Raw genomic sequence first — 54,858 nt, forward strand, 5'->3', positions numbered from 1 at the left:
AACCTGGTACAAGATGGCCAGCCTGATCCAGTCAGGCCTGGATCTGAGCCCCATTATCACCCATCACTTTCCGGTAGACGAGTTCCAGCAGGGCTTTGATGTCATGCGTTCCGGTCAGTCCGGCAAGGTGATCCTTGACTGGTCGTAAGTCTGGGGATTTGTGACTGGGGATTGGAGCGATAACAGCTCCATTCCCTATTCCCTGCCCGAGGGCGGACACACCGAATCCCGTACCACGAGGCGAGGGGTGAGTTCCAGCTGTGCTTGCCGGTGATCTTTTGCCTGGATACGTTTGAGCAGCAACTCCAGGGCCCATCGTCCCAGGGTGCGCTTGGGGTGGGAAATGGTGGTCAGCGGCGGGCTGGTAAAACGGGCCATATTGACGTCGTCATAGCCCAGTACCGAGATATCTTGGGGTACCCTGAGTCCCGCCTGGGTAATGGCACAGATGGCGCCAAACGCCATGGTGTCACTGAATGCGAAGACGGCGGTCATCGGGGATTTTTGACGCAGTAACTGCTGCATACCCCGGTAGCCACTTTCACTTTCAAAGTCCCCCTCCACAATCGCCGAGGCCGGCAGTGTTAGGCCCACTTCCGAGAGGGCTTTCTTGAAACCTTCCAGGCGAAGCTGGCTGGTGCCTTTGGTCAGGTGGCCGCTAATGCAGGCGAAGTTTCGATGGCCCTGCTCGATTAGGTATTTTCCCGCCAGATAGCCGCCGATATGGGCATTATCATGGATAATGTCGGCAATGTTGCTTTCCCGGCTCCAGTCCAGCATCACCAGGGGTAGCTGGCGGTGTTGCTGCAGCAATGCCTGCAAGGCAGGTGGCGTGTCGGTACAGATAATCAACAGGCCGTCGACCCGCTTCTCCATCAGCATGCGTACATGCATCAGCTGCCGCTCGGGCTGGTTTTCGGTATTGCACAGGATCAGGCTGTAGCCCAGTTCAAAGCACAAATCCTCGACCGCCTGCACCACTTCGGCAAAAAACGGATGGGCACTGGTGGTGACCAGCATGCCGATGGTACGGGTATTGTTCATCTTCAGGCTGCGGGCGACCGAATTGGGGGCATAGTGCAGCCTGCTCACCGCCTCCTCGACCCGCAGCCGGGCGCTGTCGCTGACCTTGCGGGTGCCGTTCAGCACATGGGATACGGTGGAAATGGACACCCCGGCCTGGGCCGCTACATCCTTGATTGTTGCCATTGTTCAGCTACCCGTTAAAGGAATCCATCATAACAAACCCGCGCCTCGAGTCGGCATACTTGTGTTGATATCTCCCCCGATGAATCAAAGTCGGCCGCATAGCGCTTTTCGGTAAGTGAACACCAGAGGCCGGAGAAAAACTGAGATCTTGCTCGGCAATTTTATTTTTATTTTGTTAAGGTCTTCAATTGAAGCATTTTTCGCTTGTACTCCGTCCTGACTAGGTTTAGAAGAGTGGGCATACCGGGTCGTGCTCCGGTAGCGCCAATATGAATAAGAGAGAGGGAATCCACATGGTCACATGGAATAAAAAATCAGTAGCGGTCGCCGTCTTTGCGGCTTTGGGTTACGGCGCAGCATACTCTGCTGCCGCCGAAACGGTAAAAATTGCGGTGGCCGGCCCGGTGACCGGGGCCGTGGCCCAGTATGGCGACATGCAGTTTACCGGAGGCCGAATGGCGGTGGAGCTGCTCAACAAGTCTGGTGAGCTGGGCGACACCACCCTGGAGGTGGTCGAGTATGATGATGCCTGCGATCCCAAGCAGGCGGTGGCCGTTGCCAACCGCATCGTCAATGACGGCATCCAGTTTGTGGTGGGTCATCTGTGCTCCGACAGCACCCTGCCCGCCTCGGACGTCTACGAGGACGAAGGCATACTGATGGTGACCCCGGCGTCTACCAACCCGGCCATTACCGAGCGGGGCCAGGAGTTCGTGCTGCGTACCATCGGCCTGGACAGTGATCAGGGTCCGACCGCTGCCCGTTATGTGCTGGAGCAGCTCAAGCCCGAACGCATCGCCGTTATTCATGACAAAAAACAATACGGTGAAGGCCTGGCTTCCAGCGTGCGTGATGAGCTGACCAAGGCCGGTGCCAATGTGGTGGCCTATGAAGGGGTGACCTCGGGGGACAAGGATTTTTCGGCGCTGATCGCCAAGCTGCAACGGGACAAGGTTGACTTTGTTTATTACGGCGGCTATCACCCGGAGCTGGGGCTGATCCTGCGGCAATCTGCCGAAAAAGGCTTCAAGGCCCGCTTCATGGGACCGGAAGGCGTCGGTCATAAGGACATTACCTCCATCGCCGGGGATGCCTCCGAGGGCCTGCTGGTGACCCTGCCCAAGAAGTATGATTTGGACCCGGCCAACGCCCCGGTGGTGGAGGCGATCAAGGCCAAAGGTGAAGATCCGAGTGGTCCCTTCGTGTGGACCACCTATGCCGCGGTGCAGGCCATTGCCGAAGGCGTGAAACGGGCCGGTACCGACCCCGAGGCGGTGGTCGAAAGCCTGAAGGCCGAGCCGGTAGGCACGGTGATGGGCGACCTGGCCTGGGATAACAAGGGCGACCTCAAAGGCTTCGAATTCGGTGTGTTCGAGTGGCATAAAGACGGCTCGTCGACCCAGAAATAACGACGGCTAATCTGCCCGTAATACCGGCGGGGCCTCCATCAGGCCCCGTTTTGATATGACAGTTCCGTCATTTGCTCTTACGACAAGGACCAAGTTGTATGTCTGAGCCCATTCTCTATTTTATCCAGCAACTGCTCAACGGCCTGACCATCGGCAGTACCTATGCCCTGATCGCCATCGGCTACACCATGGTGTACGGCATTATCGGCATGATTAACTTCGCCCATGGCGAGGTTTACATGATAGGCGCCTACGCCGCCTTTATGGTGATGACCGGCCTGATGATGGCGGGCATCGACAGTACCTTCCTGCTGCTGACTTCGGCTTTCCTGGTCAGCATGGTGCTGACCAGTGTCTATGGCTATTCGATCGAGCGGCTGGCTTACCGGCCCCTGCGCAGCAGCAAGCGGCTGATTGCCCTGATCTCCGCCATCGGCATGTCCATCTTCCTGCAGAACATGATGCGCCTCTCCCAGGGCTCGCGGGATGTGGCCATGCCGACCCTGGTATCCGGCGGCTGGAATTTTGGCGAGGCGGACTTTCAGGCCTCGCTCTCCTATATGCAGCTGATCATCTTCGTGGTGACCTTTATCAGCATGACGCTGTTATCCCTGTTTATTTCCCGCTCCCGCATGGGGCGTGCCTGTCGGGCCTGTGCCGAAGACCTGAAAATGGCCAACCTGCTCGGCATCAACAGCAACAGCATCATCGCCCTCACCTTTGTGATCGGGGCGGCCCTGGCAGCCATCGCCGGCGTGCTGCTGGGTTCCTATTACGGGGTGATCAACCCCTATATCGGCTTTATCGCCGGGCTCAAGGCCTTTACCGCCGCCGTGCTGGGTGGCATCGGCAGCATTCCCGGCGCCGTGCTCGGTGGCTTGCTGCTGGGGGTGACCGAAGCCATGACCGGCGCCTATTTCAGCACCGAATACAAGGATGTGGTGTCCTTCGGCCTGCTGATTTCGGTGCTGCTGTTTATGCCGACTGGCATCCTGGGTAAACCTGAGGTGGAGAAGGTATGAACAACATCAAATCCGCACTGATCGCGGCCGGCCTGTTCCTGATCCTGGCCGGCTGGCTGATGGGCTTCCGCCTGGAAACCGCCGGCACCCGCCTGGTGGTCGGCAACCGGCTGGACACCGCTTGGGAATGGCTGGCGCTGGGGGGAGGGCTGGTGTTTCTGGCCCAGCTGTTCCATGCACAGGTAACGCGGCCGTTTAAACTGCTGGCCGAACGGGGAGGCAGTTTCGCCCTGCCGGCGCCCGAAGAGAAACCCATGCTTTTCCGCTTGCTGACCCTGCTGGTGCTGGCCGGGCTGATTATCTGGCCCTTTATCGGCTCCCGGGGAGCGGTGGATCTGGCTACCCTGACCCTGATCTATGTCATGCTGGGCCTGGGGCTGAACGTAGTGGTCGGGCTGGCTGGCCTGCTCGATCTCGGCTACGTGGCCTTTTATGCGGTAGGGGCTTACAGCTACGCCTTGCTCAATGCCTACCTGGGGTTCGATTTCTGGACCTGTCTGCCGATTGCCGGTGGCCTGGCGGCCCTGTTCGGCTTCCTGCTGGGCTTTCCGGTGCTGCGCCTGCGCGGAGATTATCTGGCGATAGTGACCCTGGGGTTCGGCGAGATCATCCGTATCCTGCTCAACAACATGACCGAGTTGACCGGCGGCCCCAACGGCATCGCCGGCATTCCCAAACCCACCCTGTTCGGGCTGGCGTTTGAGCGCAAGGGGGACAGCCTGTTCCACGAGTTTTTCAACATCAGTTACAACTCGGGATACAAGGTGATCTTCCTCTATCTGCTGGCGCTGGGGCTGGTGGTATTCACCATCTTTATCATCAATCGCCTGCTGCGCATGCCCCTGGGACGGGCCTGGGAGGCGCTGCGGGAAGATGAGATCGCCTGCCGCTCCCTGGGGCTGAATCCAACCCTGATCAAGCTGACCGCCTTTACCATAGGCGCGGCTTTCGCCGGCTTTGCCGGCAGCTTCTTCGCCGCTCGCCAGGGCTTCATCAGCCCGGAATCCTTCGTGTTTATCGAGTCGGCGATCATCCTGGCGATCGTGGTGCTGGGGGGGATGGGTTCACAGATCGGCGTGGTGCTGGCGGCGATCGTGATGACCATACTGCCGGAGCTGACCCGGGAATTTAATGAATACCGCATGCTGCTGTTCGGGCTGCTGATGGTGTTGATGATGATCTGGCGGCCACAAGGGCTGCTGCCCATGCACAGACCCCATATGGAGATGAAGTCATGACCGACCTGTTAGCCGTGTCCGGCCTGACCATGCGTTTCGGGGGCCTGGTGGCCGTGGATCAGGTGGCGCTGACCATGAAGGAACGGCAGATCGTTTCTGTTATCGGCCCGAATGGTGCCGGCAAGACCACCATCTTCAACTGCCTGTCGGGTTTCTACAAGCCGTCGGGCGGGACAGTCCACTTCAGGGGGCAGGCCATCCAGGGCCTGCCCGGGCACAAGATAGCCCGGCTGGGGATGGTGCGTACCTTCCAGCATGTACGGCTGTTCAAGGAAATGACGGTGCTGGAAAACCTGCTGGTGGCCCAGCACCGTCTGCTGAACACCAACTTTATCGCCGGCCTGTTGAAGACCCCCGGCTTTCGTCGGGCCGAAAAAGAGGGGCTGGAACGGGCCCACTACTGGCTGGAGAAGGTCAGGTTGACCGAGTTTGCCAACCGGACCGCCGGCAACCTGGCCTATGGTCAGCAACGGCGCCTAGAAATTGCCCGTTGCATGGCTTCCAGGCCCGAGCTGTTGATGCTGGATGAGCCGGCGGCGGGCCTGAACCCCAATGAAACCGATGAACTGGACAGGTTGATCTGCGACTTGAGAGATAACGACGGAGTCAGTGTGTTGTTGATCGAGCATGATATGAAGCTGGTGATGGGCATCTCGGATCATATCTATGTGGTCAACCAGGGCCGGCCCCTGGCCGATGGTACCCCGGGGCAGGTGCAAAATAATGCAGAGGTCATCAAAGCCTATCTGGGAGAAGCTTAATCATGCTGAAAATTGACAATATTTCCGCCAGCTACGGCAAGATTCAGGCGCTGGAAAATGTCAGCGTGGAGATCGGCAAAGGTGAAATAGTGACCCTGATCGGCGCCAATGGTGCCGGTAAAACCACCTTGCTGATGTCGATTTGTGGCGATCCCAAGCCGACCCAGGGGCGGATACTGTTTGAAAATAAAGAGCTGAACAGCCTGGATACCGCCACCATCATGCGCAAGGATATCGCCATAGTGCCGGAAGGGCGGCGCATCTTCGCCCGGCTGACCGTGGAAGAGAACCTGCATATGGGCGCGTTTTTTGTCGATAAGAGCGAGCATGCCGGCTTGCTCGCGGAGGTGTACCGCCTGTTTCCCCGCCTGAAGGAACGGATGAAGCAGCGGGCCGGCACCATGTCCGGTGGTGAACAGCAGATGCTGGCCATCGGCCGGGCGCTGATGAGCAAGCCGCGCATGCTATTGCTGGATGAGCCGTCCCTGGGCCTGGCCCCCATCATCATCGCCCAGATCTTCGAGACCATAGCCCGCCTGCGGCAGGAACAGGGCATGACCATCTTCCTGGTGGAGCAAAACGCCAACCAGGCGCTGAAGCTGGCCGACCGGGGTTATGTTCTGGAAAACGGCCGTATCGTGCTGGCCGATACCGGTGCCGCACTGCTGGTCAACAAGCAGGTGCGGGAGGCTTACCTGGGAGGGTGATGCCAAAAGCCGAGAGATTGGGTACACTGCTGCAAAGTTTTCAAGGAGTGCATCATGGAGCAGTTTGCCCATATCTCGGTCGATGAGGCCAGCGCCATGCTGGCCGAAGGTCGTGCCCGTCTGGTTGACATCCGGGATCCCCAGTCATTTGCCCTGGCCCATGCCGAAGGCGCCTTCCATCTGACCAACGACAGCCTGGTCGGCTTTACCAATGAGGTCGAGTACGACACCCCGGTGATCGTGGTGTGTTACCACGGCATCAGCAGCCAGGGGGCGGCCCAGTTTCTGATCAATCAGGGTTATGAGGAGGTCTACAGCCTGGATGGCGGCTTTGAGGCCTGGCGGCGGACCCAAGCCGTCGTTGCTGGCTGATGAAGCAGTTGCTGGTGTTGGATGATCCCCGTCGAGCCCAGGCCTTTGTGGATTATTTGAACGATATCGGGCTGAAATGCGAACTGACCCTGGATGATGACCATAATGCCACTCTCTGGCTGGTCAATGAATCCCGTTATCAGGAGGCGTTGCTGGAAGTGAAGCGCTTCCTGGCCGAGCCTCTGCACCCGCGCTATCAGGATGCCGCCTGGCGCCAGGGCGACACCCATATCCATTTCAGCCCGGATCCGAGTAAGCCCGGGCTGGCCGGTGACCTGCTGCGCCGGACCGGACCGGTCAATATGCTGGTGTTATTGGCCTGTGCCGCCGTGTATGCCCTGAGCTGGCTCGGCCTGCCCCTGTTCGGTGTGTTGTCTTTTCCGGCCGATCCGTCCCGCCTGCTGGGCTGGGAATTCTGGCGAGCCTTCACCCCGGCATTGATGCATTTTTCACTGCTGCACCTGCTGTTCAATCTCTTCTGGTGGTGGTATCTGGGCGGCATGATCGAGCGGCGGCTGGGCCACGGCAAGTTGCTGTCGTTGCTGTTGCTGGCGGCGGTGCTGTCGAACTTTATGCAGTTCTGGGCGAGCGGACCGCGCTTTGGTGGTTTGTCCGGCGTGGTGTACGCGCTGGTTGCCTACACCTGGTTAAGCGGACGGCTGACCCCGGCCAGGGGCATAGGCCTGCCCGACGGTATGGCGGTGTTTATGGTGGTCTGGCTGGTGCTGGGCTTCGCCGATCTGCTGGGGATCCCGATGGCCAATATGGCCCATTTGGGTGGCCTGCTGGTGGGCCTGCTGCAGGCTTGGCTCGATCGGAATAAAGCGGTGCTGTCCTGAATCAGGAGTGCGGCGCTGTTCTTTAGTTTTTTGCCGAATCGTTGTTGTTTATGTTTCAGGAATTCACGAGTGATTAAGCGAGCCGATCAAGGGTGGCACTGGTTGACGGGTCAGGAATTGCCTGAGTTGTCTCCTCTACTGACAGACTGGCTGTATGACAGAGGTTCGATGACCGAGCGGCTCCGGCGTCATTGTCGGGACTTTCGCGTAGTGGTGCGGGCCCAGGCCGACGATGTGATGCTGGAGCCGGCCCTGGCTGAACGGCTGGGGGGTGTCCGGGGATTCTGTCGGGAAGTGCTGCTCTGTTGCGATGGCGTGCCCTGGGTTTATGCCAGCTCCCTGTATTCAGGCGCCAGCCTGGAAGCCTGCCCGGAATTGGCCGGACTGGGGCAAAAGGCGTTGGGTGAGCTGTTGTTTGAACACCCCGGGCTGGCGCGCAGCCAGTTTGAGTTTGCCGGTCTGGGCCATGAGGCACGGGTGGCGCTGGCCCAACGCATCGAGCTGCCTCTGGCGGCGGACTTTCCCCTGTGGGGCCGGCGTTCCACCCTGCAGGCCGGTGGTGCCCGGGTGTTGGTCACCGAGCTTTTCCTACCCCAGGCCCAGGCCTATCAGGAGCAACTATCATGACGACCATGACGCGTCCGCGCTGGCGTGCCTATATGGCGCTGGCGCGACTGGATAAACCCATTGGCACCCTGCTGTTACTCTGGCCCACCCTGTGGGCCATCTGGATTGCTGGTCAGGGGCGTCCGGATCCCTGGGTGCTGCTGGTGTTTGTGGTGGGGGTGTTTTCCATGCGTTCGGCGGGCTGTGTGATTAATGACTTTGCCGACAGGAAGATCGATGGCCATGTCAAGCGCACCCAGGCCCGTCCCCTGGCATCGGGCGAGCTGACGGCACGCCAGGCTCTCGGCTTGTTTGTCCTGCTGGTGTTGGCTTCCTTTATGCTGGTATTGACCACCAACAGCCTGACCATCAAGCTGGCCTTTGCCGGCCTGGGGTGGGCGGCGCTCTATCCCTTTATGAAGCGGGTTACCCATTTACCGCAACTCTTCCTGGGTATCGCTTTTTCCTGGGGGATCCCCATGGCTTTTGCCGCCCAGAGCAATGCCCTGCCGGTCGGGCTGTGGCTGCTGTTTGCCGCCAACCTGACCTGGACGGTGGCCTACGATACCATGTACGCCATGGTGGACAGGGACGACGATCTGAAGATAGGCGTCAAATCCACCGCCATTCTGTTCGGCCGGCGCGACAAGCTGATCGTCGGCCTGCTGCAGCTGGCTACCCTGCTGCTGCTGCTGTGGGCCGCCCAGGTATTCGCCCTGGGCGGCGCCTTCTATTGGGGCTTGCTGGCGGCGGCGGCGTTGTTTGTCTATCAGCAGCGGCTGATCAGGGACAGGGAAAGGATGGCTTGTTTCCAGGCCTTCCTGAACAATAACTATGTCGGCCTGACGATCTTCGCCGGCCTGATCCTGGCCCTGCTGTAACCATCCATGTTGTCCGGCCAGCCAGTTGGCCGGTTTATCCCTCCCGTCTGGAAATGTCCGCCGGGCATTTAGCCCTTGCCCTCCTGAATTTACTGGATATACTGACAGTTAGCTGTATAAAAAAACAGGTCTCATGATGAAAACCCTTACCCCTCGCCAAACCCAGGTTCTGGATATTATCAAAGCGCATATGCAACAAACCGGTATGCCGCCCACCCGCGCCGAAATCGCCAACATCCTAGGGTTTCGTTCCGCCAATGCCGCCGAAGAGCATCTGAAGGCCCTGGCCAAGAAAGGGGTGATCAGCGTGATGCCCGGCACCTCCCGCGGTATCCGCCTGCTGCAGGAGGAGGAGCCGGAGGTGGTGAACCCGGATAGCGGGTTGCCCCTGATCGGCCGGGTCGCCGCGGGTGAACCCATCCTGGCCCAGCAGCATATCGAAAGCTATTACCAGCTGGATCCATCGCTGTTCCGCCCCCAAGCCGACTTCTTGCTGCGGGTAAGCGGCATGAGTATGAAGAACATCGGTATCATGGACGGTGACTTGCTGGCGGTACACAAGACCCAGGATATTCACAACGGGCAGGTGGTGGTGGCCCGGCTTGATGACGAGGTCACCGTCAAGCGCTTCCAGCGCAAGGGCAACCAGGTCAGCCTGCTGCCGGAAAACGAAGAGCTCTCGCCCATCGAAGTGGATCTGCGCCAGCAGGAGTTGATTATCGAAGGCCTGGCGGTAGGCGTTATTCGTAACAGCGAAGGTTTTTGAACCGGGCCTGAACCTGTCCGAGGGGGCGGCTCAGTCCGGCCCTTGGGCTCCCCGTTGGTAAGCACTCAACTCCCGGCATGGTTATGCCGATCTTCTTTCCGGCTTTGTCGTACGGCTCCCACTTTTTTCTCCTTTCATTTTTTACATTTTTTAAATCAATGCTTTACTTATGATGAGCTGAACCATGGATGCGGTTGTTCAGTTAGCACTGACTCTCTTTTGAGTGCGCCAAAAATAAAGGAATAAAAATTTGGGGGTGCGTGTGAAGCTGCTTTTATTGCTCTTGTCCTTGCCGACGAGTCTGCCGGTTTTGGCAAATTCTCGCTTTAATATGACGCCGGGGGTCACCGATATCAGCCGGCAGGTCTACGACCTGCATATGACCATACTGCTGATCTGCGTGGTGATCGGCATCCTGGTGTTCGGGGCCATGTTCTGGGCCATTATTCACCATCGCAAATCCAAAGGGGCGAAGGCGGCGCAATTTCATGAGAGTACCAGGGTTGAAATTCTCTGGACCCTGATCCCGTTTCTGATCCTGATCGCCATGGCGGTGCCCGCCACCCGTACCCTGATCGCCATGGAGGACCCCAGCCAGTCTGATCTTACCGTCCAAATTACCGGCTCCCAGTGGAAGTGGCATTACCGTTACTTCGATCAGGGTGTCGAATTCTACAGCCTGCTGGCTACCTTGCCGCAGGAGATCAACGGTAGCCTGAGCAAGGCCGGTAATTATCTGCTGGAGGTGGATCGGCCCCTGGTATTGCCGACCGATCGCAAGATCCGTTTCCTGATCACCTCCGACGATGTCATCCATTCCTGGTGGGTGCCGGCGTTTGCGGTCAAGAAAGACGCCATTCCCGGTTTTATCAACGAGGCCTGGACCCGGATCAACACCCCGGGCATGTACCGGGGTCAGTGCGCCGAGCTGTGCGGCAAGGACCATGCGTTTATGCCGATAGTGGTGGATGCGCGCGAGCCTGAACAGTTTGCCCAGTGGCTGGCGCAAACCAAGACCCGGCAGGCAGAGGCCAAGGCGGCGGAACAGGCCTTGGCGGCGATGGAGATGACCCGGGATGAATTGATGAGCCTGGGGGAGCAAGTATATCTGCGGAGCTGCGCCGCCTGTCATCAGGCCGGTGGCGAGGGACTCCCGGGGGCCTTCCCGGCGTTGAAAGGCAGTGAACTCATCCTGCAGGACAGGGCGGCCCATATCGACGTAGTGCTGCACGGCAAGGCGGGAACCGCCATGCAGAACTTTGACAAACAGCTGGCGCTGAAAGAGCTGGCTGCGGTGATCACCTATGAACGCAACGCCTGGGGCAATGATACCGGTGATCTGGTGCAGCCCGGGGATATAGCTGCGGCACGGCAGGGACAATAGGGGGCAGGGATGACACAGCAAGACAGGACACAAACGGCCGATGGGCATCTGGAAGTCGAACATGCCCATCATGGCCCGGCCAAGGGTATAGGCCGCTGGCTGTTTACCACCAACCATAAGGACATCGGCAGCATGTATCTGCTGTTCAGCCTGACCATGTTCCTGGTTGGGGGCAGCATGGCCATGGTGATCAGGGCCGAGTTGTTCCAGCCCGGGCTGCAGCTGGTGGAGCCCAATTTCTTTAACCAGATGACTACCATGCACGGCCTGGTGATGATTTTCGGGGCCGTGATGCCGGCCTTTGTCGGCTTGGCCAACTGGATGGTCCCGATGATGATAGGCGCACCGGATATGGCGCTGCCGCGGATGAACAACTGGAGCTTCTGGATATTGCCGTTCGCCTTTGCGCTGATGTTGTCATCCCTGTTTATGCCGGGTGGAGGCCCCAACTTCGGCTGGACCTTCTATGCGCCCCTGTCCACCCATTATTCTCCCGACAGCACCGGCCTGTTCGTGTTCTCCATCCATATCATGGGGATCAGCTCGATCATGGGGGCGATGAATGTCATCGTCACCATCTGGAACCTGAGGGCGCCGGGCATGACCTGGATGAAACTGCCGCTGTTCTGCTGGACCTGGTTGATCACCGCTTTCCTGCTGATCGCGGTGATGCCGGTGCTGGCGGGGGTGGCGACCATGGTGCTCACCGACAAATACTTCGGTACCAGCTTCTTTGCCGCCGCCGGTGGCGGCGATCCTGTGATGTTTCAGCATATTTTCTGGTTCTTCGGCCACCCGGAGGTGTACATCATGATCTTGCCGAGCTTCGGCATTATCTCTGCCATTTTGCCCACCTTCTGCCGTAAGCCGCTGTTCGGCTATTCCTCCATGGTGTATGCCACCGCGTCTATCGCCGGCTTGAGTTTCCTGGTCTGGGCGCACCATATGTTTACCGTGGGTATGCCGGTGGCAGCCGAGCTGTTTTTCATGTACTGCACCATGCTGATTTCGGTTCCCACCGGGGTCAAGGTGTTCAACTGGGTGGCGACCATGTGGCGGGGCTCGCTCAGCTTTGAAGTGCCCATGCTGTTCGCCTTGGCCTTTATCATACTGTTCACCATCGGCGGTTTCAGTGGCCTGATGCTGGCCATGACCCCGGCGGATTTCCAGTACCATGACACTTACTTCGTGGTGGCCCACTTCCACTATGTGCTGGTCACGGGGGCAATCTTTTCGGTGATGGCGGCGGTGTATTACTGGCTGCCCAAATGGACCGGACATATGTTCAATGAGCGGCTGGCCAAATGGCACTTCTGGTGCTCGCTGGTGTCGGTCAATGTGCTGTTCTTCCCCATGCATTTTCTGGGGTTGGCCGGCATGCCCAGGCGTATTCCCGACTATGCCCTGCAGTTTGCCGATATTAACGTGCTGGTCAGCATAGGCGGCTTCGCCTTCGGCCTGTCCCAGTTGATCTTCGTGGTGGTGCTGGTGAAGTGTATCCGGGGTGGTGAGCCGGCCACGGCGGCTGTGTGGGAGGGATCTCATGGTCTGGAGTGGACTCTGCCTTCACCGGCTCCCTATCACACCTTTACCACCCCACCGGAGATCAAGTAAATGGCTCATCGCAAGCAAGCGGCCCGGCTGGGCTTGATGGCACTGGCCATGTTCGGCTTCGGTTTTGCGTTGGTACCGCTCTACGATGTGTTTTGCCAGATCACCGGACTGAACGGCAAGACGGCCAATCGGGTCGCCGCCGGTTCCGTCAGCCAGGATCTGAGCCGGTTAATTACGGTGGAGTTTGTTACCTATACCGCGACCGGTCTGAATGGGGAGTTTGAGCCGTCGGTGCGGCGCCTGCAGGTGCACCCGGGGGAGATGCATCAGGTGGACTTTACCGTAACCAGCCATGCCAGTGAAGACAGGGTGATGCGCGCCATTCCCTCGGTGTCCCCGGGGTTGGCCGCCAACTACCTGCGTAAAACCGAATGTTTCTGCTTTCAGGAGCAACCCATCGCCGGACAGTCCGCCGCAGTGATGCCGATGCGTTTCTATGTCGATCAGGGGCTGCCGGACGATATTGAGCTCTTTACCCTTTCCTACACCCTGTATGACATCAGTGAGCCGGTTGCCAAGCGAGGCTGACGAGGAGGCGTTATGGCGGTTAAAACGGAATCTTATTATGTGCCGGCCCAGAGCCCTTGGCCGATCATCGGCGCCCTGGGGTTGTTCTTGTTGGCCCTGGGGGCCGGTATGTGGGCGGCGGGCATTGCCGGCATTTGCGGGCCGGTGATCTTCGGCAGCGGCACCCTGGTGATGACCATCATGCTGTTCGGCTGGTTTAGCAACGTGATCAAGGAATCCCACTCCGGCCTGTACAGTGCGCAGATGGACAGATCCTTTCGCCAGGGCATGAGCTGGTTTATTTTCTCTGAGGTGATGTTCTTCGGCGCCTTCTTCGGCGCTCTGTTCTACGCCCGGGTGCTCTCCGTGCCCTGGTTGGGGGGGGCCGGCAATAACGCCATGACCAACGAGGTGTTGTGGCCCGACTTTACCGCTATCTGGCCGTTGACCCTGACCCCCGGCGGGCTCGAAACCACCGCCATGGGCTGGTTCGGCCTGCCGCTGATCAACACCATTATCCTGCTCAGCTCTTCGGTGACCGCCCATCTGGCCCATCTGGCCTTGCTGAGGGAGCAGCGCCAGCCGTTAAAGATGTGGCTGGGAGTGACGGTGCTGCTGGGGCTGGCTTTCCTGGGCTTGCAGCTGTGGGAATATCTCCATGCCTACCATGAACTGGGACTGCGGCTGGATTCGGGGATCTACGGCAATACCTTCTTTTTATTGACCGGCTTTCATGGGGCGCATGTCACCCTGGGGGCGCTGATGCTGTTCGTCATGTGGTTGAGGATCCTGAAAGGGCATTTTACCCCGGCCCATCATTTTGGTTTTCAGGCCAGCAGCTGGTACTGGCACTTCGTGGACGTGGTCTGGCTGTGCCTGTTTGTGTTTGTTTATATTCTCTAACCACCCGGGGTGGAGTTGGGCTGGATCAGGCCGATGGCCATGGCCAGTACCAGCAACAGCATGATAATGACGGCAAATAACAGGCGGCGACCGATATAACGGCTCATCAGCAGCGGATCCTGGCCCGAGACTAGGGCCTTGAGGCCGAGCAGCAGGTTGCCGATCATAAAAATCAATAACAACACTATCAGTAACTTGATCAGCATAGGGATTTTCCTGGGGGAGCCTGGCTTGAGTATAGGAAAGATGCGCGGATTGCTGGTGCTAACCGGCGTCATGATCGCCCTGATGACCGTCATGGGGGTGTGGCAGTTGTCACGGGCCGAGGAAAAGCGTCAGTTACAGCTGGAATGGGACAGCCGCAGCCAGATAGAGCTTGAGTTGGCCGAAGCCCTGGCGGTCAATGCGCCCTTCGGCCATCGGCTGCGGGTGTCCGGTGTCTATCTGGCGGGGGGAGATTTGTTTCTGGATAACCAGATTGAGCAAGGCCGGGTCGGCTATCGGCTGGTGCGGCCTCTGCAGACGGCCGCCGGCCTGTTGGCGGTCGATCTCGGCTGGGTCGAGGCCGGTGCCGATCGTCGCCGCTTGCCGGTGGTGTCCCCGCCCGACGAAGACAGCATTGAGCTGAGCGGTTTTATCGTGCGCCCCTATCTGCCCCCGCTTTCCCTTTCCAGCCACCGCCAGGATCTTGTCTCCGCCCGGGTACAGAGCCTGCAGCCTGAGTTGCTGGCCCGGCAATGGGGGGAGCCGGTGCAGCCCTTTGTCTTGAAATTGGTGGAAGGCGATGCCTTGGAGTCCGGCTGGCAGCCGGTGGTGATGGGTCCGGAGCGACATACCGGATATGCCATCCAGTGGTTTGTGATGGCGTTGGCGGTGTTGATCACCGGGCTGATGTTTTATCGGAGGTGGCATGAAGCATAAGACGGTTTGGGCTCTGTTAGCGGTCTTCCTGCTCCCCATGGGGCTGGCCTATGCCACCCTGCAGATGGGTTGGTTCACCCCGGGGGTGAGCAATAAGGGAGAATGGGTCGAGGGTCATATCGGTCAGGATCGACAATGGCGGCTGTTACTGCCCGTCAGCGACAGCTGCTCCCCGTGCAACGAGGGTCGGCGGCTATTGGAGCAGATAGATCTGGCGCTGGGACGGGACAGCCAGAGGGTCGAGGTGATGCAGCTGGCGGCCAGCGAGCAGCTGGAGGCGGGTTTCGTGTATATCGCCGATCCGCCGGGTACTCTGATCATGCGCTATCCGCTGTCGGATGATCCAGAACAGTCCCTGCTGCTTGGCAAGGCCCTGCTCGGTGACTTGCGGCGGTTGCTTAAATTGTCCCGGGCCGGTTAGGAGGCAGGATGCGACAACTTTGTCTGCTGGCATTTATGCTGGCACTGCTGGTGGTGGGACTGGGAGCCTATACCCGGCTGACGGATGCGGGACTCGGTTGCCCGGATTGGCCCGGCTGCTATGGTTTTCACTATATTCCCAGCTCGGCCGACGATCACAGCCTGGCCGCCGCCCGCTTTCCCGATGCCCCGCTGGAGGTGGCTAAGGCGCGTAACGAAATGGTGCACAGATATGCGGCCGGCACATTGGGGCTGTTGATCCTGGCCATGGCCCTGCTATCCCTGAAGCCGGCCTATCGGGCGCATCGGCTCCCGGCCTGGATACTGTTGCTGCTGGTGGCCGGCCAGGCCATCCTGGGGATGCTGACGGTGACGTTGAACCTGCTGCCGCTGGTGGTGATGGGCCACCTGCTGGGGGGATTCGCCATCTTGTCGCTGCTATTCCTGCTCTATTGTAGCTCCCGCCCTGCGCCGGCAAGGGGCGGGGTCGCCGGGCTGGCTCCCTGGTATTTGGTCGCATTCGGCGCCCTGGTCATCCAGATAGCCCTGGGCGGCTGGACCGCGGCCAACTATGCGGCCATGGCCTGTCTCGAGCTGCCTGTGTGCCAGGGGGACTGGCTGGCTCAATGGCAATGGAGCGCCTTCCATCCCCATGGGGTGACGGCGGATAACTATCAATATGGGGTGTTGAGCCAAGAGGAACGCGTCAGCATACATGTGGCGCATCGGCTGTGGGCCGGCTTGACTACCGTCCTGCTGCTGGCCTTGGCCTGGCAATTGTGGCGTCGTCCCGGGCTGAAGGGCTGGGGTCTGCTCCTGCTGCTGGGCGTGTTACTCCAGGTCTCCCTGGGGGTGGCCAATGTGCTGCTGCATCTGCCGCTGGCGGTGGCGGTGGCCCATAACGGCGGAGCCGCCGGTTTATTGTTGATCTTGGTAGGCATCGGTGAACGCGGATGGCGTATCGGGGCGTGTCCCGCAGGCGGTGCCCTGTGGGGGCCGCAACAACATCAGGCTGACAAAGGGGATATCCCAAGGGAGGCGATATGACAAAAGGCGCATTGTTATCCAGAAGCCGGGGATTGGCCTGGCGGGATTATTTTGCCCTCACCAAGCCCAAGGTGGTGGCCCTGATCCTGTTGACGGCGGTGGTGGGCATGTTTTTAACCGGCTCGCTGCCCACTCCCGGGGTGGTGCTGGCGGCGACCCTGGGGATCGGGCTGATGGCCGGCGGGGCGGCGGCCATCAATCATGTACTGGACCGGCGCATCGATCTGAAAATGGCCCGCACCTATCACAGGCCCGTGGCCCAGGGCCGGGTGCATACGGGCGCGGCCCTGGTCTTTGCCTTCGGCCTGTCCGGCGCCGGGCTCGGCGTCCTGCTGCTGTGGGTCAATGCCCTGACCGCCTGGCTGACCCTGGCTTCCCTGTTGGGTTATGCGGTTGTCTATACGGTGTTCCTCAAGCGGGCCACACCACAAAATATCGTGATCGGCGGCTTGGCGGGCGCCATGCCGCCGCTGCTGGGCTGGACCGCGGTGACCGGGCAGTTCGACGGCCATGCCTGCCTGCTGGTGATGATTATCTTCACCTGGACGCCACCTCATTTCTGGGCTTTGGCCATCCATCGCCGGGATGATTATGCCAAGGCCGATATTCCCATGCTGCCGGTGACCCACGGCATCGAATTCACCAAGACCTGTGTGCTGCTCTATACCCTGCTGTTGACCCTGGTGTGTCTGCTGCCCTGGGTGGTGGGCATGTCCGGTGTCATCTATCTGCTGGGCTCCCTCGGCCTGAACCTTAGGTTTATGCAATGGGCCTGTCGGCTGAAATTTAGACCCAGTCCCCAAACTGCATTACAATGCTTCCGTTTTTCCATCAGTCATCTTATGTGGCTGTTTGTGTTGTTACTCGCGGATCATTGGATAGTCTATGCCTGGTAATTCGAAGCGAATTTGGTGTTATGCCCTGGGCCTGCTGGTTGTGGGGATGTTAAGCGGCATAGCCTGGCACCACAGCCAGCCCAAAAAGTTGAGCGAGGCGGTGGTGCTCTATCCCGAGCCTCGTCCGCTCAGCGGCATCGACTTGACCGATGCCGACGGCCAGCCGCTGACCGAGCAGGATTTCATGGGGCACTGGAGCCTGGTGTTTGTCGGCTATACCTATTGTCCCGACATCTGTCCCACTACCCTGGCGGACATGGCGGCCGTCTACGATCAGCTTAAGCAGGCCTCGGCGCAGGCCCAGCTGGTGTTTGTATCGGCCGACCCCAAGCGGGATACACAAGAGCGACTCAAGGCCTATACCGCTTACTTCAATCCCGAGTTTATCGCGGTCACCGCCTCGCATGACAAGCTGATGCCGGCGGTACAGCAACTGGGGCTGATCTATGGCATCTATGAGCGGGAAGGCAGCGATTATCTGGTTGATCACTCCGCCTCTATCGCACTGGTCAACCCGGATGGCCGGCTGCATGCTTCTTTCCGTCCCAGTTTTGATGAGCAGACCCAGGTTCCGCTGGTGGACAACGGCCTGCTGGTGCAGGACTTTGGCCGTATCGTCAACCGTTGGCGGTAACACAGCCAGCCATGATCCCGTCCGCACTCCAGCCCCGGTGAGATAGCCATGAGCTCCGCCTTCTTCAGTGGTGCCGCCCACAGGCGCACCTTTGCCCTGGCCTTGCCCATGGTGCTGTCGAATATTACCGTACCCTTGCTGGGGCTGGTGGACACCCTGGTCATCGGTCACCTCGAGCAGGCCTATTATCTGGGCGGAGTCGCAGTCGGCGGCACCATCATCAGCCTGATCTTCTGGCTGCTGGGCTTTTTGCGGATGTCCACCACCGGGCTGGCCGCCCAGGCCTATGGTGCCAATGATGATGAGCGCCGGGTGCAGGTATTGGTGCGTGCGCTGTTGCTGGCGTTGGGCCTGGCGTCGCTGGTGCTGCTGTTGCAACAACCGCTGATCGAGCTGGCGTTCTGGTTAGCCGGCGGCAGTGATCCGGTGCAGTTTTATGGTCGTCAGTATGTGGCCATCCGTATCTGGAGCGCGCCGGCGGCGCTGGCCAACCTGGTGCTGCTGGGGTGGTTGCTGGGCAGTCAGAATGCCCGGGCGCCCATGTGGCTGCTGATCCTCGGCAACAGCGCCAACATACTGCTGGATATCTGGTTCGTGATGGGACTGGGCTGGCAGGTGCGGGGCGCCGCCGCCGCCACCGTGCTGGCCGATTACCTGAGTCTGGCGCTGGGGCTCTGGCTGGTATGGCGCACCCTGCGCCATAAAAAGATCATCCTGGCGGCCGATTTCTGGCCCCGTACCCTCAACCGGACGGCCTTCCTGCGCGTGCTGGGCCTCAACCGGGATATTTTTCTGCGGGCCCTGTGCCTGCAGTTATGTTTCGCCTTCGTCACCTTTCAGGGGGCTCGGCTGGGTGATGATGTGGTGGCCGCCAATGCGGTGCTGATGAACTTCCTGATGTTTATCTCCTTCGGCCTGGATGGCTTTGCCTACGCGGTGGAGGCCATGGTCGGCAGGGCCATCGGCCGCCGCCGGCGGGATGAATTGCGTCTTGCCTGTGCCCTCAACCTGTTCTGGGGGGCGTTGGTGGCCGTTTTGTTTACCCTGGTGTTTGCCCTGGGCGGCGAGCGGCTTATCGGCATGATCACCAGCATAGAGCCGGTGCGGGCGCAGGCGGCCCTGTATCTGCCCTGGTTGATGCTGATGCCGCTGGCGGCCTGCTGGTGCTTTATCCTGGACGGTATCTTTATCGGTGCCACCCGGGGCCGGGATATGCGCGACATGATGCTGTTGTCGACCCTGGGGGTGTTTTTCCCGGTCTGGTGGTTGAGCCAGAGCTTGGGTAACCACGGCCTCTGGCTGGCGCTGCTCTGTTTTATGCTGGCCCGGGGGCTGAGCTTGGGTTGGGCGCTGTGGCGGCTGGATCGGCGGGACGCCTTTATGGTTCAGCAGGCGCCGCTGTAACCCAACTGACGCCAGCTTTCGTAGACGAAGACCGATACCGCGTTGGACAGATTCATGCTGCGGCTGCTGGCCAGCATGGGAATGCGCAGCCGTTGTTCCGGCGGCAGGGCGGCGATCACTTCGCTGGGCAGGCCGCGGCTTTCCGGCCCGAACAGCAGCACGTCGCCGGCGGCAAAGCGGGCCTCGCTGTGGGGCCGGGTGCCCTTGGTGGTGCAGGCATAGACCCGACCCGACAGCGTTTCCAGGCAGGTCTCCAGGCTGGCATGGCGAATGATGTGGGCGAACTCGTGGTAGTCGAGGCCGGCCCGGCGCAGGCGTTTGTCATCCCAGTCAAAGCCCAGCGGCTCGATCAGGTGCAGCTGGAAGCCGGTATTGGCACAAAGGCGGATGATATTGCCGGTATTGGGCGGTATTTCTGGCTGATAGAGGACGATATGCAGCATGGTTCAGGGTCTCGTTAAGCAGGCCTCAAGCATACCCGGGCATCACGGCAAGTCAATGCAAGGGTCACATTCGGACAGGGGCGAGGTATACTAGCCGAAAGCTCTCAATCCGGTTGAACCATGAACAGCTCGTCCTACTCCCGTCTGGTCACCACGGCGGCCATCGCCGCCGCCGGGGCGGCGGGCCTGATGATCATCGCCAAGCTGCTGGCCTGGTTTTATACCGGCTCCGCCAGCATGCTGGCTTCCCTGACCGACTCCCTGCTCGATATCAGCGCCTCCCTGATCAACCTGATGGCCATCCGCTATGCGCTGATCCCCCCCGATCAGGACCACAAGTTCGGCCATGGCAAGGCGGAATCCCTGGCCGGCCTGGCCCAGTCGGCTTTTATCAGCGGTTCGGCGGCATTTTTGATTATCAACGGCATCTCCCGGCTGCTGAATGCCGAACAGGTTCAGCACGCAGGTATGGGGATCGGGGTGATGCTCTTCTCCGTGCTGCTGACCTTGGGCCTGGTAGCCTTCCAGGGCTATGTGATTAGACGTACCAACTCGGTGGCGATCCGTGCCGATCAGCTGCATTACCGTTCGGATATTCTGCTCAACGTCGGGGTACTGCTGGCGATAGCCCTGGCTTGGTATGGCTGGCACTGGGCCGATGGTCTGTTTGCGGTGCTGATCGGCGGCTATATCCTGAAAGGCGCCCTGAAAATCGGTTACGATTCGGTACAAATGTTACTGGATCGGCAGTTGCCGGAAGAGGAGCAAAAGCGCATTATTGAGACCTGCATGGCGGTCGAGGGGGTGAGGGGTCTGCATGAGTTACGTACCCGGCAGTCGGGAGCGACCCGCTTCGTTCAGCTGCATGTGGAGCTGGATGACCAGCTGCCCCTGGTGCGCGCCCATCGCATTGCCGACCGGGCGGAAAAAGCAGTGCGGGCATTGTTCCCCGATACCGATGTGATTATTCACATGGACCCTATTTCGGTCCTGCCGCGCGAGGCCCACTCCCAGGATATGAGCGAACATCAATTTTTAGAAAACAAGGTTTAACCCATGGACGATGCCATTCAATCCAGTACCTGGTTACGTATCCGCGAAGAGGCACAGCGGATGATCACAGAAGAGCCTATGCTGGGCAGCTTCTTTTACTCCACCATCCTCAATCACGACAACCTCAAGTGCGCCTTGAGTTTTATTCTGGCAAACAAGCTGGAAAGCGCGGTGATGCCGGCCATCATCCTGCGCGAGGTGATTGAAGGGGCACTGGCCGAAGAGCCCGGCATACTGGATTCGGTGGCCATGGATATCTGTGCGGTTAAGGAGCGGGATCCGGCGGTGGAGCTGTACTCCACCCCCTTGCTCTATCTCAAGGGTTTTCATGCCCTGCAGGGATATCGCATCGCTAACTGGCTATGGCGCCATGAGCGTCGCTCCCTCGCCAGCTACCTGCAAAATCAGATTTCGGTGGTGTTCGGGGTCGATGTACACCCAGCCGCCCGTATCGGCAAGGGCATCATGTTCGACCATGCCACCGGCATCGTGGTGGGTGAAACGGCGGTGATCGAAGACGATGTATCGATACTGCAGAATGTGACCCTGGGGGGGACCGGCAAGGAAGGCGGCGATCGCCATCCCAAGATCCGTGAAGGGGTGATGATAGGGGCCGGGGCCAAGATACTGGGCAACATCGAAGTGGGCATGGGGGCCAAGATCGGCGCCGGCAGTGTGGTGCTGGAGCCGGTACCGCCCCATACCACGGTCGCCGGAGTGCCGGCCCGAATCGTCGGGCGGCCGACCTGCGACAAGCCTTCGCTGGATATGAGCCAGGATATTTGAAAAACCAGGTTGTTAAGGCCTGCCTTGACGGGAGCAAGTTAAATATAGGCGACAAACAACGGCCACATGGTGGCGGGAGCTTGTTGTCTTGGATACCTGGAGGTATCCTCGGGCATTGAGGGCCAGAAGGTCAAACATCGATTAGGGGTAACGCATGTCTTTTGAAGTATTAGAAAAACTGGAATCCAAAATCCAGGCCGCGGTAGACACCATCTCCTTGCTGCAGATGGAGCTGGACGAGCTGAAGGAACAGAACGGTCAGCTGGCTCAGGAAAACCAGCAGCTGAAACAGGATCATGACGCCTGGCAGGATCGCTTGAGGGTGTTGCTGGGCAAGATCGACCAGGTGGAAGAAAGCGCCTGAATCACCCGCTAACCAAAAAGCCTGTCATAAGACAGGCTTTTTAAGGAACAGCGTCGGCAATTAATCTATATCCAGCGGTTCGGGAGACAGGATAACCCCGGTGGTATCTGCGTACAGATGATCTTCCGGCAGGAAGGTCACCCCACCGAAGTTGACCGGTATATCCAGTTCGCCCACGTCGCTGTCGCCGGCGCCGACCGGAATCGAGGCCAGCGCCTGAATACCGATATCCAGTTCTTCCAGGGCGTCGACTTCACGCACGCAACCATAACAGACTATGCCTTCCCAGCCATTATCGGCGGCAATTTCGGCGATTTCCGCATCGATCAGCGCCCGACGCAGAGAGCCACCGCCATCGATCAGCAGTACCCGGCCGGCGCCGTTTTCTTTCACCACATCGATGATCAGGCCGTTGGCTTCAAAGCATTTAATGGTGGAGACCATGCCGCCGAAGGAGCTGCGGCCGCCAAAGCTGGAGAACATGGGTTCAACCACATCCACCATTTCCATATAGGTATTGCACAGTTCGGAAGTGTTGTATTCCATGGTGTTGGTCGCATCTGGAAACAAGGTAACCTCAGTATAAAGGGGCGGGAGCGGTTTTCAATCACAATTATATGACCGCCCTTTTTATCTGCGCTGATCAGAGGATATAGCGGCTCAGATCTTCATCTTCCACCAGATCTTTCAGGTAGCGATCCACATAGTGTTCATCGATGGTGATGGTATCGCCGGACTTGTCGGATGCCTCGTAGGACAGTTCATCCAGCAGCCGCTCCATCACTGTGTGCAGTCGGCGGGCGCCGATATTCTCGGTGGTCTCATTGACCCGCCAGGCGGCCTCGGCGATGCGACGGATACCCGGCTGGCTGAACTCGATGTTGACATTTTCGGTGGCCAGCAGCGCCTTGTACTGTTCGGTCAGGGAGGCGCTCGGCTCGGTGAGGATACGTTCAAAATCGTCCGTGGTGAGGGAGCTCAGCTCAACCCGGATCGGCAGACGCCCCTGCAGCTCGGGGATCAGATCCGACGGCCTGGCCACCTGGAAGGCGCCGGAGGCGATAAACAGCATATGGTCGGTACGCACCATACCATGCTTGGTGGTGATGGTACTGCCCTCGACCAGCGGCAGCAGATCCCGCTGTACCCCTTCACGGGAGACATCCGGACCCGAACTTTCACCGCGCTTGCAGATCTTGTCGATCTCGTCGATAAAGACGATGCCCTGGTTTTCCACTGCGGCGATGGCCTGTTCTTTCAGTTCTTCCGGATTGAGCAGCTTGGCCGCTTCTTCTTCCACCAGCAGCTTGAGCGCATCCTGGATCTTCATCTTGCGCTGCTTGCTGGTATTGCCGGACAGGTTCTGGAACATGCTCTGTAGTTGGTTGGTCATCTCTTCCATGCCGGGGGGGGCCATGATCTCCACCCCCATCTGCGGGGCGGAGACATTGATCTCGATTTCCTTGTCGTTCAGCTTGCCTTCCCGCAGCTTCTTGCGGAAGATCTGGCGGCTGTTGCTGTTGTCGGCTTTCTCATCCTCGCCCCAGGTGTTGCGGGGATTGGGTAGTAGGGTATCCAGCACCCGTTCTTCCGCCGCCTCTTCGGCCCGGAAGCGCACCTTTTCCATCTGTTGCTCACGGGTCATCTTCATGGCGATGTCGGTCAGATCACGGATGATGGAATCCACTTCCTTGCCCACATAGCCGACCTCGGTGAACTTGGTCGCTTCCACCTTGATAAAGGGGGCGTTGGCCAGCTTGGCGAGGCGGCGGGCGATCTCGGTCTTGCCGACCCCGGTCGGGCCTATCATCAGGATATTTTTCGGGGTCACTTCCTGACGCAGCTCGGGCGTCAGCTGCATGCGGCGCCAGCGGTTGCGCAGGGCAATGGCCACGGCGCGCTTGGCCTCGGCCTGGCCGACGATATGGCGATCCAGTTCGTGGGCGATTTCTCTCGGGGTCATGTCAGACATAATGGGATCCTGTATTCGGCGAGGGAGGCGGCCGGCAGAGCATGGCGTCGATATGGCCGGCGGCGGGCCTCCCCCGGGCTGATTTAATGACTATAGTCGAGCTCTTCGATAGTCTGGTTGTTGTTGGTGTAGACACAGATGTCGCCGGCGATGGTCAGGGCCTTTTGTACTATGTCGCGGGCCTCGAGCTCGGTGTTTTCCAGCAGGGCACGGGCGGCGGACTGGGCAAAGGCGCCACCTGAGCCGATGGCGATCAGATCCTGCTCCGGCTGTACCACGTCGCCGTTACCGGTAATGATGAAGGAATTTTTGTCGTCGGCCACAGCGAGCAGGGCCTCGAGCCGGCGCAGCATGCGGTCGGTTCGCCATTCTTTGGCCAGGGCCACGGCGGCGCGCTCCAGGTTACCCTGATGGGCCTGCAGCTTGGCCTCAAAACGTTCGAGTAGGGTAAATGCATCGGCGGTACCGCCGGCAAACCCCGCCAGTACCTTGCCGTTGAACAGCCGGTGTACCTTGCGGGCATTGCCTTTCATCACGGTATTGCCCAAGGATACCTGGCCATCGCCACCGATGACCACTTTGCCGTTACGGCGGACTGAAACGATCGTTGTCACTGTGAACCTCACTTGACTGTGTAGCCAGCCAGACTGGCAGAAATGTCATGCTCACAGAAATGGGGACGAAGGGGGGAGAGATCAACCCTCCCAGAACCAGATTGCACAGTGATTGACGTTGGCCCGCAGCAACTGGTGCTTGTCTTTTTCCGCCTGCCGCTTGCTTTGATAGGGTCCGAGGATAACCCGATACCAGATACCGTTGCTGCCGTCGGAACGACGCACCTGCGACTCCATGCCCTGGAAGGCGATACGGGCCTTGAGTTGCTCGGCCTGGCTCTGTGAGCGGAAGGAGCCGCACTGCATCAGGTAAGGCTGGCTGTTCTCTTCGGCCACAGGTACATCAACCTGTATTTCTTTGTTTTCCAGCTGCTCGATATAGCGCCATTTTTCCACCGGCTTCTGCTCCAATGGATCGATGGCGGCGGGGGCGGCCTGGGTCTGGTTGATGTCGGCGGGCTTGCGTTCGGCTGAGCCCTTGACCAGATAAATCAGGTAGCCGAGGCCGGCGGCCAGCAGCACCGCCAGGATTACGGCCAGCCAGGGAATATTGAGCCCCTGGGAGGCGGCCTTGCGCTTGCTCCCGCCGGTGGTACGGGAGTTGCGTTTGGGCCTGGGCCTGTTGCTGCGCCGGACGTAATCCTTGGCCATGGCTTACATGCGCTCCATGGTCTCTATGCCTAGCAGCGTCAGGCCCCGTTCCAGCACCTTGGCGCTGGCGGCACAGAGCAGCAGGCGGCTGGCGCGTTCCTGCTCACCGACACCGTCCTTATTGATCGGACAGGCTTCATAGAAACTCATAAAGGCGCCGGACAGCTCAAACAGATACAGGCACAGCAGGTGAGGCATGCCCTTGTCGGCGACGCTCTTGACGGTATCGTTGAACTGCACCAGCTTTTGCGCCAGCGCCTCTTCGGCGGGGGCGCCTATCTGTACCTGGCCGTTCAGCTGTTCGGCATCCACCCCGGCCTTGCGGAAGATGGACCTGATTCGGGTATAGGCATATTGCAGATAAGGGGCGGTATTACCCTCGAAGGACAGCATGTTGTCCCAGTCGAAGATGTAATCGGTGGTGCGGTTCTTGGACAGATCCGCATACTTGACCGAGCCCATGGCCACCCGGTTGACCACCTGGGCCTTTTCTTCCGGGGTCAGCTCCGTCTGTTTCTGTTCCAGCAGCTGGGCTGCCCTCTGTTCGGCCTCATCGAGCAGTTCGACCAGCTTGACGGTGCCGCCGGAACGGGTCTTGAAGGGACGGCCGTCCTTGCCCAGCATCATGCCGAAGGCATGGTGCTCCAGGCTGACCTGCTCGGGCACATAGCCGGCCTGCCGCACTATGCTCCAGGCTTGCATCAGATGCTGGTGCTGACGGGAGTCGATAAAATAGAGCACCCGATCGGCACCGAGCCGCTGATAACGGTATTTGGCACAGGCGATGTCGGTGGTGGTATAGAGGAAACCGCCGTCCTTCTTGCGCACGATAACCCCCATGGGATCACCGTCCTTATTCTTGTATTCGTCCAGGTAGACCACCAGGGCGCCCTGATCTTCCACCGCCAGGCCCTTGGCCTGCAGATCCTCGGCAATCTCGGCCAGCATTGGGTTGTAGGTGCTTTCGCCCATCACATCGGCTGGGGTCAGGGAGACATTGAGACGGTCGTAGACGGCCTGGTTGTGCTTAAGGGTGACGTCGACCAGCTTCTGCCACATGCCCAGGCAGTAGCTGTCGCCGCCCTGCAGCCGGACCACGTAGCCCCGGGCCCGCTCGGCGAACTCGGGATCCGCATCGTACTGCTGTTTGGACTCGCGGTAGAACTGTTCCAGATCGGCCAAGCCGGAGGACAATACCTCCGGATTCTGTTTTTCCAGTTCTTCCAGGTGGGCGATCAGCATGCCGAACTGGGTACCCCAGTCACCGATATGATTGGCGCGGATCACCTTGTGCCCCAGGAACTCCAGGGTGCGTACCACCGCATCGCCGATGATGGTGGAGCGCAGGTGGCCGACATGCATTTCCTTGGCGACGTTGGGCGCCGAGTAGTCGACCACCACGGTTTGCTGGTGTTCGGCGACCGGCACATGAGCGCGCGGATCCTGTGCCATCAAGGCAATCTGATTGGCCAGCCAGTCGTTGTCGAGAAAGAAGTTGATAAAGCCGGGTCCGGCCAGCTCAGTCTTGGCTACCAGGGGCGAGGCGGGCAGCTTGTCTACAATTAACTGAGCCAGGGCACGGGGATTTTGTCCCGCCGGCTTGGCCAGCAACAGGGCCAGGTTGGTGGCCAGATCCCCGTGGGCCTTGTCTTTGGTTCTGTCTACTTGAATACGCGGCTCCAGCTCGGCGGGCAATATGCCTTCTTGTTTCAGGATAGAGACCGTCTGCTCAAGCAGCGCTTGAATATGTTCTTTCATCGTCAGTTCACCAAAATTAAGACAAGGTCGGATAGGTACCCAGGGGGGATAAATTCTACTCATATCGCGTCGAGAAAACTACCGTTTGCGCCCGGGGAGAGGCGGATTGAAAGCAATCGACACGAAAAGGGGTCTTTATAGCTGTTAATTGCAGGGGAGGACAGGGCCATGAAACTGGCGATTCTACCGCTGACCCTCCACCTTATGCCCGGTGGTAAATTGCCTTTGCGTATTTTTGAATCCAGGTATATCAGGATGGTCAGCGAAGCGGCGAGCACGGGAAACGGCTTCGGCATCGGTATGCTCGACGATGAGCCGAAAAAGCGCACTCACAGCCTGTTTATGCTGGGTACCCGGGTGCAGATTGTCGATTTTTACAGCCTGAGCGATGGCTTGCTGGGGATTACGGTAGAGGGGACGGAGCGCTTCCTGATCCGCTCCCTGAGTCAGGATGCCGACGGCCTGCTGCAGGCGGAAGTCTCGCTGCTGGACAACTGGCAGTCCTGTACCCTTTCCTCATTCGAGCGGGTCTTGTCCGACAAGCTGCAGGAAGTGTTTGACGAATATCCTGAGCTGGCCGAATTGCACCCCTCACCCAGATGGACGGACGCCGCCTGGGTCACCCAGCGTTGGCTGGAAGTGCTGCCCTTGGGCGGACACCAGACCCAGTTGCTGATGGCCGAGGACAACTGCCGGCGGGCCCTGGCGTTCTTGATGACCATGGTCAAACCCGACTCGGTACCCGGCCTGCGTCATTAGGGTGTTACCACAGCTCGGTCGGATCTATATCCAGCGACCAGCGTACCTTGCGCGCCTGGGGAATGGTGTCGATCAGGGCCAGCGCTTGGCGTGCGGCGATGGCCAGTTGGCGCCGGTTGTCGGCCTGCAGCAGCAGTTGATGCCGGAATTGCCCCGCTTTTTTCTCCATCTGGGCGCTGAAGGGGCCTGCGCAGAGCAGCTCGGCGGGCAGCAAGGGCTTGAGTTGTTCCACCAGCGCCTGCAAAAAATACTGACAGGGTTCGGATTGGGGGGCCTGGACCCGGAACAAGGCCTGGTAACTGAAGGGGGGTAGCCCGGCCTGTTGCCGTTCCTTTAGGGCGGTGCGGGCAAAATGATCATAGCCCTGATTGGCCAGATCCTGCAGCAGCGCATGATCCGGATGATGGCTTTGCAGCACTACCCGTCCCGGTTTGCTGGCTCGCCCGGCCCGGCCGGCTACCTGGATATAAAGCTGGGCAAAGCGTTCGGTTGCCCTGAAGTCGCTGGCAAACAAGGCCGCGTCGACATCGAGCAGCGCCACCAGGGTAACATCGGGAAAGTGGTGGCCCTTGGCCAGCATCTGGGTACCCAACAGTATTTGATACCTGCCCTCGCGGATGCCGGCCAAATGCTGCTGAAAACTTCCCTTGCGGCGGGTATTATCCCGATCGATCCTAACAGTGTTGTATTGAGGGAACAGGGCGGCCAGGGCCAGCTCGACCTGTTCGGTGCCCAGGCCGGTACCCAGCAGCTGCCGGCCGCCACAGCGGGGGCATTGGCGGGGTACCGGGCGCTGGTGATCGCAATGATGGCAATGCAATCTGGCCTTGCCCCGGTGCCAGGTGTAATGGGCGTCGCAGCGCTCGCAATCGGCCAGCCAGCCGCAGTCATGGCAGAGCAGGGCGGGAGCATAGCCGCGGCGGTTGAGGAACAGCATCACCTGATTTCCCTGGCTCAGTTCCCCTTCCATCAGCTGGATCAGCTGGGGAGACAGTCCGGCGTGCAGCTGTACATGCTTGCTGTCCAGCAGCAGGTGTTGGGCGATGGTGGCCGCTCCCGGCCGCTGGCGCAGGAGCAGGTGGCGGTACTTGCCGCTGTGAGCATTGTGCAGGCTTTCAAACGCCGGGGTGGCCGAGCCCAGCACTATGGGGATGGCCAGCCGGCGGGCCCGCAACATGGCCAGATCCCGGGCATGGTACCTGAAGCCGTCCTGTTGCTTGAAGGAGGCATCATGCTCTTCATCGATCAGGATCAGTCCCAGTTCGGCAAAAGGCGTCAGCAGGGCGGAGCGGGTGCCGATGACCACCGCCGCCGAGCCATCACGGCAGGCGAGCCAGGCGTCCAGCCGCTCCCGTTCCGACAGCCCGGAATGCAGGGTGACGATCGGTACCTTAAAACGGTGTTGAAACCTGGCTATCGTCTGTGGTGTCAGCCCGATTTCGGGCACCAGCACCAGCACCTGTCGACCCTGTCGCAGCACAGGCTCCATCGCCTGCAGATAGACCTCGGTCTTGCCTGAGCCGGTAACGCCTTCCAGCAAGAAGGGGCTGAACCCCGAGGCCTGATGGATGCAACTGACTGCCAGTGCCTGTTCGGTGTTGAGCCTGGGTTTGTCATCCTCGTTCACCGCATAGTCTCGGCGCCAGTCGGCAGGAGCGGGCAGCTGTTCCCGCTTTTCGGCCAGCCCCTTGTCGGCCAGGCCTTTTAACACCCCGGCGGTAATGCCCCGGACTTCCAGTTCACCGGGTGTCAGCGGGCTCTGGGCAAGCAGCTCCAGGGCCTGGCGCTGCTTATGGGCCTGGGGAGACAGGGCCTGGCCGCTGGCCCCGGGAGCGCAGTTGTGCCAATAGCTGATGGTTTTGTAGTCGGCGGCCTCTCCTTTGCGCAGCAGGGTGGGCAGGGCTTGAAAATATACCTCGCCGGCGGCATGCAGGTAATATTGCACCGCCCAGTCCAGTAAGCCCATGTCCTGTGCCGTTAACACGGGGCGGGGGTCGAGCACCGTCTGTATGGGCTTCAGCTTGTGAACGGCGACCGAGGCTTGCTCCGGATGTCCCACGACCAGGGCGACCTGGGAACTGTTGCCAAAGGAGACCATAACCCGGCAACCGATGGCGGGTAGGGGGAGTTCACTCAGGTAATCGAACTCCTGCCTGAGTGGTATGGGCAAAACAACCCGTATTAACCCCGAGGTGGCCGGTGCCGACATTGGTGATTTTCTCCCCGTTTTCCCTTGCCCAGAAAAGCGTGATCCTATAATATTCGCAGCCTTCACAAAACATGTATCACTGCGTGTGGTGTCTGGCATAGGATCAGATAGCGACACGGCCTAATGACAGAGGTTGTCCATGAAACAAGGTATCCATCCCGAATACAAAGAAATCGTTGCCAAATGTTCCTGTGGTAACGAAATGAAGATCCGCTCCACCGTGGGTCACGATCTGAACCTGGACGTATGTTCCGCTTGCCATCCTTTCTATACCGGCAAACAGAAGATTGCCGACACCGGTGGCCGCGTAGATCGCTTCAACAAGCGTTTCGGTGCCCTGTCCTCCAAGAAATAAGTGACGATTTCTTGTTAAAAAAGGCGCTGCGGCGCCTTTTTTATTGCCCTTTTCCCCAGCCTTGTCCATCTTTAGATCCCGCTCTTCCTGATGAGAGGCAGGATGCCGGCCTCCTCCTTATTTTGGTTATTGCTGCTGTGTCCTTTATGGGTCTACGCCACCTGTCCGCGCCTGACTGCCGATGAAATCGTGCGAATCGAGCGAGTGGTCGATGGCGATACCTTAAGGCTGCAAGACGGTCGAACCATCCGCCTGATAGGTATAGACACTCCTGAGCTGAACCGGCATGGCCGTACCCGGGCAGAACCGGGAGCCGCGCATGCCCGGGACTGGTTGCGCAATAATTTCAAAAAAGAGTCTCAATTGAAACTGGTTTTTGGTGTTAAAAGACGTGATGATTATGGCCGCTGGTTGGCACATCCACTGGCGGCCTCCGGTATTCCCCTGACAGAACAGATGCTGCTCCAGGGGTTGGGTTCCTTGCTGGTAATACCACCGAACCATGAATTATGGCCCTGCCTGTTTGCCGCCGAATCCAAGGCCAGACGGGCGAAGCTGGGTATCTGGTCGCAGCCATTGCCGATGGTGCCCAGTCAGGCCGGATGGCAGATGTTGCGGGGTCGAGTGACGGCGGTCAGTTCCGAAAGCAACCAGGCACGGGTGCTATTGGAAAACAAGCTCTGGCTGCGGGCGGGAAGTCGTGCCGCTCCCGAACTGCGGCAACGGCTGGCCCGGCTCAGGCCCGGTACCCTGTTGTTTGTCAGGGGACGGGTCTACAGAGACAAGGGCGAATGGCGACTATGGCTGAACAGCCCCTGGCAATACAGCGAGGAAAACTAAATTTCCGGGTAGGGCAAGTGTAAATCGGTAGATCACTATCGCATTGTACAAAAAATGTGTTAAATTTGTGTCACCAAAGAAGTAATAATGTCAACAATCGCATCAGGGTACTCGAGAAAATGACCGATTTTCGTCAAAAAGCATTGGATTATCATGCATATCCGAAAGCAGGTAAGATATCTGTAGAAATCAGCAAGCCCGCTGAAACTGCCAAGGATCTGGCCTTGGCCTATAGCCCGGGTGTGGCCGAGCCGGTACGCGAAATCGCCGCCAATCCGGAAAATGCCTATAAATATACCGCCAAGGGCAACCTGGTCGCGGTGATCAGCAACGGTACCGCCATCCTGGGCCTGGGTAATCTGGGTCCCTTGGCCTCCAAGCCGGTCATGGAAGGCAAGGCACTGTTGTTCAAACGCTTTGCCAACCTGGATTCCATCGACATCGAAGTCAAACACAGGACCACCGACGAGTTTATCCAGACCGTGGCCGCCATTGCCGATACCTTCGGCGGTATCAACCTGGAAGACATCAAGGCACCCGAGTGCTTTGAAATTGAAAAGGCCCTTATCGAGCGTTGCAATGTGCCGGTATTCCACGATGATCAGCACGGTACTGCCATTGTTACCGCTGCCGGTATGCTGAATGCGCTGGAAGTACAGGGCAAGAACATCGCCGATTCCCGCATCGTCTGTATGGGTGCCGGCGCCGCCGCCGTAGCCTGTATGGAATTGCTGATCAAATGCGGTGCCCAGCGGGAAAATATCTATATGCTGGACCGTAAAGGTGTTATCCATACCCGCCGTGACGATCTGAACGAATACAAAGAGCTGTTCGCCAATAACACCGACAAGCGCACCCTGGAAGACGTGATCACCGACGCCGATGTGTTTGTGGGCGTTTCCGGTCCGGATGTACTGCCGGCAGAGGCGGTGGCCATGATGGCGGAAAACCCGGTGATCTTCGCCTGTTCCAACCCGGACCCCGAGATCAAGCCGGAACTGGCTCATTCCGTGCGCCAGGATCTGATCATGGCGACCGGTCGTTCCGACTATCCCAACCAGGTGAACAACGTGCTTTGTTTCCCCTTCATCTTCCGTGGCGCCCTGGATGTACGGGCTTCACGCATCAATGATGAGATGAAGGTAGCAGCAGTTGAAGCAATCCGTAGCCTGGCCAAGGAGCCGGTACCCCAGCAGGTATTGAGCGCCGCCGGTATCGAAACCTTGGAGTTCGGCAAGGACTATATTATCCCCAAGCCGATGGATCCCCGTCTGCTGCCTCGTGTGGCCCGTGCCGTCGCCGTGGCTGCGGTGGAGTCAGGTGTGGCCGGCATCGAATTGCCCGAAAACTATATGCTGGACTAAGCACGGCATATCATCCGCACTAAAAAGGAGCCGGAAGGCTCCTTTTTTATTTCCATGATTTATTTCCATACGGAACCAGTTCGGCGCAGATATCGGCTCCATACGGACTTTTTGTTACAAATATGATCATTTTCACTAAAAAACCCTTTGGATAAAAGGGGTTTATTGGTTAGAATTTGGGCGTTTTTATGCATCTTCCGAAGGAGTCTGCTGTGCGTAATAGGGTGAAACTTGGCTTAATGTTAGTATGCATGGCTTCTACCAAGCTGTATGCAAAGGGATCCGATTTGGAACTAAAACCACCTGTGGCCAAGAAAATCCCCCACAGCCTGACTCATCATGGCGATACCCGGGTCGATAACTATTATTGGTTACGGGATGATCAACGGGAGGCCAAAGAGGTGCTTTCCCACCTGGAAGCGGAAAACAGCTACAGCGATCAGGTGCTGCAGCCCCTGTCCGCCCTACAGGAAAGCCTCTATCAGGAGATGTTGTCCCGCATCAAGAAAGACGACAGCTCGGTGCCCTATCGTAAGGACGGCTACTGGTATCAGACCCGCTATCGCGAAGGTGGCGAATACGGCATCATCGAGCGCTACACGGAAGATCAACCCGAGCAGATCCAGCTGTTGCTGGACTGTAATGACAGGGCCGAAGGCAAGGCCTATTACAGCATGGGTCAGCTGGCTGTCAGCCCGGATGACCAGGTGCTGGCCTTTGCCGAGGACTTTGTCTCCCGCCGCCAGTATGAAATTCGCTTCAAGTCGCTGAGCGACGGCCAACTGTACGAAGAGGTGTTGGAAAACACCTCTGGCAACTTGGTGTGGGCCAATGACGGCAAGACGCTGTTTTACGTGAAGCAGGATGAAGAGACCCTGCTGCCCTACCAGGTATACCGCCATACCCTGGGCACGCCTCAAAGCGAGGATGTACTGGTGTATGAAGAAAAAGACGCCAGCTTCTATACCAGCATCTATAAGAGCCGTTCCAATGACTATATCGTGATCGGCGCCTGGAGTACCGTTTCCAGTGAGATGAGCCTGGTCCCGGCGGATCAGCCCGAGGCTGCGGCCGAGGTATTCCTGCCCCGTCAGCGGGACCATGAATATTCCCTGGAGCACTACCGGGATCGGTTCTACGTCCGCTCCAATAAGGAAGGTGCCAACTTTGCCCTGTATCAGACCGAGCAGAGCGAACCAGAGCAGTGGCAAACGCTGATCCCCGCCCGGGAAGACGTGCTGCTGGAAGACTTTGCCCTGTTCCGTGACTGGCTGGTGCTGGAAGAGCGTCAGGAAGGCCTGGTGCACTTGCGTCAGATTAATTGGCAGGATGGCCGCGAGCACCAGATCCGCTTCGAGGATCCCGCCTATGTAACCTGGCTGGGTGCCAACGCCGAGGATGAGACCCCCTGGCTGCGTTACGGTTACTCTTCCATGACCCGTCCCGTGACCACCTATGAAGTCAACATGGATACCCTGGAGCGCAAGCAGCTCAAGCAGCAGTATGTTGGAGAGTCGTTCGACGCCGATAACTATCGCAGCGAGCGCCTGTGGGTGACCGCCCGTGATGGTGTTAAGGTGCCGGTTTCCCTGGTATATCGCGCCGACCAGTTCAACCAGAATGGCGACAACCCCCTGCTGGTTTACGCCTACGGCTCCTATGGTGCCAGCATGGATCCGGATTTCAGCAGTGCCCGCCTGAGCCTGCTCGATCGCGGCTTTGTCTATGCCATCGCCCATGTGCGCGGTGGTGAAGAGCTGGGGCGCGACTGGTATGAACAGGGCCGTTTGATGAGCAAGCAGAACAGCTTTAACGATTTTATCGATGTTACCCAGGCCTTGGTGACGCAGGGTTATGCCGACCGTAGCCGGGTGTTTGCATCCGGTGGCAGTGCCGGTGGCCTCTTGGTCGGTGCCGTCGCCAACATGGCGCCGGAGCTGTTTAAAGGGGTGATTGCCTCCGTGCCCTTCGTGGACGTGGTGACCACCATGCTGGATGAATCCATTCCCCTGACCACAGGAGAGTATGACGAGTGGGGCAATCCGGCCGATGACGATGCCTACCGTTATATGAAGTCCTACAGCCCTTACGATCAGGTGAAGCCGCAGGCCTATCCCCATATGTTGGTGACCACAGGGCTGCACGATTCTCAGGTACAGTATTGGGAGCCTGCCAAATGGGTGGCCAAGCTGCGTGAGTTGAAAACCGACGACAACCTGTTGCTGCTGCACTGTGACATGGACTCGGGCCATGGAGGCAAGTCCGGGCGTTTCTCCTACTATCAGGATCTGGCCCGGGAATATGCCTTCCTGCTGGCCCTGGCCGACGAAGAGGTTCAGGTCAGCCGCATCGCCGGCTTCAGCAAGGCCGAAGGTGTGGTTAACTAATAGTCCGCTGGTTTGCTAAACCAAAGCCGGGTTAATTACCCGGCTTTGGTGTGTAGATAGGGGTGGGAAAGGTGGCCACCTTATCGCTCAGCTCGGTCAGCTTGGCACTGCCTCGTTTTTGTACCGCATCGATCCGCAATATCTGGTGCAGCGGGATATAGGTGCGATTCACCTCGGCAAACTCGCTCTTTAACCTGTCCTCGGCCGGGTCCACCAACAGCGAGGTGCGGGTATCCCAGACAAAGTCCGCCAGTTCGACAAACCCGAATAAACTTCCCTGGGTCACTTCCCGTACATAGATCTCATAATGTTTGCCGGCGTTGATAAACTGGACCCGGTACAGTAATTCCGAAGCTGCCATTCGCTGTCCTACAGATTAAATTAGAAGGATGGTAGATAAGCCAGATAATCAATATCTGCTCCTAAAGAGTGCTACATTCAGAACCTGGCGTAGGCGTAAAGCGCAGATGGTCCTGATCTATGGCCTGTCAGAACTCCGCAACTGGCCCGCGGCCTACCTTTAGGCACGGGTTATATATAAGGACGGAAGTGGCGGTCATCAAGTACACGGGGGAGATGAGGGCGTCGGTACCGGGCTGGATGACAGGCCAATACCCAGTGATACCAATCTGGTTAAGCATCTAGTCATCATTATTGCGTCGTAGTTATCGAGGCCGCAGGGCATCGGAGTGGAGCTGAAGGGGCACAACAGGAGATACTGAAGCTTCAGGAGAACCAAGGAAGCTGGCTCTCTGGCCTGCCTGCAAGGGAACTGAAATAGACCACTTGTTTAATCCGATTGGTATGCCTAAGGCAGGCTCCCCTCCCGTGAGGAGGGGAAGCAGGGCAGGGGACGAACCTTGGTTCAGGCCAGTTGGGTGGTCAGCTTCAGCCAGTTGCGCTTTTGGATCTGCAGGGATGCTCTCAGTTCATCACAGTTAAGCCTGAGCCTGAGTTCTTCATATTTGCATCCCACCGCCTTTTTCTTCATGTCCAGCAGGGTCTTGCGGGCCTGGTAATAGGCTTTCAGCTGCGCCAGCAAACGTTCATATTCGCCATGCAGCAGCGCCAGCCATTGTTCGGTATCGGCCCCCTGACGGCGCAGCAGCCGTTGGCGTGCCTGCTCTAGGCGCATTTCCAGCTTGGCCTGCTCGATGCGCTCTTGAGGGCTGGTGCGTAAACGGCGAGCCAGGCCCACCCAGCTCATAGACTTGATCAGCCATTTGGTCGGGTCGTAATGCCACCAGCTGATGCCGTTGCGGTAATCGGATTCGAACAGGTGATGAAAATTATGATAGCCCTCGCCAAAGGTCAGTACCGCCAGCAGGTCATTGTCCCGGGCGGTATTTTTATTGGTATAGGGTTGGCGACCCCAATAGTGGGCCAGGGAGTTAATAAAAAAGGTCACATGGTGGCCGAGTACCAGGCGCAATACGCCGGCCAGCAACAGCATGCCCCACAGGTCGCCGTGCAGCAGCCCCAGCGCAACCGGCAGGCCCAAGTTCATCAACAGGGTGAGGGCCAGGTAGTGCCGATGCTGGAAGGCCAGTATGGGGTTGCGTTTAAGATCCGGGATATTGCTGTCGTCCTCGGGATGATAGTCGCGCAGCATCCAGCCCATATGGGAAAACCACAGGCCTCGTTTGGCCGAGTAGGGATCTTGTTCAATATCATCCACATGACGATGATGGCGACGGTGATCCGCACACCAGCGCAGCGCCGAGTTTTGCAGCGACAGGCCCCCCCCGAGGGCAAACACCCACTGCATCAGCGGATGGGCCTCATAGGCTTTATGCGCCCACAGGCGGTGATAACCGGCGGTGATCGACAGACAGCTGTAGCTGAACAGCAGCAACAGGGCCAGCCATTGCCAGCCGTCGTAGCCATGGGTCAGGCCATACCAGGGAACCAGCACCAGGGCAGCCAGACCGGTACCGGCAAAGACGAGGGCATTGGTCCATAACAAGGGGGGTTTACGCATATCAACATCCATTGAGCGAACAACTGTACACCATTTTCCCGGTTCGGTTGGGTGGGGTCAATCATAAAATGACCAGCCGGGGCTGACCCCATTCATACAAAAAGGTATGATCCGACCATAAAGCGTTAGACCCTGGAGTCTTGTGGGCATTCGAGCCGAACAAAAAGAAAAAACCCGGCGTTCCCTGATTGAGTCTGCCTTCCGGCAGTTAAGTGCCGAGCGAAGTTTTTCCAGCTTGAGTCTGCGTGAGGTCTGCCGGGAGGCCGGCCTTGCGCCCACCTCCTTTTACCGCCATTTTAAGGATATGGAAGAGCTGGGGTTGACCCTGGTTGATGAAGGGGGTCTTACCCTACGCCAGCTGATGCGCCAGGCCCGGCAGCGGATTGCCGATGGCGGCAGCGTGATCCAGATTTCGGTTAAAACCTTTATGGAGTTTATCGACAGCAGCCCGGATGTGTTTCGCTTGTTACTGCGCGAGCGCTCCGGCACCTCGGTTGCTTTCCGTCAGGCCGTAGCCCGAGAGATCCAGCATTTTACCGCCGAGCTGACCGATTATCTGGAAGAAAGGCAGCATATCCGGCGTGATTACGCCCTGTTGCAGGCCCAGACCATGGTCACCCTGGTGTTCAGTGCCGGCGCCGAGGCCCTGGATATGAATGATGTTGAGCGTGCGGCGCTAGCCGAGCGCATGATCCTGCAGCTGCGCATGGTTGCCAAGGGCGCAGATGCATATTATAAGACTAAACGGCCCTAGGCCCTTACGTGAGGAAGGATGTCCATGTTACAAAATAAACAAATTCGTCGTAAGCCCATACTATTGGCATTCCTGGTGGGGGTGTGTGGTAATGCCACCCTGGCAACGCTGAGTGTCAGTCAGATGGCATTCTCGGTGTTCCCAGCCATTGCGCTGGTGTTGGCCGCCTATATGCTTTATCAGGAGTATTTGAGCGTACCTATGGAAGGCGATACCCCCTTGTGTGCCCTGCTGAGCTTTCTGATCGGGGTGTTTGGGTATTCTTCATTTTTACGGATGCAATTCCCGGAAATGGGTACCAACTTCCTGTCCATCATCATCACCCTGGGGTTACTGGCCTGGTTGGCAGTCAAACTGGGGTTAGCAGCGGGCCCTAAAGCGGGGTAATAAGCCGCTATCGATTTGTTATCTGATGCCGGTCGGCCGAAGCCGACCGGCATTTTTCAGCCCGGACTTTCCCCTGTGGCCAGCGGCAGTTCGTCCCGGCTGCCCCATTCGGCCCAGGAACCGTCATAAACGGCAATTTGCCGGTGTCCGCTCACCTCGGCGGCTAGCGCCAGAATAGCCGCCGTTACCCCTGAGCCACAGCTGCAGATCAACTGTTGCTCGGGCTTGAGTACCGAGTTCAGTTGCGCCACCAGCCGTTCCCGCGGCAACAGGTGACCATCTTCGAGCAGCTCGGTAAATGGCAGACAAACGGCGCCGGGCATATGACCGGCCCTGACCCCCGGCCTGGGATCGGGGGCTTCACCATGGAAACGTTCCCGACTCCTGGCATCCAGTACCCGGCATGCCGGGTTCGACAGGGCATCCAGCACGGCCGTTGCATTTCGTACCCAGCCAGGGCTCCAGCTGGCTTTATACTGACCCGGCAGAACCCGGAGAGCCGTCCCCTGTTCGGTGGTATGCCCCTGTCTTTTCCAGGCTGGCAGGCCGCCATCGAGCACAGCCACCTGTTGATGCCCCATGACCTTGAACATCCACCAGGCCCGGGGGGCGGAGAAGATCCCCAGGCTGTCGTAGACGACTATCCGGTGATGATTTTCCAGCCCCAGCCGAGAGGCCTCACGGGAGAACAAGTCGACGTCGGGCAGCATATGGGGCAGGTGGCTGTGTTGATCCTTGATGCGATTATCGAAATCAAAATAGCGGGCCCCCGGAATCCGACAGGCCAGCCACTCCTGTTCAGCATTTCTCTTGGCTCCGGGCATATGCCAGCTGGCATCCAGTACCACCAGATCCGGGTCAGTCAGATGTTCAGCCAGCCACTGGCAATCAACCAGGGCTGAAGTTAAGGCGGGTTCGGCCATCGGCAATTCTCCTTGTCTGCTACTGGTTTAATATTAACGTCAAAGTGGGGATAGACGACATCCCCGGGGCTCCTGATCATAGTCAGTCGGGTGGCTGAGGTTATCAGCGACTTTTTTTGTAAGAGATATCTCAAAGAGGCTGCAGCAAATACATTTTTATTGCCGGCTACTTTAGCCTGCTGAAAGGTTTTTGTTACATAAAACAGTTGGTTATTTTTTCCAGTCAGCGTTAGGTTATTTTTTTATAAAGGGAACTTTCTTGAGGGATTCGAAAATTACTCTATATTTAGAAGGGCAAGGAGCAAGGAAGTCGGTCAGGAAGACAGGCTGCCAAGAAGGCGAAAGGAACACCGCAGGATGCGGTCAGGGACACCTCCCAGGACGGAGATAGTCGAGCGAGTCAGGATGACACGCGGTCAGGATGACCAGGACGCACCGAAGGATCGGGAAGAGGATCACCTTAAGGATAAGGTACAAGTCAAGGACTGCAGGGAGCAATTTGGTTTAAGGATTGAGCCATACGACGACCCAAAAGGGGGTGACATGACGTCACCCCCTTTTTCTATATACAGCATCGGCAAGGGGATATATGAGCGACTGGATCCCGGTTTATGAGGCCTCCAATAGTCTTGAAGCCCATACCCTCAAGGGAGCATTGGAAGTGGTGGGCATCGCGGTGCAGCTGCGGGGCGAGGCCCTGTCAGGTGCCTTGGGTGAGTTGCCGGCCAATGCGGTGGAAGTGACCCTGCTGATCCGTCCGGCCGATCTGGAGCGGGCGCAGCAGGTGTTGGCAGGGTACCGGCAAGGCGGTGAGCGTTCCTGGAAATGCCGGCATTGTGGGGAACAGAATGCCGGCAGCTTTGAGGTTTGCTGGCAGTGCGGGCATGAGCCCGGCACCGAGTAGGCTGTGCCCCGTTAATGCTTTTGTGCCATCAGCTGCTTGAGCCGGGCCCGATGGTGATGCATGGCGAAGGAGCCGAATACCAGCACGGCCAGATAATCCTTGATGGTGGGGTTGAGTACGTTGGTCGCCTGTTTCAGCATCAGCATCTGTAGCAGATGCATCACCAGCACCACCGCGCCCAGCATCAGCGGCAGGGAGCCGACTTCCTCGAGTTCCGGGCCGACAAGCGCATAAAGGATGCCTCCCCAGAACATCAGCATCACTAGCCGCATTAATATATTCAATATCTTCATTCAGTTTGCTCCCGTTGATAAAGCTGATAACTGACTTGACCGGCTCGCTTGTCCTTCAGCCGCCGCCAGTTACCGGGCAGGGCAGGTTCATTTGAGATCTGTTCCCGCTCGATATAAATCCTGGCTTCCGGGGCCAGCCATCCGTCTTGTTCCAATCGAGTACACACCTGTGACAGCAGATCCTGATGAAACGGAGGATCGAGAAAAACCAGATCAAAGGGCTCAGGGGGCCCGGCCAGATAGGTTTGGGCATCGCTGTTGATCACCTTCCCCTCGGCTCCGGGCAGGCTGGCCAGGTTGAGCTCCAGCTGGCGCGCCACCCTGGCCTCTTTTTCCACCATTACCAGGCGTTGTGCCCCCCTGGACAGGGCTTCAAAGCCCAGACTGCCGCTGCCGGCAAACAAGTCCAGGCAGACTGTGCCCCTGACATCGAACATCAACCAGTTAAACAGGGTTTCCTTCACCCGATCCGAGGTGGGCCTGAGTCCTTCACTGTTGAGGACCGGTAACTTGCGGCCCCGCCATTGGCCGCCGATCAGGCGGATTTGACCTATGTCCGCAGACGGTTTCTTTACCTGTTTTGCTTTGACCATCACGTTTCGCCGTCTTTCAATAAAGTGCTAGTATAAGGCGGTTTTTCACCCCTAAGGGGCGAGTATTCTAATTAAGGGGCAAGGCCTTGGCCAGCCGGAGCTCGGCCGTAGCGGAAAATCCGAGGAAAGCTTTTTATCCGGTGGGTGCGGAGCGTACTGGTACAGCCCATGGCTCAATGCTGACGAGCCTTGCCAGCAGGCGATAACTTGTCCGATGTCCCCCAGACTAGTGAGTAATAACAGGATGGCGAAGAAAGGTTTTTTTTCATGGTTGGGCTTTGGCAAAAATAAAGAGCCGCAACCAGAAGTAATTGAAGAGCAACAAACACCGGCAGCCGAACCTGAGCCAGAAAAACCGGCGACCGAAACCCTGGAGTCAGAGGTGGAGGTTACGGCGGCGTTGGAAGTGGAAGAAGCCCTACTGGAGCAGCAAGCGCAGGCCCGGGCGGCGGAAGAGGCGCGGCTGGCGGCCGAGGCCGAGGCGGCGGAAGAGGCGCGGCTGGCGGCCGAGGCCGAGGCGGCGGAAGAGGCGCGGCTGGCGGCCGAGGCCGAGGCGGCGGAAGAGGCGCGGCTGGCGGCCGAGGCCAAGGCGGCGGAAGAGGCGCGGCTGGCGTCAGAGGCCAAGGCGGCGGAAGAGGCGCGGCTGGCGGCCGAGGCCAAGGCGGCGGAAGAGGCGCGGCTGGCGGCCGAGGCCGAGGCGGCGGAAGAGGCGCGGCTGGCGGCCGAAGCCGAGGCGGCGGAAGAGGCGCGGCTGGCGGCCGAGGCCAAGGCACCAAAGCCGGGATTTTTTGCCCGTCTTAGGCAGGGGTTGGTAAAAACCCGGCAAAATCTGGGCTCCGGCTTCTTCGGCCTGTTCCGTGGCAAGAAGATCGACGACGAGCTGTTTGAAGAGCTGGAGACCCAGCTGCTCACCGCCGATCTGGGGGTGGAAACCACCATGTCGATTATCGACAACCTGACCCGCCAGGCCAGCCGTCGTCAGTTGAAGGACGGCGAAGCCCTCTATGAGCTGTTGAAAGAGGAAATGGGCGAGATCCTTGCCAAGGTGGATCGGCCACTGGAAATTGACGGCGGCCATCAGCCCTATGTCATTTTAATGGTGGGAGTTAACGGGGTAGGCAAGACCACCACTATCGGCAAGCTGGCGCGCCAGTTCCAGGCCGAAGGCAAATCGGTGATGCTGGCGGCGGGGGATACCTTCCGGGCCGCGGCCGTCGAGCAACTGCAGGTGTGGGGTGAGCGTAACAAGATCCCTGTGGTGGCCCAGCATACGGGAGCCGATGCCGCCTCGGTGATTTTCGATGCGGTACAGGCGGCCAAGGCTCGTAAGATCGATGTGCTGATCGCCGATACCGCTGGTCGCCTGCAGAACAAAGCTCACCTGATGGAAGAGCTGAAAAAAATCGTGCGGGTGATGCAAAAAATCGATGGCCAGGCGCCCCACGAGATCATGCTCACTTTGGATGCCGGCACCGGACAGAACGCGCTCAGCCAGGCCAAAATCTTTAACGATGCGGTGCCCATTACCGGCATAGTATTGAGTAAGCTCGACGGTACCGCCAAGGGCGGGGTGATCTTTGCCATCGCCGATAAATTCGGTATTCCTATCCGCTATATTGGCGTGGGTGAAAAGATAGAAGATCTGCGTCCCTTCGATTCGCGGGAATTTATCGATGCATTGTTCAACCGGGAAGACTAAATGATTCGCTTTGAGCAGGTTAGCAAGGTATACAGCGGTGGATTTCAGGCCCTGCAAAAGGTGGACTTTCACCTGGGTAAGGGGGAAATGGCGTACCTGACCGGCCATTCGGGAGCCGGCAAAAGCACCCTGCTCAAGTTGATCAGCGTCATGGAACGACCTTCTGACGGGCGGGTGTTCTTCAATAACCAGGACGTAAGCCGGATCCGGCGCAGCCAGATCCCCTTTGTCCGCCGGCGTATCGGCATGATTTTTCAGGATTACCACCTGATTAGTACCCGTAGCGTCTTCGATAACGTGGCCCTGCCGCTGGTGATCGACGGCTATCGCCACCAGGATATTCGCCGGCGGGTGTCGGCGGCGCTGGACAAGGTCGGCCTGCACGGCAAGGACAGGTACTTCCCGCCCATGCTGTCCGGCGGTGAGCAACAGCGGGTGGGCATAGCCCGTGCCATCGTCAACAAGCCTTCCCTGTTGCTGGCCGATGAACCGACCGGCAACCTGGATACCGAACTGTCCATGGAAATCCTGCGCTTGTTCGAGTCCTTTAACCGGGTCGGGGTCAGCGTGCTGATCGCCACCCATGATACGGGGCTGATCGATTCATCCCGTTATCGCACCCTGACCTTACACGCCGGCCGCATGCTGACAGGGGAAGCCCGATGAGCAAAACCGGACCTAAGCACAGCGGGTATCGCCGCCTTGCCATGTACTGGGTGGATCATCTGCGCCAGCTGTTTTCCAGCCTGGGAGAGCTGTGGCGCACGCCGTTAAGCTCGCTGATGACCATTGCGGTACTGGGGGTCAGCCTGGCGTTGCCCGCCAGTTTTTATGTGTTGCTGAAAAATGCCGAGTCGGTCAGCCAGCATTGGCAAAGCAAGGCGCAGATCAGCCTGTATCTGCAGCAAGGCGTGACCGAGCAACAGCTTGCCGGCCTCAAGCAAGGGCTGTCTGAAATGGATGAGTTGGAAACGGTGACTTATATCAGTCCCGAGCAGGGTCTGAATGAGTTCAGGGAGGCGGCCGGGTTCGCCCAGGCCCTGTCCTTGCTGGCCGACAATCCCCTGCCGGCGGTCTTTATCCTGAATCTGTCCGCGACCGGGCGGCAACCCCAAGCGGCGGAGGCGTTGTTGCAGCAGCTACAGGCACAGCCCCTGGTTGCAGAGGCGAGGCTCGATATGGCCTGGCTGGCGCGTTTGTCGAGCATCGTCGAGCTGTTGCGCCAGGTGGTGGTGGGCCTGGCCGTGTTGCTGTTGGTGGGGGTGTTGCTGGTGGTGAGCAACACCTTGCGCCTGAATATCCTCAACAGCCGGCGTGAAATTGAAATTATGAAGCTGGTCGGCGCCACCGATGGCTTTATCCAGCGGCCTTTTCTCTATGTCGGGCTCTGGTATGGCATCATCGGCAGCATGCTGGCCTGGTGGTTGACCCTGGTGATGGTGTTTTGGCTGAGTCATAAGGTCAGCGTCCTGGCGGCGCTCTATAACAGTGATTTCCGGCTGTTTGGCCTGGATTGGTCAGAGAGCCTGTTGCTGCTGCTAACCGGCACCCTGTTGAGCCTGCTGGCATCAGGCTTTGCGGTACGCCGACATATCAGAGCCATAGAGCCGGGCTGAACTTCTCGCCCCTGTTGTGGTTCTAACTGCTCTGAGAGGGGCGACCCGGCTTGACATTTAGTGTAGGATACATACATTTTCCGCATGGGTGCATGCGGCACCGGACAATCAAAGTCATTGCAGGCTGCCTTGCCGCAGCTGTTCAATACGGAGTCATGTAATGAGCACGAGTTTGATGACGACAGATTTTCAGCGACATTTTGCCCTGGTGCCCCAGGGGAGCCTGGAGGCTTATATACAGGCGGTCAATACCATCCCCGTGCTGACGGCCGAGGAAGAAAAGAGCCTGGCCGAACGGCTGCAGGATGACGGTGATCTGGCCTCGGCGCGTCAGTTGATCATGTCCCATCTGCGCTTCGTGGTGCATATCGCCAAGAGCTATTCCGGTTATGGCCTGCCGCAGGCGGATCTGATCCAGGAAGGCAATATCGGCCTGATGAAGGCGGTCAAACGCTTCGACCCCAAGGTGGGCGTACGCCTGGTCTCCTTCGCGGTACATTGGATCAAGGCCGAAATTCATGAATATGTGCTGCGCAACTGGCGGGTGGTCAAGGTGGCCACCACCAAGGCGCAGCGCAAGTTGTTCTTCAACCTGCGTAAGTCCAAGAAGCGCCTGGGTTGGTTCAACCAGCAGGAAGTGAACACGGTTGCCGAAAATCTGGGTGTGTCCCCGGCAGAGGTGCTGGAGATGGAATCCCGCATGAGCGGCCAGGATCAGGCCTTTGATCTGGCATCCGATGACGATGACAAGGACACCAGTTTTTCACCGGTGCACTACTTGGAAGATAAAAGCTCGGATGTGGCTTATCAGGTAGAAGAAGCCAATTGGGAGCAGACGGCAAACCGTCGACTGCGGGCCGCGTTGGCCACCCTGGATGAACGCAGTCAGAAGATTATCCAGGCCCGCTGGCTGGACGAGGACGACAAATCCACGCTGCAGACCTTGGCCGATGAATATGGCGTGTCTGCCGAGCGAATCCGCCAGCTGGAAAAGACGGCGTTGAAGAAGCTGAAAAGCGCCATGGACGCCTGAGCCCGGCGAGCGTCACCAAAAGGCCCCATCGGGGCCTTTTTGCCGTCCGCATCCGATTTCCATATTCCGTAACCGCAGGAGATCGCCATGAAAATGTTAGAGCATTTGTTTAAAAATAATCAGGAGTGGGCTGAACAAATTAAGGCGGAAGATCCCCGCTTTTTTGAAAAGCTGTCACTCCAACAGGCGCCTGAGTACCTTTGGATCGGCTGCTCCGACAGCCGAGTCCCCGCCAACCAGCTGACCGGGCTTTTGCCTGGCGATGTGTTCGTGCACCGTAATGTCGCCAACCTGGTAGTGCACACCGACTTCAACTGTCTGTCCGTGGTGCAGTATGCGGTAGAAGTATTAAAGGTAAAACACATCATCATCTGCGGCCACTACGGCTGCGGTGGGGTCAAGGCCGCTATGCACAACCAGGAGCTGGGGCTTATCGATAACTGGCTGCGTAACATCAAGGACATCTATTACAAGCACCAGGAGGCGCTGCAGGCGATAACAGACGAACAGGTGCGGGAAGACTACATGTGTGAACTCAATGTGGTCGAACAGGTCGCCAACCTGTGCCATACCACCATAGTGCAGAATGCCTGGAAACAGGGCCAGCCGCTGTCGGTGCACGGTTGGGTGTACGGTATCAAGGATGGCAGGCTGCACGACCTGGATGTATGTGTCAACGGCTTCGAACAAATACCCGATGTCTACCGCATCTTCCGCAAGCGCATATTGGGTGAAAACAGCTAGGCGAATAGCCTTAACTTGAATGATTAGGACATCTCCATGAGACGTGAATTGGCCATCGAATTTTCCCGGGTGACCGAAGCGGCTGCCCTGGCCGGCTACAAGTGGCTGGGTCGGGGCGACAAGAATATTGCCGATGGTGCCGCCGTGGCCGCCATGCGCCATGTATTGAACCAGATAGAGATCAGCGGCGAAATCGTCATCGGCGAGGGCGAAATTGACGAGGCGCCCATGCTCTATATCGGCGAACAGGTCGGTCTGGGCGGTGAGGAAGTGGACATCGCCGTGGATCCCATCGAAGGTACCCGGATGACCGCCATGGGCCAGTCCAACGCTCTGGCGGTGATGGCAGTGGCCGAAAAGGGCGGCTTCTTGCGTGCCCCCGATATGTATATGGAGAAGCTGATCGTGGGTGCCGGTGCCAAGGGCGCCATCGATCTGCATAAATCCCTCGAGCAGAATATCAAGGCGGTGGCCAAGGCGTTGAACAAGCCGTTGTCCCGCTTTACCGTGATCACCCTGGCCAAGCCGCGCCATGACAAGGCGATCAAGACCATGCAGGCGTTGGGCGTGCGGGTGTTCGCCATTCCCGATGGCGATGTGGCGGCTTCCATCCTGGCCTGCATCCCCGAGAGCGAGGTGGACATGCTCTATGGTATCGGCGGTGCCCCCGAAGGGGTGGTGTCGGCAGCGGTGATCCGCGCCCTGGATGGCGATATGCAGGCACGTCTACTGCCCCGGCACGAGGTCAAGGGGGGGACCGAGGAAAACCTGCAACTGGGCCAGCAGGAGATCGCCCGTTGCAAGGAAATGGGTATCGAAGTAGGTAAGGTGCTCAGGCTGGAAGATATGGCCCGCACCGACAACGTGATCTTCGCGGCCACCGGTATCACCAAGGGCGATCTGCTGGAGGGTATCACCAGCGACGGCAGCTATGCCCACACCGAGACCCTGGTGATCCGCGGCAAGTCGCGCACTATCCGCCGTATCCGCTCGACCCATATCCTGTCGCGCAAGGATCCGGTGCTGCAGGCTATCATACTGTAATCCCTCGTGTTGCTGCAGTTCCTTCAAGGTGGTAGAAGGATGCGGCTAAGCCGCCCATCGGCGCCAGGGATGGCGCCGCTTGCGCACCCATGGGCGGGTTCACAGCGAGTCGGCATGCCGAGCCTTCCGGCACCTGCCGCCGACATCAAAGTTTTATGAATATGTAAAGGGTATGCCTCGGCATCTCTTATTCTTATCCCGCTGAATCTTTCCGCTGACCTGTCCCCATCGGCCGGGCATGACTGGCTGTCGCGTTTTATATTCCGGGTTATCTATGCTGGTCTAACGTTAAGCTGAACAAACCACAGGAGGGCAAAGCAATGAGCTATCGTTACCAGCGTCGATACACAGGGCCGGTACAGGCGGTGATCATGGACTGGGCCGGCACCACGGTCGATTATGGTTCCCTGGCCCCGGTGCGTGCTTTCCAGCGATTGTTTGAGGGGGAGGGCATCGCCGTCACCCTGGCCGAGTGCCGGGCGCCCATGGGCAGCGAAAAGCGGGAGCATATCCGCCGGATGCTGGATATGACGCGTATTCGTGATGGCTGGATCCGGAGCCAGGGTGCAGCGCCGACCGAGGCGGATATCGATCGGCTATACCAAGCCTTTATCGGCATCCAGATAGAGTGCATCCGTGACTGCGCCGAGCTGATCCCGGGCATGGCGGAGGTGGTGGATAGCCTTAGCGGCAAGGGCATCCGCCTGGCGGCCAATACCGGTTACAGTGAGGATATGATGGCCGAGCTGAGGGAGAGGGCCTCCGAGCAGGGCTATCAACCGGAGGTGGTGATCACCGCCTCCGATGTCAGCCACGGCCGGCCTTGGCCGGAAATGAGCCTTAAAGCGGCCATCGCCCTTGAAGTGAATGCGGTACAGGCCTGCGTCAAGGTGGATGATACCGGCCCGGGCATAGCCGAAGGCTTGAATGCCGGCATGTGGACGGTGGCCGTCGCAGTTTCGGGCAACGAGGTGGGGCTGTCGCTGACCGACTGGCAGGCTCTGGATCCGGCCGAACAGGCGCGACGGCGCCGTTTGGCCCACGATCGGCTGACGGCTGCCGGTGCTCATTATGTGATCGATACCATCGCCGAGTTACCCCGGGTGATCGAGGATATCGAGGCCCGCTTGGCCGGGGGAGAGTATCCCTGAGCGGCCTGGTTAGGTTTTACTACCGCCCAGGGTCAGCCCCATAGGGTCCAGCAGTTTGCGCAGGCTTTGTTCGTCCAGATCCGTTTGCTCTAGGGCCACCTCCAGGATGGGGCGACCCTGGGCATAGGCCAGCTTGGCGATTTCTGCCGCCCGGCCGTAGCCGATTACCGGGTTGAGCGCGGTCACCAGTATCGGGTTTTTGGCCAGGCTGCGGGCGATATTGTTTTCATTGACGGTAAAGCCGGTGATGGTGTCGGCCAGCAGCGGGCTGCAGTTGCCGAGCAGCTTGATCATGGTCAGCAGATTGTTACCCACCAGGGGCAGCATCACATTGAGCTGAAAATTGCCCGATTGGCCGGCGATGGTGACGGCGCTGTCCAGGCCGATCACCTGGGCGGCTACCATGGCCACCGCCTCGGGGATCACGGGGTTGACCTTGCCCGGCATGATGGACGAGCCGGGTTGCAACGCCGGTAGTTGGATCTCGGCCAGGCCGGTTAGCGGGCCCGAATTCATCCAGCGTAAGTCGTTGGCGATTTTCATCAAGGCGACCGCCAGGGTCTTGAGCTGGCCCGAGACCTCCACCGCCGTGTCCTGACTGCCCAGGCTGTAGAAGTAGTTGTCCGCCGGGCAAAAATCCAGTCCCGTCTGCTGGTTCAGATAGTCACAGGCCAGCTCGGCCTGAGCCGGATCGGCATTGATGCCGGTGCCGATGGCGGTGCCGCCCAGGGCCAGCTGCTGCAGCCGGGATTGCAGGCCTTCCAGCCGTTCGCGACCGTGGCGGATCTGTGCCGCCCAGCCTCCCAGCTCCTGATCGAAGCGGATGGGCATGGCATCCATCAGGTGGGTGCGGCCGGTCTTGACCTGGCGGTCCAGCTGTTCCGCCTTGCCGAGGATGGCCTGCTCCAGGTCGAGCAGGGCCGGCAGCAGCTGCCGGCTTAACCCAAGGGCGGTGCTGACATGGATCGCCGAGGGGATGATATCGTTGGAGCTTTGACCCATATTGACGTCGTCGTTGGCGCCGACCTCGGTACCCAGTGCCCGGCTTGCCAAATGGGCCAGCACTTCGTTGACATTCATATTGGTACTGGTGCCCGAGCCGGTCTGATAGACGTCGATGGGGAAGGCTGCGTCATGCAGGCCCTCGATCACCCCATTGGCGGCCTGGATGATGGCGTCGGCCTTGTTGTTATCCAGGCGTTCAAGCCGGGCGTTGGCATAGGCACAGGCGGCCTTGAGCCGGGCCACCGCGTGGATAAAGGCCATGGGTATGGGTTGACCGGAGATGGGAAAATTATTGATGGCCCTTTGGGTCTGGGCGCCATACAGGGCGTTGGCCGGCACCTGTATTTCACCCATTGAGTCTCGTTCGGTACGCATTTTCATGGCGATTCCTCTCACGGGCTGCATTGTTGGAAAGATAGCTGACGTGGTGGCCCGGATGCGTGGCGGCAACAGGGTTAACTCCGCCGGCTTGCAGTGGGACATGGCACTCGCTGTTTCAGCCTGCTGCGAATATTCACAGGATATTCGGTCAGCCTGACATAGCTCGACCCGGCGAGTAGCCTCGCCCCCTGGAGGCCATCCGCGCAATTCCTGGCGCGGATGGCCGGTTGCGGTAATCCCTTTCACCGGCAACCCGCGATTTCACATTGGGAATAGCTTGGTGGTTAATACACAGAGTAGCTCAGCAGGTGCTCCGTGCCAGTGAATCCCTGCTCCTGCAAGAATGCCAGCAGGCCGGGCCGGTTTGCGGGGCTGGCCTGGGCCGGATCGAGCCGCAGACGGGTCAGGCCTGAGTGTTTGGCGTCTTCTTTGATGTGACGCAGCAGCTCGCGGCCGATGCCGCGGCGGCGGGTCAGATCCCGCACCGCCACATACCCCAGCCGATCATCCTGGCGCCAGGCGAGGGCGACGGCCTTGTCATTAAAGGTAGCCAGATAAAAGCAGGCCTGCTCAGGTAACTGGATATCCGGTGTGGAATGCAGGATAAGATCCACATGTGCCTTATGCTGCTCGGGGATCTGGGTCAGGGTATGGATGGTCAGTCGCATGATGAAATCCTTGCCGAAAAAATGACAGTTTACCATGAAGCCGGGGCCGTTCTGACCAGGATTCGACAAGCTCAACACGGCGTAGCATCATGAGGGACAGGTATCAACAACAGCAACTGGTTTGCCATGACATTCGACACCACCCAGCACAATCGCCGCATGACCCACTTCGACGACCACGACTCCTTTTGGCTGTTCGGCTATGGGTCTTTGATCTGGAAAGCGGATTTCCCTTTTCTTGAGCGCCGACCGGCCTGGATCCGCGGCTGGAGCCGCCGCTTCTGGCAGGGTTCCCATGATCATCGCGGTACCCCAGACGCCCCCGGGCGGGTGGTAACGCTGACTCGTGAGCCCGGTGCACACTGTCACGGCATGGCCTATCGGATTCGGCCCGACATTCTGGCCCAGCTGGATATGCGGGAGAAAAACGGTTACCTGCGTGCGCTGGTGCCGGTGCATTTTGATGCCGAGCAGGCGGCGGAAGGGCTGATTTATCTGGCCACCGAGGAAAATGCCGCCTTTCTGGGCGAGGCCCCGCTGACGGTGATGGCCGCCCAGATCGATCAGGCCTGGGGCCCCAGTGGCAGCAACCGGGACTATCTGCTCAACCTGGCGCGGGCGCTGGATGAACTGGGGGTGGACGATCACCATGTCTCGATGTTGGCGGCATCGTTGCCCGGCACAGGAACAAAGCTGTAAGCCATAAGCGGTCAGCTGTAAGTTAAATCAACACACCTCAACCTTGTGTTTTTGTAGGATCCGTTTTAACGGTTGAAATTCACACCGCTGATGGCAGGACTTCCGAATAAATTTGGGTCTACCAGTGGCGGATGTTGCTCTTACAGCTAATGGCTTAAAGCTACAGCTATTTTTTCAGCGAGGTAATGAGATGGAATGTCGAAGTGGTTGTGGCGCCTGCTGCATCTCCCCCAGTATCAGTGGTCCCATCCCGGGCATGCCCGATGGTAAGGCGGCGGGCGAGCCTTGTGTTCACCTGCTGGCGGATTTTCGTTGTGGCCTGTTCGGCCGGCCCGAGCGGCCGGCGGTGTGCGACCGCTTCAAGGCGGCGGCGGATGTCTGTGGTGACAGCCGCCAGCAGGCGGTCTGGCTGCTGACCGAGCTGGAGCTAGCGACGCGCTAGCCAGGCCTGGGGATCGATGGCCTGGCCCTGATGACGGATTTCAAAATAGAGCCCGGAGTTTGACTGGCCGCCGCTTTCGCCACTCAGGGCGATGGGCTGCCCGGCCGATACCTTGTCTCCGGCCTGCAATAGCAGCGACTGATTATGGCCATACAGGCTCATGTAGCCCTGGCCATGATCGATGATCATCACCATACCGAAACCGCTGAGCCAGTCGGCATAGAGTACCTGGCCGTTGGCGATGGCCCGCACCTGCTGGCCGACCGGGGTACCGATCAACAGCCCCTTCCAGCTGAGCTGGCTGGTGCGCGGGCTGCCATAACGGTGGATCAGCCTGCCGTTGAGGGGCCAGGGCAGCTTGCCCTTGGCGGCCTTCAGGCCGGAGAAGTTACCGCTCGGGGTCACCACCACCGGGGGCGGGCGGCGAGGCCCGGCGGAGCCGGCATTGTCCTGATGGTCCCGCTCGCGTGTTGCCCTTTCCCGCTCTGCCCGCTCGCGCGCGGCCTGTTCCCGGGCGGCTTTTTCCCGGGCAGCCTGCTCGCGTGCCGCCTTTTCCCGGGCTTCTCTGATCTTCTGCTCCAGCTGCCTGGCGGCCTGCTGCAGGCTGCTCAGCTGCAGGTTGCCCTGGGTCAGGGTGGCATTGAGCGCCTTGGCGGTCTTGCTGCGTTCGGCCTGGGTCTTGCTGAGGCTGTCTTGTTCCTGTTGTTGCCGGCTCAGCAGGCGGTTGAGCTCGGCCTGGGTGTGCTCGGCCTGGCGGCGGTTCTCGGCCAGTTGCTGCCGGGTACGGGCCAGCTCCTGCAGTGCCTGGGCCCGGATCTGGTTGAGGTGTCCGTAGTAGTGCAGCAGGCGATCGATATCAGCGCTGTCCTGGCCATTGAGCAACAGCTTAAGGTAGTCGTGACGGCCGTTTTGGTAGGCCGCCTTGAGTTGTTCGGCCAGCAGTGCTTGCTGGCGCTCGGCCTGGCGACCCAGTTCCCGGTGTTGTTGATTGAGTTTGGCCAGGTCGGCCTGGCCGGCCCTTAACTGATCGCGGGTGTCGTTCAGGCGCTTGGCCAGGACGGAAATGGCTTTCTCGTCCTTGGCCAGCTGCTGTTGCAGCCGCTTTAGCTGGTCCTGCTGCTGTTTCAGGTTCTGTTGCTGGCTGGCGATCTGACCCTGGACATCCTTCAACTCCTTGCTGTCATTCGCCCAGGCGCAAGCACCGGCCATCAGGCCGGTGCTCAACAACAGGGTTCTAATCAGACTTTGGGCGCCCATAGGGCCCTGATTATTTCAGAACCATCAAGGGCTTGCCAGTCATTTGCGGGGGGATCTCCATGCCCATCAGGGTCAGCATGGTGGGGGCCAGGTCCGACAAGCGGCCATCCGCTACCGGGGTGGCATCCCGGCCCACATAAATCAGCGGTACCGGCAGGTTGGTATGGGCGGTATGGGCCTGACCTGTCTGTTCGTTGACCATCTGTTCAGCATTGCCGTGGTCGGCGGTGATCAGCGCCTCGCCACCCACTTCTGCCAGCGCCGCGACCACCCGGCCGATGGATCTATCCACCGCCTCACAGGCCTTGACTGCCGCCTCGTAGACGCCGGTATGACCGACCATGTCGCCGTTGGGGTAGTTACAGATAATCACATCAAACTCACCGCTCTTGATGGCAGCGACCAGCTTGTCGGTGAGCAGTTCCGAGTTCATCTCCGGCTGCAGATCATAGGTGGCTACCTTGGGGCTGGGGATCAGTTCACGCTGCTCGCCAGTGAAGCAGTCTTCCTGGCCACCGTTAAAGAAGAAAGTGACATGCGCGTATTTTTCGGTTTCGGAAATGCGCAGCTGAGTCTTGTCGTGCTTGGCCAGCCACTCACCCAGGGTATTGACCAGCTGCTCGGGGGGGTAGGCGCAGCTGGTATGTATGTCGGCGGCGTATTCGGTGAGCATGACAAAATCGCTTAAGCCAGGGCGGGCTTCCCGTTCGAAACCGGTGAAGTCGCTATCGACAAAGGCACGGGTGATTTCCCGGGCCCGGTCGGCGCGGAAGTTCATGAAGATAACCGCATCGCCGTTTTGCATGGCCACCGGCTCGCCGACCACGGACGCTTTCACGAACTCGTCGTTTTCTTCCCGGTCATAGGCCGCCTGCAGGGCTGTTACCCCATCGGCATGCTGGTAATCGGCCTTGCCCTCGGTCAACAACTCATAGGCAGACTGAACCCGGTCCCAGCGGTTATCCCGGTCCATGGCATAGTAGCGGCCGATCAGGGAGGCCAGGCGACCCTTGCCCAGTTCGGCAAACAAACGGTCGAACCGCTCGATCGAACCCTGAGCCGAGCGGGGAGCCACATCCCGGCCATCGAGGAAGGCATGTAAGTAAATTTCATCGGCGCCGCGCTCGGCGGCCAGCTTGATCATGGCGGCGATCTGATCTTCATGGCTGTGTACACCGCCGGCGGACAGCAGGCCCATGATATGTACCGCCTTGCCCTGGCTCACAGCCCCGTCTACTGCCTTGGTCAGCGCCGGGTTGGTGAAGAAGTCGCCGTCCTTGATGGCCTTGTCGATACGGGTCAGGTCCTGATAGACGATACGGCCGGCGCCAATGTTAACGTGCCCTACCTCCGAGTTGCCCATCTGTCCGTCGGGCAGGCCCACATCATCGCCCGAGGTGGAAATCAGAGTTGAGGGACGGGTCTGCATCAGCTGGTCGAGCACCGGGGTATGGGCGGCGAGAATGGCATTGTGCTCGGTCTTTTCACTGTAGCCCCAGCCGTCCAGGATGATGAGAGCCAATGGCTTCTTGGGTGCGCTCATGGTGTTAATCCTATTGTTTGATGATGTGAAGAAAACTGAAATTGTTGGTTATATTACTACAATTGCCGATTTCGTCGCCAGAACGGAAGTCGGGGAATGAGATCATGATCAGCCTGCCGGGGAGATACTTTGTATCCCGGTTTCGACCTAGGTTCGGGCTGTTATTTGATGTTACCCCATGTATACTCGGGCTTTTCCGAATATTCCCTTAGAAGAAGTAAATCATGCAAGAGTACATTGACTTTGCCGCCAATCATACCCTGCTGACCATGGCCTGGCTGGGTTTGGCCGGTGCCGTGATCTATATGTCGGTCATGTCCAAGCTGACCAAGGTGACCGTGGTCGGTTCCCAGCAGGCCGTGATGCTGATCAACAAGCAGGACGCCGTGGTGGTGGATATCCGCTCCGCAGAGGAGTTCCGCAAGGGCCATATCGCCGGCGCCATTAATGTGCCCAATACTCAGCTCAAGGCCAACAACCTGAATCTGATCGAAAAGTACAAGGGCTCGCCCGTGGTGCTGGTGTGCGACACCGGTATGACCAGCAGTGCCGCCGGCCGGGTGCTGAGCAAGGCTGGCTTCACCCAGGTTTATACCCTGCGCGGCGGCTTGTCCGACTGGCGCAGCCAGAACCTGCCGATCACCAA

Annotated in this window: 60 protein-coding genes (2 of these 60 running past the window's edge); 42 read left to right on the forward strand and 18 right to left on the reverse strand. The window is 58.9% G+C overall.

What is annotated here, in order from left to right; all coding sequences use genetic code 11:
• Positions 1–148, forward strand: partial view of an L-threonine 3-dehydrogenase gene (tdh, locus tag ABD806_RS12580; protein ID WP_344958494.1) — the 3' portion only. The gene continues 878 nt to the left of window position 1, outside the view; only the last 148 of its 1,026 coding nucleotides appear in the window; its start codon lies off the left edge, out of view; its stop codon occupies positions 146–148.
• Positions 149–195: 47 nt separating this feature from the next.
• On the opposite strand, the gene ABD806_RS12585 is transcribed toward tdh, so the two are convergent.
• Positions 196–1,209 carry a substrate-binding domain-containing protein gene (locus tag ABD806_RS12585; RefSeq protein WP_344958496.1) on the reverse strand — a complete coding sequence of 338 codons (1,014 nt, stop codon included), beginning with the start codon at positions 1,207–1,209 and terminating at the stop codon, positions 196–198.
• A 293-nt stretch (positions 1,210–1,502) separates the two neighbouring features.
• Between ABD806_RS12585 and ABD806_RS12590 the strand changes: the two genes are divergently transcribed.
• The 14 genes from ABD806_RS12590 to ABD806_RS12655 all read left to right on the forward strand — a co-directional run bounded on the left by ABD806_RS12590 (position 1,503) and on the right by ABD806_RS12655 (position 14,218).
• Entirely contained in the window at positions 1,503–2,618 is a 1,116-nt protein-coding gene (locus tag ABD806_RS12590) for a branched-chain amino acid ABC transporter substrate-binding protein (protein ID WP_344958498.1), read from the forward strand.
• Positions 2,619–2,716: 98 nt separating this feature from the next.
• Positions 2,717–3,640, forward strand: a complete 924-nt coding sequence (gene livH, locus ABD806_RS12595) for a high-affinity branched-chain amino acid ABC transporter permease LivH (RefSeq protein WP_344958500.1) — start codon at positions 2,717–2,719, stop codon at positions 3,638–3,640.
• Positions 3,637–4,878, forward strand: coding sequence for a high-affinity branched-chain amino acid ABC transporter permease LivM (locus ABD806_RS12600; protein ID WP_344958502.1), 1,242 nt, complete (start codon positions 3,637–3,639; stop codon positions 4,876–4,878). Before livH ends, ABD806_RS12600 begins: the two co-directional genes overlap by 4 nt.
• Positions 4,875–5,639: a high-affinity branched-chain amino acid ABC transporter ATP-binding protein LivG gene (gene livG / locus ABD806_RS12605; protein ID WP_344958504.1), complete on the forward strand. Its 765-nt coding sequence runs from the start codon at positions 4,875–4,877 to the stop codon at positions 5,637–5,639. Before ABD806_RS12600 ends, livG begins: the two co-directional genes overlap by 4 nt.
• Before the next feature lie 2 nt (positions 5,640–5,641).
• Positions 5,642–6,346: an ABC transporter ATP-binding protein gene (locus ABD806_RS12610; protein WP_344958506.1), complete on the forward strand. Its 705-nt coding sequence runs from the start codon at positions 5,642–5,644 to the stop codon at positions 6,344–6,346.
• Positions 6,347–6,400: 54 nt separating this feature from the next.
• Positions 6,401–6,718, forward strand: coding sequence for a thiosulfate sulfurtransferase GlpE (glpE, locus tag ABD806_RS12615; protein ID WP_344958508.1), 318 nt, complete (start codon positions 6,401–6,403; stop codon positions 6,716–6,718).
• Positions 6,718–7,557 carry a rhomboid family intramembrane serine protease GlpG gene (gene glpG / locus ABD806_RS12620; RefSeq protein ID WP_344958510.1) on the forward strand — a complete coding sequence of 280 codons (840 nt, stop codon included), beginning with the start codon at positions 6,718–6,720 and terminating at the stop codon, positions 7,555–7,557. The genes glpE and glpG overlap by 1 nt, the downstream gene beginning before the upstream one ends.
• A gap of 69 nt (positions 7,558–7,626) precedes the next feature.
• The gene (locus tag ABD806_RS12625; protein ID WP_344958512.1) at positions 7,627–8,184 is read left to right on the forward strand and encodes a chorismate--pyruvate lyase family protein; all 558 of its coding nucleotides are present in this window, start codon (positions 7,627–7,629) and stop codon (positions 8,182–8,184) included.
• On the forward strand, positions 8,181–9,044 hold the full coding sequence (gene ubiA / locus ABD806_RS12630) for a 4-hydroxybenzoate octaprenyltransferase (protein WP_344958514.1): 864 nt from the start codon (positions 8,181–8,183) through the stop codon (positions 9,042–9,044). The genes ABD806_RS12625 and ubiA overlap by 4 nt, the downstream gene beginning before the upstream one ends.
• Before the next feature lie 136 nt (positions 9,045–9,180).
• A complete protein-coding gene (gene lexA / locus ABD806_RS12635; RefSeq protein WP_344958890.1) occupies positions 9,181–9,810 on the forward strand; it encodes a transcriptional repressor LexA in 630 nt (209 codons plus the stop codon).
• 310 nt (positions 9,811–10,120) lie between these two features.
• Positions 10,121–11,194 (forward strand): cytochrome c oxidase subunit II, encoded by a 1,074-nt coding sequence (gene coxB, locus ABD806_RS12640; protein WP_344958516.1) that lies wholly within the window; start codon positions 10,121–10,123, stop codon positions 11,192–11,194.
• 9 nt (positions 11,195–11,203) lie between these two features.
• On the forward strand, positions 11,204–12,808 hold the full coding sequence (gene ctaD / locus ABD806_RS12645) for a cytochrome c oxidase subunit I (protein WP_344958518.1): 1,605 nt from the start codon (positions 11,204–11,206) through the stop codon (positions 12,806–12,808).
• Positions 12,809–13,336 carry a cytochrome c oxidase assembly protein gene (locus tag ABD806_RS12650; protein WP_344958520.1) on the forward strand — a complete coding sequence of 176 codons (528 nt, stop codon included), beginning with the start codon at positions 12,809–12,811 and terminating at the stop codon, positions 13,334–13,336.
• A gap of 12 nt (positions 13,337–13,348) precedes the next feature.
• Positions 13,349–14,218: a cytochrome c oxidase subunit 3 gene (locus ABD806_RS12655; protein WP_344958522.1), complete on the forward strand. Its 870-nt coding sequence runs from the start codon at positions 13,349–13,351 to the stop codon at positions 14,216–14,218.
• On the opposite strand, the gene ABD806_RS12660 is transcribed toward ABD806_RS12655, so the two are convergent.
• Positions 14,215–14,424 carry a DUF2909 family protein gene (locus tag ABD806_RS12660; protein WP_344958524.1) on the reverse strand — a complete coding sequence of 70 codons (210 nt, stop codon included), beginning with the start codon at positions 14,422–14,424 and terminating at the stop codon, positions 14,215–14,217. The two genes, ABD806_RS12655 and ABD806_RS12660, sit on opposite strands and share 4 nt — an antisense overlap.
• Positions 14,425–14,449: 25 nt before the next feature.
• Between ABD806_RS12660 and ABD806_RS12665 the strand changes: the two genes are divergently transcribed.
• The 6 genes from ABD806_RS12665 to dinF are packed head-to-tail and all read left to right on the forward strand — an operon-like array spanning position 14,450 to position 19,540.
• Complete coding sequence (locus ABD806_RS12665) at positions 14,450–15,139, forward strand: SURF1 family protein (RefSeq protein ID WP_344958526.1); 690 nt, start codon at positions 14,450–14,452, stop codon at positions 15,137–15,139.
• Positions 15,129–15,560: a hypothetical protein gene (locus tag ABD806_RS12670; RefSeq protein WP_344958528.1), complete on the forward strand. Its 432-nt coding sequence runs from the start codon at positions 15,129–15,131 to the stop codon at positions 15,558–15,560. The genes ABD806_RS12665 and ABD806_RS12670 overlap by 11 nt, the downstream gene beginning before the upstream one ends.
• Before the next feature lie 8 nt (positions 15,561–15,568).
• A complete protein-coding gene (locus tag ABD806_RS12675; protein ID WP_344958530.1) occupies positions 15,569–16,606 on the forward strand; it encodes a COX15/CtaA family protein in 1,038 nt (345 codons plus the stop codon).
• Complete coding sequence (gene cyoE / locus ABD806_RS12680; protein ID WP_344958532.1) at positions 16,603–17,502, forward strand: heme o synthase; 900 nt, start codon at positions 16,603–16,605, stop codon at positions 17,500–17,502. The genes ABD806_RS12675 and cyoE overlap by 4 nt, the downstream gene beginning before the upstream one ends.
• Positions 17,503–17,548: 46 nt before the next feature.
• Positions 17,549–18,136 carry an SCO family protein gene (locus tag ABD806_RS12685; RefSeq protein WP_344958534.1) on the forward strand — a complete coding sequence of 196 codons (588 nt, stop codon included), beginning with the start codon at positions 17,549–17,551 and terminating at the stop codon, positions 18,134–18,136.
• Positions 18,137–18,184: 48 nt separating this feature from the next.
• Positions 18,185–19,540 carry an MATE family efflux transporter DinF gene (dinF, locus tag ABD806_RS12690; RefSeq protein ID WP_344958536.1) on the forward strand — a complete coding sequence of 452 codons (1,356 nt, stop codon included), beginning with the start codon at positions 18,185–18,187 and terminating at the stop codon, positions 19,538–19,540.
• On the opposite strand, the gene trmL is transcribed toward dinF, so the two are convergent.
• The gene (trmL, locus tag ABD806_RS12695) at positions 19,522–19,983 is read right to left on the reverse strand and encodes a tRNA (uridine(34)/cytosine(34)/5-carboxymethylaminomethyluridine(34)-2'-O)-methyltransferase TrmL (protein WP_344958538.1); all 462 of its coding nucleotides are present in this window, start codon (positions 19,981–19,983) and stop codon (positions 19,522–19,524) included. The two genes, dinF and trmL, sit on opposite strands and share 19 nt — an antisense overlap.
• A 120-nt stretch (positions 19,984–20,103) precedes the next feature.
• On the opposite strand from trmL, the gene fieF reads away from it, so the two are divergent.
• From fieF to ABD806_RS12710, 3 genes are all read left to right on the forward strand, one after another.
• Positions 20,104–21,036, forward strand: a complete 933-nt coding sequence (gene fieF / locus ABD806_RS12700) for a cation efflux pump FieF (protein WP_344958540.1) — start codon at positions 20,104–20,106, stop codon at positions 21,034–21,036.
• A 3-nt stretch (positions 21,037–21,039) separates the two neighbouring features.
• Positions 21,040–21,822, forward strand: a complete 783-nt coding sequence (cysE, locus tag ABD806_RS12705) for a serine O-acetyltransferase (RefSeq protein ID WP_344958542.1) — start codon at positions 21,040–21,042, stop codon at positions 21,820–21,822.
• Positions 21,823–21,976: 154 nt separating this feature from the next.
• A complete protein-coding gene (locus tag ABD806_RS12710) occupies positions 21,977–22,186 on the forward strand; it encodes a cell division protein ZapB (RefSeq protein ID WP_116474855.1) in 210 nt (69 codons plus the stop codon).
• A 60-nt stretch (positions 22,187–22,246) separates the two neighbouring features.
• Here ABD806_RS12710 and rraA read toward each other — a convergent pair whose 3' ends face one another.
• The 5 genes from rraA to argS form a co-directional block, all read right to left on the reverse strand.
• Positions 22,247–22,732 (reverse strand): ribonuclease E activity regulator RraA, encoded by a 486-nt coding sequence (gene rraA / locus ABD806_RS12715; protein WP_344958544.1) that lies wholly within the window; start codon positions 22,730–22,732, stop codon positions 22,247–22,249.
• Positions 22,733–22,829: 97 nt separating this feature from the next.
• Positions 22,830–24,158, reverse strand: coding sequence for an ATP-dependent protease ATPase subunit HslU (gene hslU / locus ABD806_RS12720; protein ID WP_344958546.1), 1,329 nt, complete (start codon positions 24,156–24,158; stop codon positions 22,830–22,832).
• An 83-nt stretch (positions 24,159–24,241) separates the two neighbouring features.
• Positions 24,242–24,772: an ATP-dependent protease subunit HslV gene (hslV, locus tag ABD806_RS12725; RefSeq protein WP_344958548.1), complete on the reverse strand. Its 531-nt coding sequence runs from the start codon at positions 24,770–24,772 to the stop codon at positions 24,242–24,244.
• 81 nt (positions 24,773–24,853) lie between these two features.
• A complete protein-coding gene (locus ABD806_RS12730) occupies positions 24,854–25,423 on the reverse strand; it encodes an SPOR domain-containing protein (RefSeq protein WP_344958550.1) in 570 nt (189 codons plus the stop codon).
• 3 nt (positions 25,424–25,426) lie between these two features.
• The gene (gene argS / locus ABD806_RS12735) at positions 25,427–27,181 is read right to left on the reverse strand and encodes an arginine--tRNA ligase (protein WP_344958552.1); all 1,755 of its coding nucleotides are present in this window, start codon (positions 27,179–27,181) and stop codon (positions 25,427–25,429) included.
• A gap of 168 nt (positions 27,182–27,349) precedes the next feature.
• Between argS and ABD806_RS12740 the strand changes: the two genes are divergently transcribed.
• Entirely contained in the window at positions 27,350–27,940 is a 591-nt protein-coding gene (locus ABD806_RS12740; RefSeq protein WP_344958554.1) for an LON peptidase substrate-binding domain-containing protein, read from the forward strand.
• A 4-nt stretch (positions 27,941–27,944) separates the two neighbouring features.
• On the opposite strand, the gene priA is transcribed toward ABD806_RS12740, so the two are convergent.
• Positions 27,945–30,149: a primosomal protein N' gene (gene priA / locus ABD806_RS12745; RefSeq protein ID WP_344958556.1), complete on the reverse strand. Its 2,205-nt coding sequence runs from the start codon at positions 30,147–30,149 to the stop codon at positions 27,945–27,947.
• 139 nt (positions 30,150–30,288) lie between these two features.
• Between priA and rpmE the strand changes: the two genes are divergently transcribed.
• From rpmE to ABD806_RS12765, 4 genes are all read left to right on the forward strand, one after another.
• Positions 30,289–30,504: a 50S ribosomal protein L31 gene (rpmE, locus tag ABD806_RS12750; protein WP_344958558.1), complete on the forward strand. Its 216-nt coding sequence runs from the start codon at positions 30,289–30,291 to the stop codon at positions 30,502–30,504.
• A 102-nt stretch (positions 30,505–30,606) separates the two neighbouring features.
• Positions 30,607–31,344, forward strand: a complete 738-nt coding sequence (locus ABD806_RS12755) for a thermonuclease family protein (protein WP_344958560.1) — start codon at positions 30,607–30,609, stop codon at positions 31,342–31,344.
• Between the two features lie 119 nt (positions 31,345–31,463).
• A complete protein-coding gene (locus tag ABD806_RS12760) occupies positions 31,464–32,708 on the forward strand; it encodes a malic enzyme-like NAD(P)-binding protein (protein WP_344958562.1) in 1,245 nt (414 codons plus the stop codon).
• 239 nt (positions 32,709–32,947) lie between these two features.
• Positions 32,948–35,095 carry a S9 family peptidase gene (locus tag ABD806_RS12765; protein ID WP_344958564.1) on the forward strand — a complete coding sequence of 716 codons (2,148 nt, stop codon included), beginning with the start codon at positions 32,948–32,950 and terminating at the stop codon, positions 35,093–35,095.
• A gap of 31 nt (positions 35,096–35,126) precedes the next feature.
• Here the strand turns inward: ABD806_RS12765 and ABD806_RS12770 are convergent, their stop codons facing one another.
• Together ABD806_RS12770 and ABD806_RS12775 are read right to left on the reverse strand one after the other, a co-directional pair.
• Complete coding sequence (locus ABD806_RS12770) at positions 35,127–35,456, reverse strand: DUF1820 family protein (protein WP_344958566.1); 330 nt, start codon at positions 35,454–35,456, stop codon at positions 35,127–35,129.
• Between the two features lie 504 nt (positions 35,457–35,960).
• Positions 35,961–37,076 (reverse strand): acyl-CoA desaturase, encoded by a 1,116-nt coding sequence (locus ABD806_RS12775; protein WP_344958569.1) that lies wholly within the window; start codon positions 37,074–37,076, stop codon positions 35,961–35,963.
• 142 nt (positions 37,077–37,218) lie between these two features.
• Here ABD806_RS12775 and fabR point away from each other — a divergent pair, with 142 nt between their 5' ends.
• Both fabR and ABD806_RS12785 read left to right on the forward strand, forming a co-directional pair.
• Positions 37,219–37,830, forward strand: coding sequence for an HTH-type transcriptional repressor FabR (fabR, locus tag ABD806_RS12780; protein WP_344958571.1), 612 nt, complete (start codon positions 37,219–37,221; stop codon positions 37,828–37,830).
• 24 nt (positions 37,831–37,854) lie between these two features.
• Positions 37,855–38,217, forward strand: coding sequence for a YijD family membrane protein (locus ABD806_RS12785; protein ID WP_344958573.1), 363 nt, complete (start codon positions 37,855–37,857; stop codon positions 38,215–38,217).
• A 56-nt stretch (positions 38,218–38,273) separates the two neighbouring features.
• Here the strand turns inward: ABD806_RS12785 and sseA are convergent, their stop codons facing one another.
• The gene (gene sseA, locus ABD806_RS12790; protein WP_344958575.1) at positions 38,274–39,140 is read right to left on the reverse strand and encodes a 3-mercaptopyruvate sulfurtransferase; all 867 of its coding nucleotides are present in this window, start codon (positions 39,138–39,140) and stop codon (positions 38,274–38,276) included.
• 589 nt (positions 39,141–39,729) lie between these two features.
• Between sseA and ABD806_RS12795 the strand changes: the two genes are divergently transcribed.
• The gene (locus ABD806_RS12795) at positions 39,730–40,044 is read left to right on the forward strand and encodes a putative signal transducing protein (protein WP_344958577.1); all 315 of its coding nucleotides are present in this window, start codon (positions 39,730–39,732) and stop codon (positions 40,042–40,044) included.
• Between the two features lie 11 nt (positions 40,045–40,055).
• On the opposite strand, the gene ABD806_RS12800 is transcribed toward ABD806_RS12795, so the two are convergent.
• Together ABD806_RS12800 and rsmD are read right to left on the reverse strand one after the other, a co-directional pair.
• Entirely contained in the window at positions 40,056–40,337 is a 282-nt protein-coding gene (locus ABD806_RS12800; protein WP_344958579.1) for a DUF1145 domain-containing protein, read from the reverse strand.
• On the reverse strand, positions 40,334–40,930 hold the full coding sequence (gene rsmD, locus ABD806_RS12805; RefSeq protein ID WP_344958581.1) for a 16S rRNA (guanine(966)-N(2))-methyltransferase RsmD: 597 nt from the start codon (positions 40,928–40,930) through the stop codon (positions 40,334–40,336). Before rsmD ends, ABD806_RS12800 begins: the two co-directional genes overlap by 4 nt.
• Positions 40,931–41,174: 244 nt before the next feature.
• Between rsmD and ftsY the strand changes: the two genes are divergently transcribed.
• From ftsY to phnX, 7 genes are all read left to right on the forward strand, one after another.
• Positions 41,175–42,629: a signal recognition particle-docking protein FtsY gene (gene ftsY / locus ABD806_RS12810; protein ID WP_344958583.1), complete on the forward strand. Its 1,455-nt coding sequence runs from the start codon at positions 41,175–41,177 to the stop codon at positions 42,627–42,629.
• On the forward strand, positions 42,630–43,295 hold the full coding sequence (gene ftsE / locus ABD806_RS12815; RefSeq protein ID WP_344958585.1) for a cell division ATP-binding protein FtsE: 666 nt from the start codon (positions 42,630–42,632) through the stop codon (positions 43,293–43,295).
• A complete protein-coding gene (ftsX, locus tag ABD806_RS12820) occupies positions 43,292–44,245 on the forward strand; it encodes a permease-like cell division protein FtsX (protein ID WP_344958587.1) in 954 nt (317 codons plus the stop codon). Before ftsE ends, ftsX begins: the two co-directional genes overlap by 4 nt.
• A gap of 175 nt (positions 44,246–44,420) precedes the next feature.
• The gene (gene rpoH, locus ABD806_RS12825) at positions 44,421–45,278 is read left to right on the forward strand and encodes an RNA polymerase sigma factor RpoH (protein ID WP_344958892.1); all 858 of its coding nucleotides are present in this window, start codon (positions 44,421–44,423) and stop codon (positions 45,276–45,278) included.
• An 87-nt stretch (positions 45,279–45,365) separates the two neighbouring features.
• Positions 45,366–46,022 (forward strand): carbonate dehydratase, encoded by a 657-nt coding sequence (can, locus tag ABD806_RS12830; RefSeq protein WP_344958590.1) that lies wholly within the window; start codon positions 45,366–45,368, stop codon positions 46,020–46,022.
• A 36-nt stretch (positions 46,023–46,058) separates the two neighbouring features.
• Positions 46,059–47,066 (forward strand): class II fructose-bisphosphatase, encoded by a 1,008-nt coding sequence (glpX, locus tag ABD806_RS12835; RefSeq protein ID WP_344958592.1) that lies wholly within the window; start codon positions 46,059–46,061, stop codon positions 47,064–47,066.
• 320 nt (positions 47,067–47,386) lie between these two features.
• A complete protein-coding gene (gene phnX / locus ABD806_RS12840) occupies positions 47,387–48,217 on the forward strand; it encodes a phosphonoacetaldehyde hydrolase (RefSeq protein WP_344958595.1) in 831 nt (276 codons plus the stop codon).
• Between the two features lie 9 nt (positions 48,218–48,226).
• On the opposite strand, the gene ABD806_RS12845 is transcribed toward phnX, so the two are convergent.
• Positions 48,227–49,603: a class II fumarate hydratase gene (locus tag ABD806_RS12845; RefSeq protein WP_344958597.1), complete on the reverse strand. Its 1,377-nt coding sequence runs from the start codon at positions 49,601–49,603 to the stop codon at positions 48,227–48,229.
• 284 nt (positions 49,604–49,887) lie between these two features.
• Positions 49,888–50,271, reverse strand: coding sequence for an acetyl-CoA sensor PanZ family protein (locus tag ABD806_RS12850; RefSeq protein ID WP_344958599.1), 384 nt, complete (start codon positions 50,269–50,271; stop codon positions 49,888–49,890).
• A gap of 126 nt (positions 50,272–50,397) precedes the next feature.
• On the opposite strand from ABD806_RS12850, the gene ABD806_RS12855 reads away from it, so the two are divergent.
• On the forward strand, positions 50,398–50,970 hold the full coding sequence (locus tag ABD806_RS12855; RefSeq protein ID WP_344958601.1) for a gamma-glutamylcyclotransferase: 573 nt from the start codon (positions 50,398–50,400) through the stop codon (positions 50,968–50,970).
• Positions 50,971–51,160: 190 nt separating this feature from the next.
• Positions 51,161–51,412, forward strand: coding sequence for a YkgJ family cysteine cluster protein (locus tag ABD806_RS12860; RefSeq protein WP_344958603.1), 252 nt, complete (start codon positions 51,161–51,163; stop codon positions 51,410–51,412).
• Here ABD806_RS12860 and envC read toward each other — a convergent pair.
• On the reverse strand, positions 51,398–52,669 hold the full coding sequence (gene envC / locus ABD806_RS12865) for a murein hydrolase activator EnvC (RefSeq protein ID WP_344958605.1): 1,272 nt from the start codon (positions 52,667–52,669) through the stop codon (positions 51,398–51,400). The two genes, ABD806_RS12860 and envC, sit on opposite strands and share 15 nt — an antisense overlap.
• A gap of 10 nt (positions 52,670–52,679) precedes the next feature.
• Positions 52,680–54,212, reverse strand: coding sequence for a 2,3-bisphosphoglycerate-independent phosphoglycerate mutase (gene gpmM / locus ABD806_RS12870; RefSeq protein ID WP_344958607.1), 1,533 nt, complete (start codon positions 54,210–54,212; stop codon positions 52,680–52,682).
• Positions 54,213–54,436: 224 nt separating this feature from the next.
• Here gpmM and ABD806_RS12875 point away from each other — a divergent pair, with 224 nt between their 5' ends.
• Positions 54,437–54,858: the 5' portion of a rhodanese-like domain-containing protein gene (locus tag ABD806_RS12875; RefSeq protein WP_344958609.1), read on the forward strand. Its footprint extends 7 nt past the window's final position; 422 of the gene's 429 nt are visible here — the first part of the coding sequence; its start codon is at positions 54,437–54,439; its stop codon lies beyond the right edge, outside the window.

The sequence above is a fragment of the Zobellella aerophila genome, from assembly GCF_039539325.1.
Classification (GTDB): domain Bacteria; phylum Pseudomonadota; class Gammaproteobacteria; order Enterobacterales; family Aeromonadaceae; genus Oceanimonas; species Oceanimonas aerophila.

Excerpts from the sequence above, each read along its gene's own strand:
- glpG (WP_344958510.1), top strand. The coding sequence starts at position 6,718 with ATGAAGCAGTTGCTGGTGTTGGATGATCCCCGTCGAGCCCAGGCCTTT.
- hslU (WP_344958546.1), bottom strand. The coding sequence starts at position 24,158 with ATGTCTGACATGACCCCGAGAGAAATCGCCCACGAACTGGATCGCCAT.
- cysE (WP_344958542.1), top strand. The coding sequence starts at position 21,040 with ATGGACGATGCCATTCAATCCAGTACCTGGTTACGTATCCGCGAAGAG.
- fieF (WP_344958540.1), top strand. The coding sequence starts at position 20,104 with ATGAACAGCTCGTCCTACTCCCGTCTGGTCACCACGGCGGCCATCGCC.
- phnX (WP_344958595.1), top strand. The coding sequence starts at position 47,387 with ATGAGCTATCGTTACCAGCGTCGATACACAGGGCCGGTACAGGCGGTG.
- ABD806_RS12770 (WP_344958566.1), bottom strand. The coding sequence starts at position 35,456 with ATGGCAGCTTCGGAATTACTGTACCGGGTCCAGTTTATCAACGCCGGC.
- ftsE (WP_344958585.1), top strand. The coding sequence starts at position 42,630 with ATGATTCGCTTTGAGCAGGTTAGCAAGGTATACAGCGGTGGATTTCAG.
- ABD806_RS12785 (WP_344958573.1), top strand. The coding sequence starts at position 37,855 with ATGTTACAAAATAAACAAATTCGTCGTAAGCCCATACTATTGGCATTC.
- cyoE (WP_344958532.1), top strand. The coding sequence starts at position 16,603 with ATGACAAAAGGCGCATTGTTATCCAGAAGCCGGGGATTGGCCTGGCGG.
- ABD806_RS12710 (WP_116474855.1), top strand. The coding sequence starts at position 21,977 with ATGTCTTTTGAAGTATTAGAAAAACTGGAATCCAAAATCCAGGCCGCG.
- ABD806_RS12740 (WP_344958554.1), top strand. The coding sequence starts at position 27,350 with ATGAAACTGGCGATTCTACCGCTGACCCTCCACCTTATGCCCGGTGGT.
- trmL (WP_344958538.1), bottom strand. The coding sequence starts at position 19,983 with ATGCTGCATATCGTCCTCTATCAGCCAGAAATACCGCCCAATACCGGC.
- ubiA (WP_344958514.1), top strand. The coding sequence starts at position 8,181 with ATGACGACCATGACGCGTCCGCGCTGGCGTGCCTATATGGCGCTGGCG.
- ABD806_RS12660 (WP_344958524.1), bottom strand. The coding sequence starts at position 14,424 with ATGCTGATCAAGTTACTGATAGTGTTGTTATTGATTTTTATGATCGGC.
- dinF (WP_344958536.1), top strand. The coding sequence starts at position 18,185 with ATGAGCTCCGCCTTCTTCAGTGGTGCCGCCCACAGGCGCACCTTTGCC.
- ABD806_RS12685 (WP_344958534.1), top strand. The coding sequence starts at position 17,549 with ATGTTAAGCGGCATAGCCTGGCACCACAGCCAGCCCAAAAAGTTGAGC.
- ftsY (WP_344958583.1), top strand. The coding sequence starts at position 41,175 with ATGGCGAAGAAAGGTTTTTTTTCATGGTTGGGCTTTGGCAAAAATAAA.
- ABD806_RS12845 (WP_344958597.1), bottom strand. The coding sequence starts at position 49,603 with ATGAAAATGCGTACCGAACGAGACTCAATGGGTGAAATACAGGTGCCG.
- ABD806_RS12655 (WP_344958522.1), top strand. The coding sequence starts at position 13,349 with ATGGCGGTTAAAACGGAATCTTATTATGTGCCGGCCCAGAGCCCTTGG.
- glpX (WP_344958592.1), top strand. The coding sequence starts at position 46,059 with ATGAGACGTGAATTGGCCATCGAATTTTCCCGGGTGACCGAAGCGGCT.
- ABD806_RS12730 (WP_344958550.1), bottom strand. The coding sequence starts at position 25,423 with ATGGCCAAGGATTACGTCCGGCGCAGCAACAGGCCCAGGCCCAAACGC.
- ABD806_RS12860 (WP_344958603.1), top strand. The coding sequence starts at position 51,161 with ATGGAATGTCGAAGTGGTTGTGGCGCCTGCTGCATCTCCCCCAGTATC.
- livG (WP_344958504.1), top strand. The coding sequence starts at position 4,875 with ATGACCGACCTGTTAGCCGTGTCCGGCCTGACCATGCGTTTCGGGGGC.
- ABD806_RS12650 (WP_344958520.1), top strand. The coding sequence starts at position 12,809 with ATGGCTCATCGCAAGCAAGCGGCCCGGCTGGGCTTGATGGCACTGGCC.
- ABD806_RS12760 (WP_344958562.1), top strand. The coding sequence starts at position 31,464 with ATGACCGATTTTCGTCAAAAAGCATTGGATTATCATGCATATCCGAAA.
- ABD806_RS12610 (WP_344958506.1), top strand. The coding sequence starts at position 5,642 with ATGCTGAAAATTGACAATATTTCCGCCAGCTACGGCAAGATTCAGGCG.
- ftsX (WP_344958587.1), top strand. The coding sequence starts at position 43,292 with ATGAGCAAAACCGGACCTAAGCACAGCGGGTATCGCCGCCTTGCCATG.
- ABD806_RS12600 (WP_344958502.1), top strand. The coding sequence starts at position 3,637 with ATGAACAACATCAAATCCGCACTGATCGCGGCCGGCCTGTTCCTGATC.
- rsmD (WP_344958581.1), bottom strand. The coding sequence starts at position 40,930 with ATGGTCAAAGCAAAACAGGTAAAGAAACCGTCTGCGGACATAGGTCAA.
- ABD806_RS12590 (WP_344958498.1), top strand. The coding sequence starts at position 1,503 with ATGGTCACATGGAATAAAAAATCAGTAGCGGTCGCCGTCTTTGCGGCT.
- glpE (WP_344958508.1), top strand. The coding sequence starts at position 6,401 with ATGGAGCAGTTTGCCCATATCTCGGTCGATGAGGCCAGCGCCATGCTG.
- ABD806_RS12670 (WP_344958528.1), top strand. The coding sequence starts at position 15,129 with ATGAAGCATAAGACGGTTTGGGCTCTGTTAGCGGTCTTCCTGCTCCCC.
- ABD806_RS12675 (WP_344958530.1), top strand. The coding sequence starts at position 15,569 with ATGCGACAACTTTGTCTGCTGGCATTTATGCTGGCACTGCTGGTGGTG.
- lexA (WP_344958890.1), top strand. The coding sequence starts at position 9,181 with ATGAAAACCCTTACCCCTCGCCAAACCCAGGTTCTGGATATTATCAAA.
- ABD806_RS12800 (WP_344958579.1), bottom strand. The coding sequence starts at position 40,337 with ATGAAGATATTGAATATATTAATGCGGCTAGTGATGCTGATGTTCTGG.
- envC (WP_344958605.1), bottom strand. The coding sequence starts at position 52,669 with ATGGGCGCCCAAAGTCTGATTAGAACCCTGTTGTTGAGCACCGGCCTG.
- gpmM (WP_344958607.1), bottom strand. The coding sequence starts at position 54,212 with ATGAGCGCACCCAAGAAGCCATTGGCTCTCATCATCCTGGACGGCTGG.
- priA (WP_344958556.1), bottom strand. The coding sequence starts at position 30,149 with ATGTCGGCACCGGCCACCTCGGGGTTAATACGGGTTGTTTTGCCCATA.
- ABD806_RS12850 (WP_344958599.1), bottom strand. The coding sequence starts at position 50,271 with ATGCGACTGACCATCCATACCCTGACCCAGATCCCCGAGCAGCATAAG.
- ABD806_RS12765 (WP_344958564.1), top strand. The coding sequence starts at position 32,948 with ATGTTAGTATGCATGGCTTCTACCAAGCTGTATGCAAAGGGATCCGAT.
- livH (WP_344958500.1), top strand. The coding sequence starts at position 2,717 with ATGTCTGAGCCCATTCTCTATTTTATCCAGCAACTGCTCAACGGCCTG.
- can (WP_344958590.1), top strand. The coding sequence starts at position 45,366 with ATGAAAATGTTAGAGCATTTGTTTAAAAATAATCAGGAGTGGGCTGAA.
- rraA (WP_344958544.1), bottom strand. The coding sequence starts at position 22,732 with ATGGAATACAACACTTCCGAACTGTGCAATACCTATATGGAAATGGTG.
- ABD806_RS12585 (WP_344958496.1), bottom strand. The coding sequence starts at position 1,209 with ATGGCAACAATCAAGGATGTAGCGGCCCAGGCCGGGGTGTCCATTTCC.
- ABD806_RS12795 (WP_344958577.1), top strand. The coding sequence starts at position 39,730 with ATGAGCGACTGGATCCCGGTTTATGAGGCCTCCAATAGTCTTGAAGCC.
- argS (WP_344958552.1), bottom strand. The coding sequence starts at position 27,181 with ATGAAAGAACATATTCAAGCGCTGCTTGAGCAGACGGTCTCTATCCTG.
- ABD806_RS12755 (WP_344958560.1), top strand. The coding sequence starts at position 30,607 with ATGCCGGCCTCCTCCTTATTTTGGTTATTGCTGCTGTGTCCTTTATGG.
- ABD806_RS12775 (WP_344958569.1), bottom strand. The coding sequence starts at position 37,076 with ATGCGTAAACCCCCCTTGTTATGGACCAATGCCCTCGTCTTTGCCGGT.
- rpoH (WP_344958892.1), top strand. The coding sequence starts at position 44,421 with ATGACGACAGATTTTCAGCGACATTTTGCCCTGGTGCCCCAGGGGAGC.
- ABD806_RS12855 (WP_344958601.1), top strand. The coding sequence starts at position 50,398 with ATGACATTCGACACCACCCAGCACAATCGCCGCATGACCCACTTCGAC.
- ctaD (WP_344958518.1), top strand. The coding sequence starts at position 11,204 with ATGACACAGCAAGACAGGACACAAACGGCCGATGGGCATCTGGAAGTC.
- rpmE (WP_344958558.1), top strand. The coding sequence starts at position 30,289 with ATGAAACAAGGTATCCATCCCGAATACAAAGAAATCGTTGCCAAATGT.
- sseA (WP_344958575.1), bottom strand. The coding sequence starts at position 39,140 with ATGGCCGAACCCGCCTTAACTTCAGCCCTGGTTGATTGCCAGTGGCTG.